The organism is Pseudomonas lutea, from assembly GCF_000759445.1.
Taxonomy (GTDB): Bacteria; Pseudomonadota; Gammaproteobacteria; order Pseudomonadales; family Pseudomonadaceae; genus Aquipseudomonas; species Aquipseudomonas lutea.
In genome coordinates this window covers 1,035,746-1,093,416 of the sequence record NZ_JRMB01000001.1, presented here as the reverse complement: position 1 = coordinate 1,093,416, position 57,671 = coordinate 1,035,746, and the positions used below count along the sequence as shown (strand labels likewise).

Below are 57,671 nucleotides of genomic sequence, written 5' to 3'. Positions count from 1 at the left end.
ACTGGGCTCCAGGCTGACGCGCACTCTGCGCCGCCTGCAAGCGGCCAAGTCGCTGGATGAGCTGTACGCCATCAGCGTCACTGAAATCCGCGAGTTGACCGGCTACGATCGCGTGATGATCTACCGCTTCGAGGAGGAGGGCCACGGCCAAGTCATTGCCGAGTCCGCCGCGCCGGAAATGGACGCTTACAAGGGCCTGTTTTTCCCCGCCACCGACATACCCCAGCAGGCCCGCGAGCTGTACCGTCTGAACTGGCTGCGCATTATTCCCGATGCCGCCTATGTGCCGTCGCCGCTGCTGCCGGCACTGCGCCCGGACACCGGTGAGCCGCTGGACATGGGCCATGCCGTGTTGCGCAGCGTGTCGCCGATTCACTGCCAGTACATGCTCAACATGGGCGTGCGCTCCTCGATGAGTATTTCGCTGCTCAAGGACGACCGCTTGTGGGGCCTGATCAGCTGCGGCAACCGCGAGCCGCTGCAGGTATCGCATACCCTGCGCTCGGCCTGCCAGACCATCGGCCAGGTGCTGTCGCTGCAGATCAGCCTGCTTGAAGACCAGCACATTCAGCGCCAGCGACTGGCCAAGCACCACATGCTCGACCGACTGTCGCGGGCGATGAGCGAGGCGCCTGAGGACGTTTACAACGGCTTGCTGGAAAACGCCTCGGCCTTGCTGACACTGGTCGATGCCGGCGGCGTGGCAGTAATCGTCGACAGCCAAGTGCACCTGATAGGCCAATGCCCGACAGCCGATCAAGTGATGGCGTTGCAGGAATGGCTGCTGACCCGGCCGCAGCCGGTTTTCGAATCCAGCAGCCTGGGTGCAGTCTTCCCGGCGGCGCAGGCTTACCCGCACGTGGCAAGCGGCTTATTGGCGTTCAGTCTGCCCAAACCGGTGGTTAACGGGGTGCTGTGGTTCAGGGCCGAGGTCAAAGACAGCGTTCACTGGAGCGGCAACCCGGAAAAGTCCAAACGGGTCGTCAACGATCGGCTTCAGCCGCGCGAGTCCTTCGCCGCCTGGAAACAGCAAGTCAATGGCACCGCGCGGGCCTGGAATGCCGGGGAGGTGTACGCGGCGTCCGATCTGCGTCGCTCGGCGCTGGAGGCCGATTTGTCGCGCCAGGTGCTGCGTGAGCAGGACGCGGTGCGCGCACGCGACGAGCTGGTAGCCGTGGTGTCCCACGACCTGCGCAGCCCGCTGACGGTTATCGTCATGCAGTGCGGCATGATGCAGCGTGTGATCGCAGCCGATGCCAGTCCGGCTTCCAAGCGCCTGAATTCGGCCATCGATACGCTGCAACGGGCCTCCGGGCGCATGACGCGGCTGTTGGAGGACCTGCTCGACACCTCGAAGATCGAGGCCGGTCGCTACTCCATTGATGTTCAGCCGCTGGACGTCAGTCAGTTTTTTGAAGACACCTGGTCACTGCTCTCGCCACTGGCGCAGAACAAGTACATCGAACTGACGTTCACCACGGAGCCGGAGCTGAAGATGTTCGCCGATCCCGAGCGCATGTTTCAGGTGCTGTCCAACCTGGTCGGCAACGCGATCAAATTCACCCCCAAGGCCGGCACTGTCAGCGTCAATGCCAGGGCCGATGGCGACACCGTCGTGGTCACGGTCGTGGACTCCGGCAACGGGATCGCGCCCGATCAGTTACCCCACATATTTGAACGCTACTGGCGCATACGCGAGGGCAACCCGAGCGGTACGGGGTTGGGACTCTATATCTCGCGTGGCATCGTCAAGGCCCATGGTGGTGACTTGAGCGCGGCCAGTAAACCCGGCGTGGGCAGCGAGTTCCGCTTCACGGTGCCGCGCGCTCAATAACATTGCGCGTTGCACCCCCTCGCGGGTGCATGGGGCGCGAGGCCTGGCTTGGAGGGTAAAAGGTATTCCTGTCGGGAATCCGCGCTATAAAAAACATGAATTTTATTTATGGCTGTTTGGCTACTACCGTGTGCGCATTCCGTACATGTGGGAGCTGCCATGACCTGTCCAAGCCCGCCACCCCTCGCCGAGGCACACTGGAAGCGCAACCTTGTGGTCTGCGTATTCGGCGCTTTCACCACCATCGTTGCCATGACCTTGCTGCTGCCGTTCCTGCCGCTGTACGTCGAGCACCTGGGCGTCAGCGATCCGGCTGCCATTGTGCAGTGGTCAGGGGTTGCGTTCGGTGCGACCTTTTTGTCTGCCGCACTCACGGCGCCGTTGTGGGGCCGTCTGGGCGACCGTTATGGGCGCAAGCTGATGCTGATTCGCGCCAGTCTGGGCATGGCCATCGCCATGTCCCTGATCGGCCTGGCGGAAAACATTTACCAGTTGGTGGGGCTGCGACTGTTGGCGGGGCTGCTCGGCGGCTACGCCTCCGGCGCGACCATTCTGGTGGCGACCCAGACCCCGAAGGCGCGAACGGGCTGGGCGCTGGGGATGCTGTCGTCGGGGATCATGGCGGGCAACCTCGCCGGGCCGCTGATCGGAGGTCTGCTGCCGCCGCTGATTGGCATCCGCGCTACGTTTTTTCTGGCCGGGGGGGTGATTTTCCTGACCTTCCTCGCTACGTTGTTTTTGATGAAAGAGGCGCCGCGGCCCAGGCTTCACCCGGGGGCAGCGAAGGCGCCTGCGATCAGACTGTGGGACCTCGTCGCTGACAAAAAGCCGATGCTGACCATGCTGGTGGTGGCCTGTCTGGTGATGTTTTCGATCATGTCCATCGAGCCGATCATCACGGTGTACCTCACTGAACTGCACACCGAAAACGTCACCTTGATGGCGGGTCTGGTTATGTCGGCGACGGCACTGGCCAGCGTGTTGTCGGCGTCGCGCATCGGCAAGCTGGCAGACCGCGTCGGCCATTGGAAGGTGGTCATCGGTTGCCTGAGCGCGGCGGCCCTGCTGCTGATTCCCCAGGCATTCGTCAGCCACGCATGGCAACTGCTGCTGTTGCGGTTTCTCATGGGGATTGCACTCGGCGGCCTGCTGCCGTGCATCGCCGCAATCATTCGGCATTCGGTGCCCGACGCCGTGGCAGGGCGCATGCTTGGTTACTCGACGTCCTGCCAATACATCGGCCAGGTTCTGGGGCCGTTGACCGGTGGCTCTCTGGGCGGGCATTTCGGCATGCCGGTGGTGTTTGTCGTCACCTGCATGCTGATGGCGGGGTGCGCGCTGGGCATGCTGATGATGCGCCCCGGTATTGCGGCGAGCCATTAGCGGGCTGCACTGGCCGATGGCGAAGCGTGTGGCGTTTGACAAAACCATGACATGACGCATCGGATAATCGGCGCCGGCGGGGCCAGGCCCCGGATTCGAGTACCGCCATGCACGGACATTCATGGACATCAAACACAGCCTCAAACAACGGATCGTCATCGTCTTCGCGTTGATGAGCACACTGGTCGCCGGGGTGTTCGCCATCGGCATCATCGCGACGGTACACCTGGTCGAAAAACGTCTGACCACCATGAGCCTCGGCGGCAACCTCCATCGTTTGCTGGCCCTGGACAGCGTCGACGACTGGCGTCACCGACCCGATAAAGACGAGTTGTTCTACGCCGACGAGGGTGTCGGCGACCTGGCCATGAGCGATGACCTCAAAGGCCTGCGCCCGGGCTTTCAGGAGTTTTCACGTGGCAAGAAAGCCTATTACGCCATGGTCTCTGTGGTGAACGGTCGCCATTACGTGCTGTTGCGTGATCAACGCAAGTTTGAAAAGCGCGAGCGCATACTCTTCGGCGTCGTGTTGATCGGCTTTGTGCTCAGCGTGCTGCTCGCAGTGTTGCTCGGGCGGTTGCTGGCGTCGCGGGTGATCACGCCCGTGTCACGCCTGGCGGGTCAGGTGCGTCATCGCGACCAGTTGCTGGAGATGGCGCCGGTGCTTGCCAGCGACTACGCCAGCGACGAGGTCGGCGCACTGGCGCGTTCCTTCGACGAAACCCTGGGCCGGCTGCGCGCCGCACTGAGCCGCGAAAAGCTATTCACCAGCGACGTCAGTCACGAGCTGCGTACGCCGCTGATGGTGTTGGCCACATCGTGCGAGTTGCTGATGGAATATCCGGCGCTGGATGACCGGTCCCGCGCGCAGGTCAAGCGCATCAGCAATGCCACGGCGGGCATGAATCAGTTAGTCGAGACTTTCCTGCTGCTGGCCCGTACCGAGGGCAGAAACACCCCGCAGGGGCAGCGTTCGTCTATGGTCCTGATTGCCGATGAGCTCGCCGACATCTGGCGCCCGTCCATCGAAGCCAAGGGCCTGACGTTCGTTTATCAGCGTCACCAGGGCGACGGCGAAGCGTACAACGCACCGTTGTTGCGCTCGGTCATGGGCAATCTGTTGCGCAACGCCTGGCATTACACGGATCAGGGCTTCATTCAGCTGACCCTGCGTACCGACGGCTTCAGTGTCGAGGACAGCGGCATCGGCATTCCGCTGGAAAAACAACAAGCCATGTTCGAGCCCTTCGTGCGCGGCGATGAACAGCGCGGCGAGGGATTGGGTCTCGGGCTGTCGCTGGTGCAGAGGATCTGCGCCAACCAGCGCTGGACAGTGAGCCTGACCACCCGTGCGGACGGCGGATGCTGTTTCACCGTGCTGTTGAATCCTGACTCGCCTGCCGGCTAAGCCGATCTGAGCGGCACTGCGCTGCTGGTGGACAGAACCAAGCCGAGCTGACCGGCACAGTGCTTCGGTGGGACATGATCAAGCAGGCCTGACTGGCAAGGTGCTTCTGTGGGACATGATCAAGCAGGCCTGACTGGCAAGGTGCTTCTGTGGGACAGGCTCAAGCTGACCTGATTGGCACCATGCTTTTGTGGGACAGGCTCAAGCCAACCGGATTGGCACCATGCTTCTGTGGGACAGAACCAGGCCCACCTGACCGGCACCGTGCTTCTGTAGGACCGGCTTCAGCCGGGAAGGGCTAGGAGCAGCCTGCTCCGCTGGTCAGAATGACCGCACGAGTGGCGGACTGCCCGCTCCAAGGTATGTCTCCCTACATGGACTTGCGATCATGCGCTCCCCCCATCCATCACTCGTTTGCGGGCCTGCTGACGATGACGTTGCGAACGTCGACGACACCCCCGAGTACCCGCTGTCCGCGCCCCTCAAGCCCGAAGAACCAGAGCGTCGCAGCGATCAGTCCAAGGCCGAGACCGACGGCTGCGCCCCGGAGGAGGAGGCCGTTTGAACCGAGCCATCTCATCCGTTTGGATGATGTGCGGGCGAAGAGTCTCCAGCGGCGCCCGACTTTGGGGCCAAATCAAATGATGATTGCGCTTGGAAAGCGTTCTTAAAAACGGAAGAATGCGCGCTGTGTCGCGTGACGTCTGACGTCTTTGCGGCCCGCGCCGACCCGCTCCAAGCGCGGCGGGCCGCCCGCACAGCGGTATTTAACCTGTAACGTTCACGACGCCGTCCCTTAGGCGGAGGAAGCAAATTTGAATCAGCTAAAACGCCTTCAGAGCGGTATCGAAGGGCTTGATGAGCTGCTAATGGGCGGTTTCGTTTCCGGATCTTCCTACATCATCCAGGGCCGACCCGGCTCGGGCAAAACCATCCTGGCCAATCAGATTGGTTTTAATCACATCCGCAACGGCGGTCGCGTCCTTTTCGCGACCCTGCTTGCCGAACCCCACGAACGCCTGTTTCAGTTCCTGTCGACCATGAGTTTCTTCGAGAAAGACCGGGTCGGCGATCAGATTCAGTTCGTCAGCGCGTTCGACACCATGGAAAACGACGGGCTCGACGAAGTCGTGAAATTGCTGCGCCGCGAGATCGTTCGCCAGAAGTCCACGGTGATGATTCTGGACGGGCTGCTAAACGCTCGCTCCAAAGCCGAGTCCGCCATCAATACCAAACGCTTCATCTCCGAGCTGCAGGGCCACGCGGCGTTTGCCGGCTGCACGGTGTTTTTCCTGACCAGCTCCCAGCTCGACGACGGCAGCCCTGAGCACACCATGGTCGACGGCGTGCTGGAGATGGGCGAGGAGCTGGTCGGCAACAAATCCGTGCGCCGTATCAAGCTGCGCAAGACCCGAGGCAGCGGCGCCATTCCCGGCGCCCATGAGTGCGAAATCACCGAAAACGGGCTGGTCGTTTATCCCCGTCTGGAAAGCACCATTACCCACTCCGCCTTGCGCGACAGTGCTGAGTTGACCGTTGTGCCCAGCGGCGTCGACGCGCTGGACCCGCTGATTGGCGGCGGGCTCGTGGAGTCGTCGGTGACCCTGTTGCTCGGCCCGTCCGGGACCGGCAAGACCACGTTTGGCCTGAATTTCCTCGCGCGCGCGACGCCTGAGGCGCCGGGTCTGCTGTTCGGCTTCTACGAATCGCCGCAGCGCCTGCGCGCAAAGGCCTCAGCGCTTGGGCTGGATTTTGAAGCCCTGGAGCGCTCCGGTGCCTTGAGCATCATGTGGCAGTCGGTGACCACCGAGGTGATCGACAAGTTGGCCCTTGGCCTGTTGCGGGTGGTCAAAGAGAAAGGCATCAAACGCGTTTTCCTCGACAGCCTTGGCGGCATGGCCCGCGCGGCGGCCGATCAGTCACGCATTCTTGACCTGTTCAGCGCCCTGATGGGCGAGCTCCGGGCCCTTGACGTCACGGTGGTGGCCAGCTGGGAAGTCCACGGCCTGCTGGGCGGGAACGTCGATGCACCGGCGCCGGACCTGTCGGGGATTGTCGATAACTTGCTGCTGATCCGCTTTGGCCAGTCCTCGGCGGGGCTGGTTCGCCAGCTGTCGATCCTCAAAATTCGTGATAACCCCTACGACCCGGCCCTGTTGGACGTCTTGATTGGCGAACAGGGTCTGACTGTGAAAAAGGCTGCATTCCATGCCCTCGACGATTCAGGCAATGCCACGCCGCGGTGGGCGCCATCGAGCTGATGATTGCTCGCGCGCGCGGAGGGTTGCATGACCACCATTCTGATTGTCGATGATGAGTACCTCATCGCCGACATACTGAGCTTCGCCCTTGAGGATGAAGGCTATCTGACGGTCACCGCTGGCAGTGGACAGCGAGCGCTGGGTATTCTTGAACGCGAACGCCCGCAATTGATCATCACCGACTACATGATGCCGGGAATGAACGGCATCGAGTTGGCGGAAGCGGTACGCCAGAGCCCGACACTGGGACAAATCCCCATCATGCTGATGAGTGGTGCGCAATCCCATCTGGGCGTTGCACGGCCTGACCTGTTCAACAAAGTGTTCGACAAGCCGTTTGAGATCAACGCGATAGTAGACGCCGTACGGGTCCTGCTGGGCGCGGGTTAGCGGGCGGTCACGCCGCGTTGGCGAGATGGGCGCAGCCCGGTGTGATCAATGCTTTGCCTTCAGGGTTTCGTAGCTCAGACGCAGGTCCTTTGCCCAGCCGTCGAGCACCGGCTTAACGGAATCAAGGGTCAATTGGGTTTTGTCATTCTCCAGGGGTGTGCCGCTGCCTTTGCGCACCACCTGGGCAAGCACCTTATGGCTGTCGGCATCGAGAAACGCTGCTTCCGTGGCGATTTCCACCTTCTGATCCCGGCCCCCGGTGGCGGTGTTGACGGCAGCGGCTACCAGCGCGAGCGGGATGACCTCATAAGGTTTCAAGTCTTCGGTGCTGGTTGAAACAGCGGTAATCGCCGGACGCACGACCAGGGTGTCAGGCCCGGGCCCGCTGGCCAGTGGCAGGTTCTTGCCGAGCTCGCGGCGCAGCGCCGTATCAAAATAGCGGGTGATGGCCTGCAGCGTTTGCGCCGGGATCACCGCAGTGGGCTGTGGCGGGGGAAAGAACTGGCTGGGCTCGATGTACACCCGGGTGTATTTGCCCAGCTTCACGTCCGGGTCGATCCAGCGCATGACCGGGGCCCCGGTCGCACTCTCTGCGGGTTTGAGAAGGCTGTAGTCTTTCAGAAACCCTGAATACTGAGCCGGATCGACTCGTGAACTGGCGCAACCGCCGAACCCCAGCATGGCGCAACAAATAATTGCCCAGAGTATCGGCATGTTCATGGTGTGACTCCCTTCGCTGTGTGCACCGATTTGCCCGCAGCCACCGACGGTGACAGACCTTCAAGAAAGCGGGCAGCCCACGCGCGCGCAGAAGACAATTCGAGCGGCCCGGTTTCGGGCGCGCCGTGATGTGCGGTCCATGGTGCTCATGCAACGCTAGCAGCTAATGGCGCCGGCGCCAGTCGGTAGGGATTGAAAGCAGCACGGGGGAGTGGCAGGGCAGGGGGAGGAACAGGGCGGCACAGAGGCCGCCCGCGGGGTATCAGCGACCGTCGGCAACCTTGCGCTCGATTTCAGCCGACTTCTTGTTCAGCTCCTCAACATCCTGCTCCTTCTCGCGGGTGGACACCGGCGTGATGACTTCGTCCACGGCGCGGGTGTCGTCATCTCTGTCGGCGAGGTCTCGCTGGACCACGTTGACAGGTTTGCCGGCGCTGTCGAGGGTCGGCGCGTCAGGTTGCACGGCGTCGCGTGGATCGACGGGGGTCTGCTTGCTCATGGGTTCATCCTCGGAGTGGTAGGGCGTTGTAGGTTGGATGTGCCAGCGCTGGACGAGTTCGGGTTTTTTTCACGTCGCTGTGCTGCCAGCGCCGGTCCTGCGAGCTCAGCCAGCCCGGCCAGGGCCGCCAGTCGTGGGATCAACGTTGCTCCACAAGATTAAGAAAGCGTCGCGTGCGTTCGTTTTGGGGATCAATCAGGACCTCGTTCGGAGAGCCATCGGCGACGATGCGGCCGGCCTCCATGAACAGCACCCGATCCGCAATGTCCTGAGCAAACTTCATCTCATGGGTCACCAGCAGCATGGTCATCTGCTGCTCATGGGCAATGGCTCGGATCACCGCCAGTACCTCGCCCACCAGTTCCGGATCAAGTGCCGACGTCACCTCATCGAACAGCATCACTTGCGGGCGCATGGCCAGGGCGCGGGCAATCGCCACGCGTTGCTGCTGGCCGCCGGACAGTTGCGCAGGATAGGCGTCGGCCTTGTGGCTCAAACCGACCAGACCAAGGTACTGATGGGCGCGCTCCAGGGCTTCCTCGCGGCTCAGCTTGAGCACCTGCAGCGGCGCCTCGGTGACGTTCTGCTGCACGGTCAGGTGTGGAAACAGGTTGAACTGCTGGAAGACCATGCCGACACGATGCACCAGCGGTGGTTTGGTTTTGCCAGGCCAGCGCCAGCCGCCAGACGCTGCCGGCACCGGTGATCCAGCCACCTCGATGCTGCCCTGTTGATAGGCCTCCAGGCCTTTGATCAGGCGCAGCACCGTGGATTTGCCCGACCCGCTGGGGCCGATCAGCGCGACTTTTTGGCCGGCGGGAATGCTCAGGTCAAGGTGATCGATAACCCGCGTCGCACCGAAGCTTTTGACCACTTGCCTGAGAATGATCTGCGGCGAAGCGCCAGGCAAACCGTGTGCGAGATCAGACATGGCTGCGCCTCTCGAAGTACTTGAACAGAAGGGAAGTGGGCACGCTGATCGCCAGAAACATCAGCGCCATCACCGTGTAGGGCTCGTTATAGCGGTAAGTCATGCCGGCGATCTGTTTCGCCGCCTGAAACAGCTCCGGGATGGTGATCACCGCCAGCAATGGGGTCTCCTTGAACATCCCGATCAGGTAATTACCGAGCACCGGCAACATCGGTTTCAGTGCCTGGGGCAGCACGATTCGCCGCCATGTCGTGGCGTTGTCGAAATCCAGCGCCCGCGCGGCTTCCCATTGACCGGACGGAACTCCTTCAATGGCGCCGCGAAACGCTTCGGCGATGTATGCGGCGTAATACAACCCCAGGCCGATCACCCCGGTGGAAATCGCCGGCAGCGTCAGCCCGGCCAGGGGCAATGCGAAGAACAGCACGTACAGCTGAACCATCAGCGGTGTATGCCGGAAGAAGCTCAGGTACCCAGCCGTCAGTCGCTGCACCAGCGGATGCTTCGAGCGCTGGGCAATGGCCAGCAACAGCCCCAGCAGCACCGCCAGCAGGAAACCGAGGGTCACCACTTGCAGCGTCACCAGCAGACCCTGGAGCAGATCCGGAACGATGGACCAGGCGAAGGCGTAGTCGAAATTCACAGTGCCACCCCGCGCCGCCAGTGAGTGACGCGTCGTTCGTAGCGCCTCACCAGCCAGCTCAGGGGCCAGGCCATGAGGAAGTAACAGACCAGCACGATGCTCCAGATCAGCGTCTGCTGGCCCAGCGTGGTAATCAGCTGCCCGCCGGAAAACGTCAGGTCACTGAGGGTGATGAGTGACACCAGCGAGGTGGTCTTGAGCAATTCGACCAGCTGGTTGCCCATGGGCGGGAGCATGAACGGTAACGCCTGGGGCAGGATGATCCGGCGAAACGCGGTGACACGGCCGAAATCCAGCGCCTTGATGGCGTCCCGCTGCCCAAGAGCGACATTGCTCAACGCCGAGCGGACGATCTCTGAACCATACGCCGAGAAGGTCAACCCCAGGCCGAGAATGCCGGTGACCATGGGCGCCAGCGTGATGCCAAACAGCGGCAGGATGAAGAAGAGATAGAACAGCAGCACCAGCGCGGAGATTCCGCGCAGGATTTCAACGTACACCGTCGCAATCCAGCGCACGGCGCGCCAGGGTGACAGGCGCATCAGGGCGATGACGAACGACATCACCACCACGACCAGTTGCGCGAAGAAGGTGATTTCCAGGGTGACCAACGCACCGTTTGCCAACTGGCGGGCAACGAAGCGCGCCGTGTCCAGTGTGGCAGCATCAAAAAGCATGGGCCGTACTCCGTATGGGTTGGGGCCGTCATTTCGCGGTCTGTAGGAACGGCTTCAGGCTCTACTCGCATCAGTGGGACCGGCTTCAGCCGGGAAGAGGCCTGTGCTGACGCCCTCAATTTTCCGGCGTGCCTACCGACGCCTTCCCGGCTAAAGCCGGTCCCACAAGGGCATCGGCGTTAGCACTCGCATGAGCTCGCGGTTTGTGGGACCGGCTTCAGCCGGGAAGAGGCCTGTGCTGACGCCCTCAATTTTCCAGCGCGCGTGCCGACGTCTTCCCGGCTAAAGCCGGTCCCACAAGGGCATCGGCTAGCCTCGCAGGTGCTCGCGGTCCCACAATGGCATCGGCATCGGCATCAGCCTCAGCGGTTGCAGCGCTGCTCGGCGGTGACGTCTGCGGGTGGCAGTTCGTTTTCGGTGTAGCCGTACTTCTGCAAAATCCTGAGCAGCTCACCGGACGCGCGCAGCTTGGCCAGTTGCTCGTTGAAGGCCTGGGCGAAGGCCGGGTCATTTTTCGGCAAGCCGTAAGCGTGGTAATTCCAGCTGGGCTTGCCGTCGGCGTCAGGGATCTGCTCGAAAGGCAGCGCACGTTCAACCGGCGTGCCCTCGGCTTTTTTGAGCAGGCCGATGATCTCCGCGTCCGGGAAATACACCACATCGACACGATCGGCCTGCAGCGCAGCCAGTGCTTCGGTGTCCTTGTCGAAGAGCACGACGTTGCCGGCACTGATGCCGCTGTCCTTGGCTTCCTGCACCTGATTGCTGCCCGGCTGGGTTGCCAGTCGTGCCTTGCCGCTGGCCGCGACATCCTTGAGGCTGTGCAGCTTCAGAGGGTTGCCGGCCTTGACCAGAAATGCGCCGCCTGAACGGGTGACCGGGTTGGAATAGCCGATGACCTTGCAGCGCGCCGGGTTGATAAACAGCCCGGCACCGATCAGATCAAACCGCCCGGCAGCAAGCCCGGGCACCAGCGAACCGAACTCGGTGATCGGCAGTTCTACCTTGCTGATGCCCAGGGGTTCGAGGATGGCACGGAGAATTTCAACGTTGGCGCCGACGGTTTTCCCGTCGGTGCCGATGTAGGCATACGGTTGTTCGTTGGCAATGCCTGCGGTCAGGCCCTGAGTGCGACCTTTTTCCAGGAGGCCGGCGACGGCGGAGAACGAAAACACGGCATTCAGCAACAAGGCCGAGCCCAGTGCAGCAGACAACGACAGCGGTTTCAGGGCTTTCATCAAGTGCGCTCAAAAGTGGGAAAAAAGGGTGGGGTGCAGTAACAGGCAGCGCCGGGGGCTCCGTTCATGGCGTCCAGATGTCCACGTCCTTGGCATCCACAGGTGCGGGCAGTAATCCCGCCTTGAAAAAGGCATCGGCTATCTTTTGTTGTTCGCCCAACTGGTCGGCCTTGACCGGCTCGACCTGGTAGCTGCGGCGGGCATTGGCGGCTTCTACGGTGTCCGCATCCAGATTTCCCCACAGCGGCCCCAGCACCTGCGCGGCGTCTCGTGGATGGCTTCTGATCCATCCACCCGCCTGCTGCAGTTGCTGGTAGACGCGCTTTAGCACACCGGGGTGGGCTTGGGCGTAGCCGGTGCTGGTCAGGTAATAGCGCTTGTAACTGGCCAGGCCGACGCCGTCGGTGAGGGTGCGCGTCGGCAATTGACGCTGCACACGGGTGAGAAACGGCTCCCACGTCACCCATGCGTCGACCTTGTTATTTTCGAACGCCGCGCGGCCGTCTGCAGGAGACAGGTAAGCGGGCTGGATATCGCCGAATGACAGGCCGGCCTTGTTCAGCGCGGCGATGAGCAAATAATGGGTGCCGGCCGCCTTGGTCACCGCAACCTTTTTGCCTCTCAAGTCCGACACCTGACGGATCGCTGAATCGCTGCGCACCACAATGGCCTGGGCGGAGGGCGACGGCGACTCTTCGGCAAAATAGGTCAGCCTGGCTTTCGCCGCCTGGGCAAAAATCGGAACGGTGTCGGCGACGTCGGCACTGATGTCGACATTGCCCACGTTCAGCGCCTCAAGCAAAGGCAGACCGCTGGGGAATTCGTGCCAGGTAATGTCGACGTCGTCTTGGCCCAGGGCCTGTTCAAGGGCGCCCTGATGCTTGAGCAGGGTGATCAGGGTCGACGATTTCTGGTAGCCGATGCGCAAGGTCTCTCGCGCAGTGGCCGACAACGAATGCCCGCTCGCCATCGCAACAATCAGGCTGCAAAGAATTGCGCGTCGAAGGGGCTTGGCGGCGGTTTGGCGAGAGATGAGCATGCTGGACTCGTGGCGTGATCCAAGGCGCAAAAAGCGCAGGCCACAGAGCATAATGTTCTAAAAAGAATTCGCTAAATATCGTTTGGTTATTAGTTTATGCGCTTGGCGAAGTTCTTCCGCCTGGGCTAGGAGAAACAGGCCGCCGTGTGCGACGGCTCTGTCCCGGTGTCTGCAGTCAGGTTGCCGCCATCAGGCCGTCGTGGCGCCGGCTCGTTTTGGCAACTTCCAACCCGCGCGAATGAAATGGCAGGTGTAGCCGTTGGGGAGTCGCTCCAGGTAATCCTGATGCTCTGGTTCGGCTTCCCAGAAAGGCCCGGCCTGTACGATCTCAGTGACAACTTTGCCAGGCCACAGGCCCGAGGCATCGACGTCCGCCACCGTGTCCAGCGCTACGCTTTTTTGCTCTTCGTTGAGGTAGAAGATCGCCGAGCGATAGCTACGGCCCGTGTCGTTGCCCTGGCGATCCGGCGTGGAGGGGTCATGAATCTGGAAAAAGAATTCGAGGATCTGGCGGTAGCTGATGATCGCCGGATCGAAGATGATTTCGATGGCTTCGGCGTGGTCGCCATGATTGCGATACGTGGCATCGGGTGTGTTGCCGCCAGAGTAACCCACACGGGTCGACAGTACCCCGGGATAGCGGCGCAGCAAATCCTGCATGCCCCAGAAGCAACCTCCGGCCAGCAGCGCGGTTTCGGTATGAGCGGTCATGGATAAATCCTTCCAGCTGTTCAACGGTACGGTGCATGAATGAAAGCGATGCCCAGTGTGCTCGCCCTGCCGTGCGCGGTGCAAGGGGCGGTCGGCCGTGGCCTGATGACCGGGGAGTGCATCGGCTGCGCGCGCTCAGTCGCCGCCGAACTGCTCGCGGTACTGACTGGGGGTCATGCCGATCCGTTCGCTGAACGCCTTGCGCATGTGTCGCGCGCTGCCAAAACCACACCGACACGCCACGACTTTAAGCGGCAGGTCGCAGCCTTCCAGCAATTTACGGGAGTGATCGATGCGCGCATTGAGCAGGAACTGCATGGGCGTGAGGCTGACTTCGCGTTGAAAGGCCCGCGCGAAATTGCGCGGGCTCATGGCCGCCAGGTCGGCCATGCGCTGGACGGTGAACGCCTCGTTGATGTGGTCGACGATGTAGGCCTGCACCCGGGCAATCGCGCTGTCGTCGCGGGGCACTGCTGCCAGCAGCGGTCCGTACGGGGTTTGTCCGCCCTGACGCTTCATCACCACCAGCAGTACTTTGGCCACTTCAAGGGCGACCTCTTTGCCGTGGTCCTCGGCAACGATGGCCAGGGCCATGTCGATCCCTGCCGTGATCCCGCCCGAGGTGATGAGGTTGCGGTCGACGACATAGATCTGCTCGGTTTCGACGCGCGATGCAGGGTAGCGGCGGGCGAGGCGTTCGACGTAATTCCAGTGAGTGGTGCAGCGATAACCGTCCAGTAACCCGGCATCGCCGAGCAGAAACGCGCCGGTGCAGATCGCGCCGAAGCGTCGGGCACTGCGGGCTGCACCGGGTAGCCAGGCTGTCAGCTGAGCGTGGGTGACGCCGTATGCCCCCGGGCCACCCGGAACCAGCAGCAAATCCACATCGTTCGGCAGATCCTCCAGCGCCATGTCGGCCTGCACTTTGAGCCCACACGAGCTGCGAATCAGCAGCGGGGGCTCGGCGAGAGTGACGAGCCGATACTGTTTTTCCGGCGCGAGCAGCCGGTTGGAAATCGAAAAAACATCCATGGGGCCGGTGACGTCGAGCATCAGCACGTCGTTGAATAGCACCATGGCCACTGTCTTTTGGGTCGGGAAGTCGCGCATGCCTGAATCGCCTGTCTGTCGCCGCCATTGCCAATGCAGCGGCAACGAGCCTGAACAAAGCGGCATTCTAGGGGATTACGCGAATGAATGTGAACGCCTGGTGCTTTCCACGCGTTTGGCAATGTCGCGGGCGATGTTAGTGCGCAGGGGTATCTGTCGACGGTTTGGGGAAGCGCCGTGAAAGGGCGACGCCGCAGAAGGGTCTCAGTAGCAGCAGGTGGGCAATTTGAAGCGCATGCGCGCGCCGCCGCAGGCCGACGCCTGAGCCCAGATACGCCCGTGGTGCGCATCCACCACCGCGCGGCAGATCGCCAGACCGACACCCAGTCCGGTGCTTTTGGTGGTGTAGAACGCGCCGAAGATTTGCTCGCGGCGCTCGGCCGGAATGCCCGGGCCGTTGTCTTCGACGCAGACCTCGACGCCTTCCTTGAGGTTGAACGAGTTGATCCGCAGCACCGACTCTTCCTGCGCCGACCCGGCCATCGCTTCCAGCGCATTGGTGATGAGGTTGACCAGCAACTGCTGCAATTGCACGGCATCGGCCACAATGGATTGGTTGACGCTCAAGGCAGTTTCCAGCCGTACCCGCTGCGCAGTGAGGGCTGGCTGAGTGAGTTGAATGGCCTCGCGAATGACGTCGTCAATGTTGAGTATCTGCAGCTGCAGAGGCGCCTGACGGGCCAGTGCGCCCAGGGCCTTGACGATGTTGGCGGCGCGCTCGCAACCGGCGCGAATGTCTTTCAACCCCGCGATGGCCTCATCGACATCCGGTACGTCGCGCTGCAGCCAGCGCAGGCTGGCTGCAGCGTTGGCCGCGATGCCAAGCAGCGGCTGGCAGATTTCATGGGCGATTGAGGCGCTGAACTCGGCCATTTTTCGGGCATGCAGGACCGGCGTGTAATCGGTTGGTGCAAGAGTTTGCTCAGAGCACTGGCTGCTGCTGTCCGGAGACGGGCGCAACGAGGGGTATCGATGAACTTGTGGCCAGTGTGACTCCGGCGACCGAAGCCATTGGGCAGGGTGAAGTGATTGATGTTGATCGCGCATCGTAGCCCCCGGCGTGTCGAAGTCCTGTGCTTCGTCGCGCTTGAGTATACGCAGCGCTCCGGGCTTGAAACGGGGCCGATCACGCTTTGGCAGAAATCGGCACCCTGATGGCTGTCACAGGTCCTAAACAGGCTGAACGCCTTGCTGGCGGCGCGATCGGCAGGCTCAAGGCGGTCATTGCAGCGCAGCATCCGGCGCATTCCCGGCTAAAGCCGGTCCCACAAGTACGCGCGGTCTGTGGGACCGGCTTCAGCCGGGAAGGGGCCAGCAGCCACAACGCAAAATTGTGTGCATTGAAGTCAGCAGCCACAGGGTGAATGTTTAGTGAAACGTCTGACGCTTTCCCGGCTAAAGCCGGTCCCACAAGTACGCGCGATCCTAAGGGTGCGCGGTCTGTGGGACCGGCTTCAGCCGGGAAGGGGGCGCTACAGTGCTCGACGTGCCGCCTGGGCCGCCGGATCGTCGGCGGGCCCTACCACGGCGTAGTTGTAGCCGCTGCCTGACCAATAGTCCGCTTGCAGGTTGCCGTCCCGGCGGGTGCCGCGAGGCAGCAGGTTGTTGAGTTCGCCGGGCGGGCGGATGTAGAAACTCAGGGTGCGTCCCTGTCCGTCCTTGTACACCACCATCGCCGCGGGGCCTTGCTCGGTCGTGGTCAATCGTCCGCTCACTGGCTGAAAACCCGCCGACTCAAGGTCCGGCAGGCGATTGGCCCGGGCAAAGTGGGTGTCAAGCCAGCCCTGAACATCAGTGGTTTTCGTCGCGTTCCAGTCGCTCACCATCTCGGCGTTGCCTGCGAACAGCCGGTAGGCCTGGACGGCGTCGGCCATTGGCGGATTGGCCCTGCTCAGGGTCATGTTTCTGGCCTGCCAGCCGCTGACCCCGCCCAGACTCACGGCGACCAGCAACACCGCCGCCGTGGCGAAGTGTCGGGCCCGTTGCCGGGCAATCCCCCGGCGAAGGGCAGCCGGGTCCAGTTGCGGGTTCGGCGCTCGCTGCAAATCACCGCTCAAACCGGCTCGCAGCAGCTTGGCGTCCTGCTGCCATTGACGGACCTGGCGCATCAACGCCGGGTTCGTCGCCAGAAAGGTCTCCATCGTCGCCTGGTCGGCCTCATCAAGCTGGCCGTCGACATAGGCATGCAGGTCGTGTTCGCTGGGGGGCAGTGTGATCATTTGAGAATTCGCAGGGCAGGGGTGGTGATCTGGCCTTCGCTCAGCAGGCGCAATGCCTGGCGTGCACGAGACAGGCGGGACATGACAGTGCCGATGGGCACATTCAGTACTTGCGCCACTTCCTTGTAACTCAGGCCCTCGACCGAGACGGCCAGTAGCAGGGCGCGCTGTTCGGTGCTCAGGCTGTCAAAGGCCTGCAACGTGGTCTGCGCCACGATCGTGCGCTCCGCCGACGGTGCGTGATGGTCGTCCTGGGTGCCGGTAAAAAACTCCAGCATTCGGCTATATCGGCGCGAGCGCCGATGGGCGTCGAGAAATTGCCTATAAAGAATGGAGAACAGCCAGGCGCGCAGGTCGCCGTCCGGCCGTTTGCTGTCCCAGGCCGACAAGGCTTTTTCCAGACACGACTGCACCAGGTCATCCGCGCTGCTGTGATCGCGGGTCAGTGACGCCGCGAAGCGTCGCAGGCGCGGCAATAACTCGCGTAATTGATCGTCGACATCGTGCATGGGCGTCTTCCGTATGAGCGGCCGGCTAAGAAGAGAGACGCACAACGCTGCAAGTTATTCCGCTGTTCAAGAAATAAAGTTGCCGACGGGAATAAAGGCCTGTTGCCTGCGTCCCACACCACCCGCTGTCCAGAGGCTAAAAGCCCGGAGTGACTGATGATCGACCGTGAACCGCCGTATCCCCACAAACCCCCGTTGAGCACGCCCGCGAAGCTGGCACGCCTGGCCGGCATTGGCCTGATCGTGCTGGTCGCCGCCGGTGCATTCGCGTACGTCAACGGCAGCCTTGACCCGCAAAGGCTGACCCCTGCGCGCGTCGTCGACGTGTTCGAACACAATAACGGTGTCCACCCCGGTTACCGCCGTAACCATCCCAAAGGCATCTGCGTCGCCGGCGATTTCGAAAGCAATGGCGCCGCCGCCAGCCTGTCCAGAGCTGAAGTCTTCGCCAGCGGGCGCACGCCGGTCATCGGGCGCCTGGCACTGCCGACCGGTAACCCTTACTCCCCGGACAGCGCCGCGCCGCTGCGCAGTTTCGCCCTGCAGTTCACCCAGCCCAATGGCCAGCAATGGCGCACAGGCATGAACAGCATGCCGGTATTCCCGGTGGGCACCCCGCAAGCCTTTGTCGACCTGCAGATAGCCACCGCCCCGGACCCCAAGACCGGCAAGCCCGACCCCGCCAAGCCGCCAGCGTTTTTTGCCGCACACCCGGAAGCCCAGCCTTTTCTGGCCTGGGTCAAGACCGCCAAGCCATCCGCCAGTTTTGTGACCGAGACCTACAACAGCGTCAACGCGTTCATCCTGGTAGACAGCAGCGGCAAGCGTCAGCCGGTGCGCTGGAGCCTGGTGCCGCACGCCACCGGAGCATCGCCGGCGCCGGATGCCAAGGATTATCTGGACAAGGATCTGACCGAAAAGCTTGCTGCCGGCCCGCAGCGCTGGGACCTGATTCTGACGCTGGCCAATGCCGGGGATCCGATCAACGACGCTTCCAAGGCCTGGTCAGGGGAGCATAAGACAGTGAACGCCGGGACTCTTGTGATCAACGGCGACACCGCGCAACTGGACGGCGATTGCCGCGACATCAACTTTGACCCACTGATTCTGCCCAGCGGCATCGAGGGCTCGGACGACCCGTTGCTCGCCGCGCGTTCGGCGGCCTACGCGGCGTCTTACATGCGTCGCACCGCAGAAGTCGATCAGTTGAAATCCGAGCCCGCGCAGGAGAAACAACCATGAGTACGCCCGTCAAGCATTTCGCCCCACTGGCGCGCCTGTTGCACTGGCTGATGGCGTTGATGGTCATAGCCATGTTGTTCATCGGCGCGGGGATGGTGGCATCGGTGTCGCAGCGGCACGAGTGGCTGCTGAACCTGCACAAGCCTCTCGGCATTGCGATTCTGCTGCTGGTGATCGTCAGGATCATTGTCCGTTTGAACACGCGCACGCCGCCATTGCCCGTCGACTTGCCGGCCGTACAGGCGCTGGCGGCCAAGCTCTCTCACTACGTGCTGTACGGGTTGATGCTGGCCATGCCGCTGATTGGCTGGGCGATGATTTCAGCCGCCGGGGACCCGGTCATGCTCGGCAGTTCGGTGCGCCTGCCTTCGATCGTCGCCGCTGACGCGCAGACCTTTGCCGTGCTGCGCAGGGCCCATGAATATCTGGCGTATCTGTTCTTTCTGACGATCCTGACGCACCTCGCTGCTGCGCTGTTTCACGGCTGGGTACGGCGTGATGAAGTGCTGGACAGCATGCTGCGGGGCAAGTTGGGGGATTCAAAGCGCTAGTGGCCGTTTTGACCAGGGACGGTGCGCGCTGCTTCGTTGTCGGCATGGACTCGGGCCTGCAGTAGGACCGGCTTCAGCCGGGAAGCGGCCGGAGCGGGCGCGCTGATTCTAAGCCGATAAACCAATCTGAAACCCAGGACCGCCCGCGGAGTGAATCGCGCGCGCGGTCTTGCCCGAAAGCACGCAGGGTTTCAGATCAGCGCAGCACCGAGACCATCTGGCTCAGTGTGGTGAGCACGTCCCGGGCGAGCTTTTTGGAGCGCTGACCGGACCAGCCGGTGACCACATCCGGTGCGTCGTCGTTGTCTTTGAAAGGCATCTCCAAGGTCAGTGACAGGCACTTGTAGCGTTCGCCGACGCTGTTGCACGCCAGGTTCATGTTGGCCTGGCCAGGCGCTGATTTCGGGTAGCCGTAACGGCTCTGGAAGTCCCGGGTGATCGCGCCTAGCTTTGCGCGAAAATCGGCTTCGAGGGTTTTCTGTTGTGCGGTGTACCCCGGATTGCCTTCGCAGGCGGCGGTGAACACGTAGGGGATTTCTTCGTCGCCGTGCACGTCCAGAAACATGTCCACGCCGTACTTTTCCATCTGCTCCTTGACGAAAAACACCTCCGGGCTCAACTCGGGGGTCGCGTCCTGCCACGCACGGTTGAGGTCCTTGCCCTGGGCGTTGGTGCGCAGGTGCCCATGGTAGGAGCCGTCCGGGTTCATGTGCGGGACCAGATAAAGGTCCGCCGAGGCGAGCAGGGCTTGCAGTTCGGGATCGTTTTCCTGCAGACGTTCGATGATGCCCTCCATGAACCACTCGGCCATGTGCTCGCCTGGGTGCTGTTGCGCGATGATCCAGATGTTGCGCTTGCCGGCCGCGCCGTTACCCTTGCGCAGCAATGGAATGTCGCGGCCTTCAACGCTCTTGCCCGTCGCCAGCAGCTCGGTGCCCGCGCCGGTCAGGGCCTGCTCGACCAGCCATTCGTGGCGCTCGCGGCTGTAGGGTTCGAAATAGGCAAACCATGCCTGGGGTTCGGTCGGGGTGAGCTGGAAGTTCAGCGCCTTGCCGTCGAAGTGGCTCGGCACCCGGAACCAGGTTTTTTGATCGTACGAAGCGACGGCGTTATAGCCGGTCCAGGCACCGTTGTAGCTCGATTCGCTGGCGTTGGTCAGGCTGAAACCGTGGGGTTGGCCGACCTGCAGCCCGTCAGCCTTGAAATGGAACCACTGGAAATGCGCGCTCTTGGTGTCAGGCCGAATAGCCAGTTGCACCGCTTGAGGGTTGCTGGCGTCCAGCACAACAATATTGCCGCTGTCGAAATCGGCGGTGAGGGTAAGGGCGGTTTGAGTCACGGGGGAAGTCCTGAATGCGTGAATGCCAACGCTGCGCCATCGGGAGGCAATCGGCGCATGGCCCGACTGCCCCGCAGGGCTGTTGTGTCGGTTACTTTACACGCAACAGGTTGGGGGACGGCGACAGAATATTCTCTAAAAGGGGCATGACCTTGCTCGGCCCTGCACCTCAGCCCAGCACCTCGGCGAAACGCTTCAACTGTACAGCTCGGCTGTGACCAGCAGGCCACACAGCAGCGTGGTCGCCAGCAGCCAGCCGAACCACACGCGCGGCCTGCGTCGATGCCAGCCACTGGCGCCCAAGGTGACCGCAGGCGCATGCAGGGCCCGCCAAAAACGCTCGCTTTCTTCAAACGCCGCCAGGTGCCGGGGGTCGGCATCGAGCCAGTGGCGGAACTCGATGCGCTGGCTGGCCGTGGCCTGGGAGCTCTGCAGGTGGACATACCAGGCCAGGCCCTGAAGCAAAACGGGCCGGAAGGAATCGTCTTCGGCCGGGTCGCCAAGGCAATGCTCAAGCGCCGCCATCATGCAACGCTCGACCCCACTGGCGTCTACGCCGAGCAGTCGGGCGATATCGGAATAGGAAAGGTTATCGAGCCGGCTCAGCAGGAATACTTGCTGGACCTTGCGCGGCTGTCGCTGCAGGCGCCGGCGGTATGCGTCCGTCTGCGGGCTTGCCTGTTGGGCGGCGTGAACGGCAGAGGCGGTCATCAACGAGTCGAGCGGCTGAGTCATGGCGTCTTACTCACTGTGCATAGGCGCTGTGGCGAAAAAAAACGTGTCGTTGGTCGCAGCGGGAGAGTGCGGTGCAATAGGGCGGGCTGAGGGTGGCCACTGTGAAACAAATGCTTTGCCTGATGTTTCAGATTTTGCACCAGAGGAGCCGCTAAAACCTCTATCGATTTGCTATGATGCGCCCCATCGAAACGGCAGACCACTGTCGACCCTCTTCATTAGCCTGAAGACGCTGCACCCGACCGAACACAGACCTGCAAAGGGCATAAAAAAAGACCCGGCAAAAAGCCGGGTCAAAAACCGTGATTAGCCTGATGAGGAGATAATCTGGAAGCCGACCTAAGGCTTCCGGGTTACCAGCCAGTCTCGCGACCGGATGCGCTCAATAATAATCATTATCATTTGAGAGTCAATGCTTTTTTCGCGCCCTGGCGAAAAGAGTGGATGCCGGCTGCCGATTGATCCGCTGATCGTTTCGGACACAAACCTCATGGCGTCTGTCTGGCCCGCCGTCTAACCGGCCGCCGCATCGGAGCATGGACGCCAGGCGCGTTCTGCGGCGCGGGTGGTCGTCCGTAGGAGCCGGCTTGCTGGCGATTGCGGTGTGACAGTCGATATGTTCATTACTGATACGACGAGTTCGCCAGCAAGCCGGCTCCTACAGTATCGGGTAGTGCCTTTCATCCATGTGGCGACGCCGCGCTCGCTTCAGCAGCGCCAGATTTACTGTACGCCCGGAGGTCTGCGGCGCTGGTAGTGGTCCGTAAGAGCCGGCTTGCTGGCGAATGCGGTGTGACAGTCGATATGTTCATTATGATACGACGAGTTCGCCAGCAAGCCGGCTCCTACAGTATCGGGTAGTGCCTTTCATCCATGTGGCGACGCCGCGCTCGCTTCAGCAGCGCCAGATTTACTGTACGCCCGGAGGTCTGCGGCGCTGGTAGTGGTCCGTAAGAGCCGGCTTGCTGGCGAATGCGGTGTGACAGTCGATATGTTCATTATGATACGACGAGTTCGCCAGCAAGCCGGCTCCTACAGTATCGGGTAGTGCCTTTCATCCATGTGGCGACGCCGCGCTCGCTTCAGCAGCGCCAGATTTACTGTACGCCCGGAGGTCTGCGGCGCGGGTGGTCGTCCGTAGGAGCCGGCTTGCTGGCGAATGCGGTGTGACAGTCGATATGTTCATTACTGATACGACGAGTTCGCCAGCAAGCCGGCTCCTACAGTATCGAAGCTCGCCGTTCATGCACGTGGCGACCCAGCGCTCACTGCGGCAGCGCCAGGTTTACCGATTAGCCACCGTCAGCGTAACCATCAACCGCAACCGCTTCAGTCGATCGGCAATTCCGTGGTGCGCTTGACCACACTCATCGCGATGTTTGAATGCGCTTCCTGAACATGGGGGCTTTGCAGCAGATGATCGCGCAGGAAACGCTCGTAGCTGGCGATGTCCTGCACCACCACCTTGAGCAGAAAATCCATGTCGCCCGCCATGGTGTAGCACTCCAGCACTTCACGGAATCCGGTGATCGCCTCCTCGAACTCGGTCAGGTACTTGCGCCCGTGACCGGACAGTTTGACGTCCACAAACACCGTCATGGTCAGCCCCAGTTTGGCCGGGTTGAGGAGGGCGACCTTGCGCTCGATGATGCCTTCTTCTTCCAGGCGGTTGATGCGCCGCCAGCACGGCGATTGGGACAGCTCGACGCGCTCGGCGATCTCCGCGGCGGAGAGGTCTGCATCATGTTGCAACAGGCGGAGAATCTTGCGATCGATGGGGCTCAGCTTAACCTGCATGAATTGACCCTTTTTTATTATTGAACAGGAACAGGCATGCACGATATGAGCAGATTCGCGGCGATTTAGAAAGAAAAAGCCTGCGCCGGGCAGGCAGTATTTTGCTTGTGACCGTCGGGCTGAACCGTCCCGATGGCGAGGCGCAAGTGGAGCTCATAAAGACACTGCGCCGCATTCAAAACGCACTAATAACAATAAAGGAGTGCCTGAATGTCCCTGGCCGATATTCGTCTGGATGATAAATACCGACTCGCAACCGGCAATCTGTACCTGACCGGAACGCAAGCCCTGACCCGGCTGCCGATGCTGCAAAAGCAGCGCGACGAAGCCCGCGGCCTGAACACCGCCGGGTTTATCTCCGGCTACCGGGGCTCGCCGCTGGGCAATCTCGACAAGAGCCTGTGGGACGCCAAGGAGTATCTCCAGCAGAACGCCATTCATTTCCAGCCCGGCGTCAACGAAGAACTCGCGGCCACTGCGGTATGGGGCAGTCAGCAGGTCAACCTGTTCCCCCACGGCAAATATGACGGCGTGTTCGCCCTTTGGTACGGCAAGGGCCCGGGCGTCGACCGTTGCGGGGACGTCTTCAAACACGGCAACTCGGCCGGCGTAGCGGAAAACGGCGGGGTGTTGATCCTCGCGGGCGACGACCACGGCTGTAAATCTTCGACCATCGCGCACCAGAGCGAACACGCGTTCATCGCCTCGATGATCCCGGTGCTCAACCCGAGCAATGTCCAGGAAATTCTCGATTACGGGATCATCGGCTGGGAGCTCTCGCGCTACAGCGGTTGCTGGGTGGCGATGAAGACCATTGCGGAAAACGTCGATTCTTCCGCGGTGGTTGAAGTCGACCCGCTGCGCATCCAGACCCGCATCCCTGAAGACTTCCAGATTCCCGAGGGCGGCCTGCACATTCGCTGGCCTGATCCGCCCCTTGCCCAGGAGGCAAGGCTCAACACCTACAAAATCTATGCGGCGCGGGCGTTTGCGCGGGCCAACAACCTCAACAAAGTGGTGATCGATTCGCCACAACCGCGGCTGGGCATCATCACCACCGGCAAATCGTACCTGGACGTGCGCCAGGCGCTGGAAGAGCTCGGCATCGACGAAGAACTCTGCGCATCGGTGGGCATCCGCGTGCTCAAGGTCGGCATGAGCTGGCCTCTGGAACCAGTCTCGGTGCATGGCTTCGCCGAGGGTCTTGAAGAAATTCTCGTGGTCGAGGAAAAACGCAGCGTGATCGAGGATCAGCTGACCGGCCAGCTGTACAACTGGCCCGTTGATCAGCGTCCTCGTGTTGTCGGCGAGTTCGACGAAGAGGGCCGTTCGCTGCTGCCCAATCTGGCCGAACTGACGCCCGCGATGATCGCCCGGGTCATCGCCAAGCGACTTGCCCCGATCTACAGCAGCCCGAAAATCGAAGCCCGTCTGCAGTTCCTGCAGGACAAGGAAAAGGCCCTCGCCGCACCCTTGTTTAAGACTCAGCGCACGCCGCATTTCTGCTCGGGCTGCCCGCACAACACGTCGACACGGGTCCCGGAAGGGAGTCGCGCGCTGGCCGGCATCGGCTGCCATTACATGACCATCTGGATGGACCGGGAAACCGACACGTTTACCCAGATGGGCGGCGAGGGCGTGACCTGGATTGGTCAAGCGCCGTTCACCGAAACGCCCCACGTGTTCCAGAATCTCGGCGACGGCACCTACTTCCACTCCGGGCACCTGGCGCTGCGGGCTGCGGTCGCGTCCAAGGTCAACATCACGTACAAGATTCTCTACAACGACGCCGTGGCGATGACGGGCGGGCAACCGATCGATGGCGTGCTGCGCGTCGACCAGCTCAGCCGGCAGGTGTTCAATGAAGGCGTGCAGCGCATTGCGCTGGTTTCGGACGAGCCGGAAAAGTACCCGAGCCGCGAGCAGTTCGCACCGATCACCACGTTCCACCACCGCAGCGACCTCGACAGCGTGCAGCGCGAGCTGCGGGAATTCAAAGGCGTGTCGGTGATCATCTATGACCAGACCTGCGCCACCGAAAAACGCCGCCGCCGCAAACGCGGCACCCTGGTTGATCTGGACAAGCGCGCGATCATCAACCCGGCCGTGTGCGAAGGCTGCGGTGACTGTGGCGTTAAGTCGGGTTGCCTCTCGGTATTGCCGAAAGAAACGCCGGAAGGCCGTAAGCGCGAGATCGATCAAAGCGCGTGCAACAAGGACTTCAGCTGCGTCGAAGGCTTCTGTCCCAGCTTCGTGACGGTGCATGGCGGCAAGCTGCGCAAGCCTCAGTTGCCCAAGCAGGCGCAGGCGTTCGCCGAGCTGCCAGAGCCGACCCTGCCGAGCCTCGACCAGCCGTACAACATCCTGCTGCCGGGAGTCGGCGGCACCGGGGTCACCACCGTCGGCGCGATGCTGGGTTACGCTGCGAACCTGGAAGGTAAAGGCTGCAGCGTGCTCGATCAGGCGGGCCTTGCGCAGAAATTTGGTCCTGTGGTCAGCCATATCCGTATCGCTGCGCGGCAAGAGGATTTGTTCGCCGTGCGCATTGCGGCCGGTGAAGCACACTTGCTGCTGGGTTGCGACCTGCTGGTGGCATCCGGGCCGGACGCCATCGCCAAGCTCAATAGCGCGAAAACCCATGCCGTGGTTAATAGCCAGCAAACACCCACCGCCGAGTTCACCCGCAACCCTGACGCGGAGTTCCCGGCTGAGGCGATGATGCAAACACTGCGCGAAGCCGTGGGCGCGGAGAAAACGCATTTTGTGCAGGCCACTGATCTTGCGACCAAGCTGATGGGCGACAGCATCGCCAGCAACCTCTTCATGCTCGGTTATGCCTTCCAGCTGGGGCTGATTCCGTTGACCTCCGCAGCCATCGAAAAAGCCATCGAGCTCAATGGCGTTGCAGTCAATCTGAACCAGCAGGCGTTTCTGTGGGGTCGCCGTGCAGCATTTGACCTGCCCGCGGTGCAAGCGGCGGCCAATCCGCGCTCCAGCCCTGCGCCGGAGCCGGAACAACTGACCCTGGAAGAACGTGTCACGCGCAATGTCCACGCGCTGATCGCCTATCAAAACGGTGCGCTCAGTGAGCGTTATCTGACCTTGGTAAACCGTGTGCGTGACGCTGAGGCACGGCTGTTCCCGGGCAAGCGCCTGCGTTGACCGAGGCGGTGGCGTTCAACTACTTCAAGTTGCTGGCCTACAAGGACGAATACGAGGTGGCGAGGCTGTACAGCAACGGCGATTTCACTCGCCAGCTGGAAGCCCAGTTTGAAGGCGACTACCGGATCGAGTTTCACCTGGCGCCCTCGTGGCTGGCCAAGCGCGATGCGAAAACCGGAGCGCCGCGCAAGCGCAGCTTCGGGCCGTGGATGCTGAAAGCATTCGATGTTCTGGCACGGTTCAAATTCCTGCGCGGCACGGCGCTTGACCCGTTCGGCCGCAGTCTGGAGCGGCGTCAGGAGCGTGAATTGATCGAGGCCTACGTGGCGGATGTCGAGTTGATCCTTGGCCATCTGAGTGCCAATAACCGGCACACGGCATTGAGCCTGGCCCGCCTGCCGGAGAAGATTCGCGGCTACGGTCACGTCAAGGAAAGCGCCATGAAAGCGGCGGCTTTGCAGGCTGCGCGGATGCGTCAGGCGCTGGTCAGCGGTGAGGTAGAAGTGCTGAAGCTGTACGAAGTGGCTGCGTAAGAACGCTTCGCAAGAACAAGGAGGCCAGTAAGGCCTCCTTCACTCGTGATTGGGTAAGCGATGCTTTCGTGGGACCGGCTTTAGCCGGGAAGCGGCCGTATTCACTCGCTGCTTTTTGGTGTGACAACCGACGCTTTCCCGGCTAAAGCCGGTCCCACATTCGAGTTCACCCCGGTATATATGATCCTCCGTGATACCAAGCTGTAGGAGCCGGCTTGCTGGCGAATGCGGTGTGTCAGGTACGCAACTGGCAGCTGAAGAAACGCGTTCGCCAGCAAGCCGGCTCCTACAAATTTCTGCTGCCGCCGGCTCCAGCAGAATCCCTCAGTCCCACACCCGAATTCACCCCCGATATAAATGATTTCTCAAGATCCCAAACGGTAGGAGCCGGCTTGCTGGCGAATGCGGTGTGTCAGGTACGCAACCGGCAGCTGAAGAAACGCGTTCGCCAGCAAGCCGGTGCCTACATTTTCTCCTGCCGCCGGCTCCAGCAGCGTCCCTCAGTCCCACGTTCGAGTTCACCCCGGTGTAAATGATCCCCCGCGATCCTAAGCTGTAGGAGCCGGCTTGCTGGCGAATGCGGTGTGTCAGGTACGCAACTGGCAGCTGAAGAAACGCGTTCGCCAGCAAGCCGGCTCCTACAGATTCCGTTGGCCAGCTTGCGTTTTGAGTTCCTCAGTCAGTTTGCAGCTCGACCAGCACCGTCCCTTCCTTGACCATCTCGCCTTCTGCGCAGTAGAGCGCTGCCACGGTGCCCGCGGTGTTGGCGCGAATGCTGTGTTCCATTTTCATGGCTTCCAGCACCACCAGCGCTGTCCCAATCTCAACCTGCTCGCCGACGTCGACCAACACCCGAACGATACTGCCGTTCATGGGGGCACTGAGCCCGCCTTGATGCGCGTGGCTGGAATCCGCTTCGGCGACGGGATCGAAGTTGCGCACGGCGTGCATCTCACCCTGCCAGCGCAGGTAAAGCGTATCGGCCCTGCGAATGGCCAGCATTTGCCGGCGCACACCGTCCCGCTCGACCTCAAGGTGCTCGCCCGACAGCCGAACGCTGTGATGAGGGTCAACGCGTAGCGCCACGCTCCTGGTGTGCATCCCGCACACCAGGTTCAGCGTCGCCTCGCGGTGTCCCCCAAGGCGCAGCCCGTTCACCGACGACCAGGGAGAGTGCGCATCGTCCGCCCTGACCCGCGAGGGTGCGGTACTCAGGTAAGCCTGGGCTGCCAGCGGCCAGAACGCGTCAGCCAATTCAGCAGGCGGCGGGAGCAAATCCTGCTGATAACGGGGGATGAAGTCGGTGTCCAGCTCGGCGTCGGCGAACCCCGGGTGCGCAATGATGCGGCGCAGGAACGCGAGGTTGGTGCGCAGACCACCAATAGCGAACTCGTCGAGCATCGCCAGCAAACGCAGACGTGCTTCTTCGCGGGTCTCGCCCCAGGCAATCAGTTTGCCGAGCATGGGGTCGTAGAACGGCGACACCTCGTCACCTTCGGCCACGCCACTGTCGACGCGCCTTCCCGGGCCGGGCGCAGATTCGCGGTACAGCGCGAGCGTCCCGGTTGCCGGTAGAAAGTCATTGGCGGGGTCTTCCGCGTACAGTCGTACTTCGATGGCGTGACCCTTCAGCGGGACCTCGGCCTGGGTGATCGGCAACGGCTCGCCCTGCGCCACGCGGATCTGCCAGGCCACCAGGTCCAGGCCAGTGATCGCTTCGGTGACGGGGTGCTCGACCTGCAGGCGCGTGTTCATCTCCATAAAAAAGAACTCGCCACGCGCATCCAGCAAAAACTCCACCGTGCCGGCGCCTACGTAGCCGATTGCCTGAGCAGCCCGCACGGCCGCCTCACCCATTGCCTGGCGCATCTGCGCGGTCAGCCCGGGTGCCGGCGCTTCTTCGACGACCTTCTGGTGACGGCGCTGAATAGAGCAGTCGCGCTCGTTGAGGTACAGGCATTGGCCGTGCTGGTCGGCGAACACCTGGATCTCCACATGGCGCGGCTTGAGCACGTATTTTTCGACCAGCATGCGCGAATCGCCGAACGACGACAGCGCCTCACGCTGCGCCGAGGCCAGCGCATCAGCCAGATCCTCATCGCGGTCGACCACCTTCATGCCTTTGCCGCCGCCGCCCGCCGTGGCCTTTAGCAGCACCGGGTAACCGATTCGTGCAGCGGCTTCGCGAAAGGTCGCAGCGTCCTGGGCATCGCCGTGATAACCGGGTACCAGCGGGACGCCAGCAGCCTCCATCAAGGTTTTGGCAGCGGACTTGCTGCCCATGGCGTCGATCGCCGAGGCGGGCGGGCCGAGAAAAACGAGCCCCGCAGCCTCGACGGCGCGAGCAAAGCCGGCATTTTCGGAAAGAAAACCGTAGCCCGGATGAATCGCCTGAGCACCGCTGGCCCTGGCAGCCTCGATCAGTGCATCGACCTGCAGATAGCTCTCGCTGGCCTTGCTGCCGCCAAGGTTGACGGCGATGTCGGCCTCGCGCACGTGTCGTGCGTTGCAGTCCGTGGCGCTGTGCACGGCAACCGTGGTGAGGCCCATGGCCTTGGCGGTGCGCATGACCCGGCAGGCGATTTCACCGCGGTTGGCGATCAGCACCGAACTCAGCTGTTTAGTGTGCAGGACGCTCATCACTGCGGTTCTCCTAGGGGGCTGCGCGGGCCCTGCAGACTGTCCGCGCCTTTTGAAGTGGAGGGCTCGCCGCGCCACGCGGGTTCGCGTTTCTGCAAGAAGGCGCGCAGGCCTTCCTGGCCTTCGGCGCTGACCCGGATGCGCGCGATGGCGTTTTCGCAATAGCGGCGCAGGGCAGGGGTCAGCTCCCCGTCGGCCACCTCGCGCAGCAGATCTTTGCTGACGCGCATGGCTTGGGGGCTGTTGAGCAGCAGGTTGGCAATCCAGGCGTCCAGCTGCTGCTCAAGTTCGGCAGCAGGGAAGCAGTCCGCCAACAGGCCGATTTCCCGTGCTCGGGTGCCATCGAAGCGTTCAGCCGTCAGCGCGTAGCGACGTGCATGGCGTTCACCAATGGCTTGCACCACGAAGGGGCTGATCACCGCAGGCGCGAGGCCGATCTTCACTTCTGACAGGCAGAACTGCGCGTCCTCGGCGCCAATGGCCATGTCGCAGCAACTGATCAGGCCCAGCGCGCCGCCGTATGCCGCGCCTTGCACCACGGCCAGGGTCGGCGCCTTGAACTTGGCGAGGTTGTACATCAGCTCGCCGAGTTCACGGGCGTCGCCCAGGTTGGTGTTGTAGTCAAGATTGGCCGACTCCTGCATCCACGCCAGGTCGGCGCCGGCGCTGAAGTGCCGGCCACGGCCGCGCAGGACCAGGAAGCGCAGGCTGTCGTCCTTTTGCAAACGGTCCAGCGCGATGATCAGTTCGCGGATCATCTGCGCATTGAAAGCATTGTTCTTCTCCGGGCGGTTCAGCCAGAGCGTGGCGAACCCGCGCGGGTCGCGAACAATATCGAGTGTGGCGAAATCGTTCATGGGGCAATCCTTGGTCACATCCGGAACACGCCGAAGCGCGTCGGTTCGATGGGAGCGTTAAGCGACGCGCTGATGGCCAGGCCGAGAATCTCGCGCGTTTGCGCCGGGTCGATAACGCCGTCGTCCCACAGCCGTGCACTGGAATAAAAGGGGTGCCCCTGATGCTCGTACTGATCCAGGATCGGTTGGCGCAACGCGCTCTCTTCTTCAGCGCTGAACGCCTGGCCGTTGCGCTCGGCCTGCTCGCGCTTGACCTGCACCAGCACGCCCGCCGCCTGTTCGCCACCCATCACGCCGATCCGGGCGTTCGGCCACATCCACAGGAAGCGCGGGTCGTAGGCGCGACCGCACATGCCATAGTTACCGGCTCCAAAACTGCCGCCGATGATCACCGTGAACTTCGGCACCCTGGCGCAGGCCACTGCCGTGACCAGCTTGGCGCCATGTTTGGCAATGCCGCCGGCTTCGTATTTCTGGCCAACCATGAACCCGGTGATGTTCTGCAGGAACAGCAGCGGAATGCCCCGCTGGCAGGCCAGCTCGATGAAGTGCGCGCCTTTTTGCGCGGCCTCGGCGAAGAGGATGCCGTTGTTGGCAAGAATGGCGATGGGGTAGCCGTGCAGATGAGCGAAACCACACACCAGCGTGGTGCCGAACAGGGCCTTGAATTCATCGAAGCGCGACTCGTCGACCAGCCGCGCGATGACTTCGCGCACGTCAAACGGCTGCTTGGCATCGGCGGGGATGACGCCGTACAGCTCGTGGTCGGGGTACAGCGGCGGCATGGGCGGGCGGGTTTGCAGCTGACCGAGCTTGCGCCAGTTCAGGTTGGCCACGCAGCGCCTGGCCAGCGCCAGCGCGTGGGCATCGCTGTCGGCGTAGTGATCGGCCACACCCGAGACCTTGCAATGCACGTCAGCCCCGCCCAGGTCTTCAGCGCTGACCACCTCGCCCGTTGCCGCTTTCACCAGCGGGGGGCCGGCAAGGAAGATCGTCGCCTGCTCGCGCACCATGATGGTTTCGTCGGCCATTGCCGGTACATAGGCGCCACCCGCGGTGCACGAGCCCATCACGACGGCGATCTGCGCGATGCCGTCGGCGCTCATGTTCGCCTGGTTGAAGAAGATTCGGCCGAAGTGCTCACGGTCAGGGAAGACCTCGTCCTGGCGTGGCAGATTGGCGCCACCGGAATCCACCAGATAAACGCACGGCAGACGATTTTGCTGGGCAATCGCCTGGGCGCGCAGGTGCTTCTTCACCGTCAGCGGGTAGTAACTGCCGCCCTTAACCGTCGCGTCGTTGGCGATGATCATGCATTCCACGCCTTCGACCCTGCCAATGCCCGCGATAAGGCCTGCGGCGGGCACGTCTTCGCCGTATACGTCATGGGCGGCGAGCTGACTGAGCTCCAGAAATGGCGAGCCTGTGTCCAGCAGGTGATTGATGCGCTCGCGGGGCAGCAATTTACCGCGCGAGGTGTGGCGCTCCTGCGCTTTGGCGCCGCCACCGCGTTGAGCGTGTTCGAGTAGATTGCGCAGCGCGTCGAGCTGTTTGCGCATGGCCGCGTCGTTGCCGGCGAACTCCGGGGAGCGCGGGTTGAGCTGGGTGTGCAGAGTGGTCATAAGGCCTCCGGCGCTGTCAGCGGGTCTCGTTGAACAGTTCGCGGCCAATTAGCATGCGGCGGATCTCACTGGTGCCGGCGCCGATCTCGTAGAGCTTGGCGTCGCGCAACAGTCGGCCTGCTGGAAATTCGTTGATGTAGCCATTGCCACCAAGGATCTGGATGGTGTCCAGGGCCATTTGGGTTGCCCGCTCTGCGGCATACAAAATCACCCCGGCGGCGTCCTTGCGCGTGGTTTCTCCGCGCTCGCACGCCTGGGCCACGGCGTAGAGGTAGGCGCGGCTGGCGTTCAGCTGCGTGTACATGTCGGCTACCTTGCCCTGGATCAACTGGAACTCGCCGATGCTTTGACCGAATTGCTTGCGGTCATGAATGTACGGCAGCACCACGTCCATGCACGCCTGCATGATGCCGACCGGACCGCCCGAGAGCACAACTCGCTCGTAATCGAGGCCGCTCATCAGCACCTTGACGCCGCCATTCAGCGCGCCGAGCAGGTTTTCTTCCGGTACTTCCACGTCGTCGAAGAACAGCTCGCAGGTGTTGGAGCCGCGCATGCCCAGTTTGTCGAATTTGTTGCCGCGCGAAAAACCGTGCCAGTCGCGCTCAACGATGAACGCGCTGATGCCATGGGCGCCTTTTTCTGGCTCGGTCTTGGCGTAGATCACGTAGGTGTTGGCATCCGGCCCGTTGGTGATCCAGGTTTTGCTGCCGTTGAGTATGAAGCGGTCGCCACGCCGGTCAGCGCGCAGCTTCATCGAAACCACGTCGGAGCCGGCGTTGGGTTCACTCATGGCCAGCGCGCCAACGTGCTCGCCGCTGATCAACTGGGGCAGGTAGCGGGCTTTCTGTTCAGGGGTGCCGTTGCGGTTGATCTGATTGACGCAGAGATTGGAATGCGCGCCGTAGGAAAGCGCTGCGGAGGCAGACCCACGGCTGATTTCTTCCATGGCAATCACATGGGCCAGGTAGCCCAGGCCTGCGCCGCCGTATTCTTCGTCGGCAGTAATGCCCAGCAGGCCCATGTCGCCGAACTTGCGCCACATGTCGGCAGGGAAGAGGTTGTCTTTGTCGATCTGTGCAGCACGTGGAGCAAGCTCGGCGGCGACAAATGCGCGGACTTGGTCGCGCAGCATGTCGAGGGTTTCGCCGAGGCCGAAATTGAGCGTGGGGTAATTCATGGACGGCATTCCCGTTGTTATTTTTGTAGGCAGTCAAATCGAGCGTTGGGGTGTCACCTTTACGTTAACGTAAACCTGCGGACGCGCAGATGTCAACGTGTTGCTGTAGTGCAACCTTGAGGGTAAAGGGGAGGGCTGTTGGGAGAGGGTATTGGCGGAGGATGAACAGCACGAAGGGGAGCCTGGGCTCCCCTTCAAGTAGTCATTGCATGCTCTTTTTTATTTTCAGGTGGCCTGTTGTTATTTTTGGCAGCCAGCCTTTTTCCTTTTATGAGCGGCCCCCATCCGGGGCCAAGAGCAAACGTATTTTTTTGAGCGCTGATACACCTCGATCTTTCGATCCAATCCGCCTGGTCGCTGTCTTGGGACAGTTTTATTGTTCTCGGTCGGTTGTGAGGCTTGTGCCTCAGGTAAAGCGATCCACTCCAAAAAAATCTGTTAGCTGCGTCTCTGTCCGTGTTGTTCTTGTTATGTCAGAGCCGATACGTGTTGTTTTTATTGGGAGGTTGCTGCTGTTATTTTTATTGTACGTAAGAGATAGCAGAAGCCATGCCAACTTTTAAAGGGTCCCGGATTTACCGGCTTTGCGGGCTTCACCGGGCTGGATTCAAGGGTGAATCTGTCGCCAGGTGTTTCCGTGTTACCCGTTTCCCTGAACGCGATGGCGGGCAGGGTAACACTGTGTGACAACTTGTCGCACATCAAGCCGACAGACGTGCTTTCGCGACCCGGGAGCCGTTTGCCCGACCCAGGGTGTCGCTGATGCGTTGGCCGGCGGCAATGAGCTTGTCCAGATCAATGCCGGTTTCGATGCCCAGACCGTTGAGCAGGTAGACCACGTCCTCGCTCGCCACGTTGCCGGTCGCGCCTTTGGCGTAGGGGCAGCCGCCAAGCCCGGCAACAGAGCTGTCGAAGACCTGAATGCCTTCCAGCAGGCTGGCGTAAATGTTGGCAAGGGCCTGGCCGTACGTGTCGTGAAAATGGCCGGCCAGTTTGCCGCGCGGAATCTGCCCAGACACGACGTCAAACAGTGTTCGAGTGGCGCCCGGTGTACCGGTGCCAATGGTGTCGCCGAGGGACACTTCATAGCAGCCCATGGCGTAGAGCTCGTTGGCAACTGCGGCCACTTGCTTGGGTGCGACGTCACCTTCATATGGGCAGCCCAATACGCACGAGACATACCCGCGAACGGTAATGCCATGCAGTCGCGCGGCTTCCATGACCGGTAAAAAACGCTCCAGGCTTTCGCTGATCGAGCAATTGATATTGCGTTGGGAAAAAGCTTCCGACGCAGCGGCGAACACCGCCACCTCCTGGACCCCGGCAGCCAGCGCGTCCTCGAAACCGCGCAGATTGGGCGCCAGTGCCGCGTAGGTCACGCCCGGTTTGCGTAGTAGCCCGGCGAACAGTTCAGCGGAGCCGGCCATTTGCGGCACCCATTTTGGCGACACGAAACTGCCTGCCTCGATATAGCTCACGCCAGCCTCAGCCAGGTTGTGCACCAGCTGCAACTTGTCGCTGACGCTGACGGGTACAGCTTCGTTCTGCAGACCATCGCGGGGGCCGACTTCGACCAGGCGGACGCGCTGAGGGAGGGACATATCGACACCTTATGAAATAGTGGGCGTTAAGTTAGAGGGCTATCTCGCTGATTTATAAGGACTTCGATAGCTCTGCGTTGCAGCGCTCTTCGGCGGTATCCAGTTCAAGCTGCATTTGCTGGATGTCCAGCAGTTGTTGGTCAAGCTGGGCGCGTCGTTCGGCAATCTTTTCGAGCATGGTGCTGAGCTGCTTGTGGTTACCGCCTGCCGGGTCGTACAAACCGATCAGGTCGCGACACTCCGCGAGGGAGAAACCGATGCGCTTGCCGCGCAGAATAAGCTTGAGGGTGACTTTGTCGCGCGGCGAATAGACGCGCTCAAGCCCGCGTCGTTCCGGACTGAGCATGCCTTGTTCTTCATAGAAGCGGATGGTGCGGGTGGTGATGTCCAGCTCGCGAGCGAGGTCGGAGATGCTGTACGTGGTGGTCATGGCAGTGCTCGATACGGAAGGCATGCGCGTAACGTAAGTTGTGCTTTACGTTAACGTCAAGCAGCCCCTCAACGCTTGAATCTTCTTCCCGGCTAAAACCGGTCCCACTGGATGCCTGCATTTTCAATAGTGGGACAGCATGTATCCGTTGGTGCTGGCTGGAACGCCGGATTGTGGGACCGGCTTCAGCCGGGAAGGCGTCGGCAGTCACGCCGAGAAATTGAGGGTGTTCATACCGGCATCTTCCCGGCTAAATCCGGTCCCACTGGATGCCTGCATTTTCAATAGTGGGACAGCATATATCCGCTGGTGCTGGCCGGTCCCACTAACAGATTGCCCACTGGCTCTCCGCAAAAGCCTACTTACCCGCGGCCTCAAGGGTCTTGCCCAACTTGCGCTCCTGCGCAGTCACCAGTTGGCAAAGTTCGATGATCTGCTCGCGCATCCAGCGGTTGGCCGGGTCCTGGTCGGTGCTTTCGTGCCAGTAGAGGTGCGTTTCCACGGTCGGCACGTCGTTCACCGGCAAGTACACAAAATGCAGATCGTTGCGCCGGGCGAAGCGCTCGGGGACGGTCATGACCATGTCGGTCTGTTGCAGCACCTGGGAGGCCATCAAGTAGTGCTGCGAGCGCAGGGCCACTTTGCGCTGAATGCCCATCTTGCCAAGCGCGAGGTCGACATAGCCCAGCCCGCTGCGGCGGCTTGAAATGTGAATATGCGCGACGCCAAGGTAGTCATCCAGGCTGATCGCCTCTTTGCCTGCCAGCGGATGACCCCGGCGCATGGCGCACACGTATCGGTCTTCCATCAGCTTGACGTGACGCACCTGCGGGTCGGTGTTGAGCGGGGCATCCACGGCGAAATCCAGACGCCCTGCAGCAAGCTCCTTGGTGGTTTCGCGACGCTTGGACAGAAAGCTTTCGATGGTCACGGTGGGCGCGAGACGGCGCAGACGCTGGAACAGCGCGGGCAAGATCACCGCTTCGGTGAGGTCGGTCATGCTGATGCGGTAGTTCTTGCTCGCCTGCAGCGGATTGAAAATCCTGCTCTCTTGCACCGACACCCGCAGCAGCGACAGCGCATTGCGCACCGGTCCGATGATGTTCTGCGCCATCGGCGTCGGCACCATGCCCTGGGCGGTGCGCACGAACAGCGGGTCGTTGAAGGTTTCTCGCAGCCGCGCCAGTGCATTGGACACGGCGGGCTGGGTAATGCCGACGATCTGGCCGGCGCGGGTCAGGTTGGCCTCGGTATAGATGGCGTCAAACACAATGAAGAGGTTGAGATCGACCTTGCTCAGGTTCATGGCGGTGCGCCTCGGGCAGTTCTTGTTGTTAGGAATGCGCCGATCATATATCGGTTATGAATGTTTATACACGCCGAGAATAGGTTAGATAAATGGGGAAGGCTGCTCTAGCATCGGATCACGACCTGACAACACCTCACAGAAGGCAGCTGCCCAATGGATTTTGCTTACTCCCCCAAGGTTCAGGAACTGCGCGAGCGTGTGACGGCTTTCATGGACACGTACGTGTACGCGGCCGAGCCTGTCTTCGAGCGCCAAGTGGCTGAAGGCGATCGCTGGCAGCCGACGGCGATCATGGAGGAGCTCAAGGCGCAGGCAAAAGCGCAGGGCCTGTGGAACCTGTTCCTGCCCGAATCCGAACTCGGGGCCGGGCTGACCAACCTGGAATACGCCCCGCTGGCCGAAATCATGGGCCGTTCGCTGCTGGGGCCCGAGCCCTTCAACTGTTCGGCACCGGACACCGGCAACATGGAGGTGCTGGTGCGGTATGCCAGCGAAGCGCAGAAGCAGCAGTGGCTCGAGCCCTTGCTGCGCGGCGAGATTCGTTCTGCTTTCGCCATGACCGAGCCGGACGTCGCTTCATCAGACGCGACCAATATGGCAGCGACCGCTGTGCGCGAGGGCGATGAGTGGGTGATCAACGGACGCAAGTGGTGGACGTCCGGCGCCTGCGATCCTCGCTGCAAGATCATGATTTTCATGGGCCTGAGCAATCCGGATGGGCCTCGTCACCAGCAGCATTCGATGATCCTGGTACCCACGGACACGGCCGGGGTGAAAATCGTGCGGCCGCTGCCGGTGTTCGGCTACGACGATGCGCCCCACGGCCACGCCGAAGTGCTGTTTGAAAACGTGCGGGTGCCGTACGAAAACGTCCTGCTGGGTGAAGGCCGCGGCTTTGAAATCGCCCAGGGTCGTCTCGGTCCGGGTCGGATTCACCACTGCATGCGTTCGATCGGCATGGCGGAGCGTGCGCTGGAATTGATGTGCAAGCGCTCTGTGCAGCGCACCGCGTTCGGTCGGCCGTTGGCAAAGCTCGGTGGCAACATCGACAAAATTGCTGACTCACGCATGGAAATCGACATGGCTCGTCTGCTAACACTGAAGGCGGCGTACATGATGGACACTGTCGGCAACAAAGTGGCGAAAAGCGAGATCGCGCAGATCAAGGTGGTGGCGCCCAACGTGGCATTGAAGGTCATTGACCGGGCCATCCAGATGCACGGCGGCGCCGGGGTGTCCGGTGACTTTCCGTTGGCCTACATGTACGCCATGCAGCGCACCCTGCGCCTTGCCGACGGCCCGGATGAAGTCCATCGCGCGGCCATCGGCAAATTCGAGATTGGCAAATATGTGCCTGCGGACATGCTGCGCAGCAAACATTCCTGAGCGGCAAAAGGTTCAGCGGTCCCGGAGACTTTCCGGGTAGCCCGCTGAACGTCTGGGGTCATTCCAGCTCAAGCCAGATCGGCGCATGGTCCGAAGGCTTGTCCATCGAGCGCAGGTGGTAATCCACGCCAGCGGCTTTGATGCGCGGTTGCAGGCCGTGGGAGGCGAGGATCAGGTCGATGCGCAGGCCGCGCTTGGGTTCATCCTCGAACCCGCGACTGCGGTAATCGAACCAGCTGAACTGATCGACGACTTCCGGGTACAGATGGCGGAAGCTGTCCACCAACCCCCAGCTCTTGAGTTTGGCGAGCCATTCGCGCTCTTCCGGCAGAAAGCTGCACTTGCCGGTTTTCAGCCAGCGCTTGGCATTGTCGGCGCCAATGCCGATGTCGCTGTCTTCCGGAGAAATGTTGACGTCTCCCATCACCACCAGTGGCTGGTCGTTACTGAACCTGGTCTCCAGCAGCTGTTGCAAGTCGGCATAGAAGCGCAACTTCGCCGGGAACTTGGTGGGATGATCACGGCTTTCGCCCTGTGGGAAATAGCCGTTCATGACGGTGACAGGGTTGCCGTTGCGGTCAGCGAACGCCCCCCATATGAAGCGACGCTGGGCGTCTTCATCATCGTTGTCGAACCCTTTGTGAATCGACAACGGGGGCTGCCGCGAGAGCAGGGCGACGCCGTAGTGGCCTTTCTGCCCGTGAAAATGCACGTGGTAGCCCAGCGCTTCGATATCGGCCTGGGGAAACTGCTCGTCGGAGACCTTGGTTTCCTGCAGCCCGATGACGTCGGGCTGGTGTTTTTCGATCAACGCCGCCAGTTGATGTGGTCGGGCGCGAAGACCGTTGATATTAAAAGACACAATTTTCATGGGCGGCGGTCCTGGCAAAAACAAACGGCGATGCTAGCTGACCTGCCCGGCAACGGCCAGTGTCGGCTGTTTCCCGCGGCGTTTAAGGAGCCGGCAACGTGCATTCCTGAACCGAGGGCAAGTGACGGGAACTGCGCTCGCAAGCGGCGACTCGAAGCCTTGATGTCAACCACCCGGGCGGGCCGCATTTCGGCCCCGCCGGCGGCTTACCAAAAGGACGATTACCATGCCTGAAATGGCCAGCGAAACGGTGCAGATCCGTGAGCTCGACAGCGGCTACTCCCGCGAAACCCGCACGCTGCTGTACCAGGCTTATCTAAAGGAGCCGAGCTTCGCTTACCTGTTCGAATCCGGTCGGCCCGGCTATGAGCGCCGTGTGAAAGCGACCATCCGTGCTTTGGTCAAAGAGCACTATTTTCAGGACATGCCGGCGTTGGGCCTGTTCGTGGCGGACCGCCTGGTCGGCGTGACCCTGATCGCACCGCCGCAACGGCGCCTGGGCATCACCGAAAGCTGGGCCTGGCGCATTCGTATGCTCATGAGCACCGGGCTGCGCTGCACTCAGCGCTACCTGGAGTATTACCACGCCGTGCTGGCGTGCCTGCCGACCGAATCGGTCCATGTGCTGCCGCTGTTCGGCGTACATCCCGATCTGCAGGGGCGAAACTACGGGGAACAACTGCTGCAGGCATTGCACGACTGGTGCGCGCAGGACAAGAACTCCAAAGGCATCGTCCTCGACACCGGCAACGGCGATTATCTGGACTTCTATAATCGACACGGTTATCAGGAAATCGGTGAAGTAGAAGTAGGACCTGTCCGAGAACATATATTTTTCCACCCCAATCCCCAAGTTTCATTGGGTTCGGCGGCTTGAGCGTCACACGCTTGTCATTTTTCGCGGGTTTCAGCAGCCCGCTTCGCTCGTGTAGCATTCGCGCCTATGAAGTTTCCCCATCGCTACACCAGTGGTTTTGTCCTGATGTTGTCCAGCTGCGCGGCCTTCGCCGATGCGCAGCTGGAAGTTCGGATCAAGCCCTCCAACGCCGCACTCAAATCCAACATCGAAGGGTACGTGGGCAGCCTCGGCGAGCGCGACGAACCGGCGCTGGAGCGCTTCAGCGTCGGAGCGATCGAGCAGGCGCAAAAGGCCGCTCAGGCGCTTGGCTATTATCAGGCGCAGATAGACAGTGAAGTCCGCCACGTCGACAACAACCTGCAACTGCTGCTGAACGTGCAGGCCGGAGAGCCGGTTCACCTGCGCAATGTGTCCATACGCGTGACGGGGCAGGCCGCACAACTCAAAAGCTTTCGCGTGCCGAAAGGCGATGCGCTGAAATCCGGGGCCGTGCTCAATCACGGCGTCTATGAGGACGCCAAGCACCTGATCGAGACTCAGGCTGCGCGCTACGGCTTTTTCAGCGGCCGGTTTGTCACCCAGCGTCTGTCGGTAGACCCGCGCGCGGGCGTGGCCGACATCGAACTGGTCTACGACAGCGGCCCGCGTTTCTCGCTGGGCAAAGTGACATTCAGTGGCGACGCGCCGTTCGACGAGGAGCTGCTGCGGCGTATGGTGCCCTTCAAGCAAGACACACCCTATGACTCCGAGCTGATTGCCGAGCTCAATCAGGCCATGCAGGCGAGCGGCTATTTCGAAGGCGTGCGGGTCAATGCCTCGCCGACCGATGCACAGGCCCAGGTCATCCCGGTCGACGTGCAGTTGCAAACCCGCAAACCCCGAACCCTGGGGCTGGGGGTGGGCTACTCCACCGACGTTGGCCCGCGGGTCAAGGCCAACTGGACGCGCCACTGGGTCAATCCCCAGGGCCACAGCTATGGCGCGGAGGCCGAAATCTCGGCGCCACGGCAGAACGTCGGGCTGTTCTATGACATCCCGCTGGACCCGCCGCTGACCGACAAATTGCGTTTTGCCGGCGGTTATCAGTACGAAGAAATCGCCGACACCGACAGCCTCAGCAAACTCCTGACTGTCGGCCCCGAATGGCACAGCAAGCTACCCAGCGGCTGGGAACGGGTCATTTCCCTGAAATGGCAGCGCGAGGAATACCGCCTGGGGGACGATTCTGGGCTGAGCACCTTGCTCATGCCCGGCATCAGCTATTCCTACCTGCGCAGCGACAACCGGATCGACCCACACAACGGTTATCGCCTGCAGTTCGACACGCAAGTGGCCAAGGAAGGCCTCGGCTCGGACGCCAACCTGTTGCACGGCACCGTGCTGCTCAAAGGCCTGACCACGGTCGCGCAGAATCATCGTTTCCTCGGGCGCGTGCAGGTCGGCGGCAGTGCCACCAACGGCTACAAGTCCATCCCGCCGTCGTTGCGATTCTTTGCCGGTGGCGACCAGAGCGTGCGCGGTTATGACTACCAGTCGCTGTCGCCCGAAAACTCCGACGGCGACAGGATTGGCGGCCGCTACATGATCGCCGGCAGCGCCGAGTATCAGTATTCCATCGCCGAAAAATGGCGGGTGGCGGCGTTCGTCGATCAGGGCAACTCGTTCAACTCCCTTGATTTGCCAAGCCTCAAGACAGGGGTCGGCATCGGTGTGCGCTGGGTGTCCCCGGTCGGCCCGCTGCGCCTGGACCTCGCCCATGCACTGGACGAAGAGGGCGGCATTCGCCTGCACTTCTCGATGGGGCCTGAACTGTGACAAACGGAGCTCTGGTGAAACGCATCGCGGCAATAACGGCGATTACCCTGCTGTCAGTCCTGATCCTGGTGGTCCTGGCTCTGTCCTTGCTGCTGGGTACGCAAACCGGCAGCAGCTGGGCGCTTGGGCGGGTGCCGGGGCTGTCGGTCGAGGGGTTCGCCGGGCGCCTGGGTGGCGCCTGGCAGGCGGACCATCTGGTTTGGCAGCAAGGGCAAAGCACGGTCGAGATCGACGCACCGGTGTTCGACTGGTCGCCCTCATGCCTGATGCGCATGACCCTGTGCATCGACACCCTGCAGGCCGGCGACATCAGGCTGCAGTTCCCGCCGTCCAGTGGCGAAACCGCCAGTGGCCCCACCACCTTGCCCGACCTCAATCTGCCACTGGCCCTGCAACTAGGTCGCGTACAGATCGGCAGCCTGCACCTGGACGGCACCGAGCAGGTTCGAGACGTTCAACTGGCCGCACACTGGACCGCTGAGGGGCTGAAGATCGATGCACTGCACGCCAGCCGTGACGACATTACCCTCGACCTGTCCGGGTTGCTCAAACCCGCAGGCGACTGGCCGCTGACAGCGCAAGGGCACCTGAAACTGCCGGACGTCAGTGGCCAGCCGTTGTCACTTGCGCTGGATATTCAGGGTGACCTGCTCAAGACGTTGACGCTCAATGCGCAGAGCAAGGGCTACCTCGAAGCCAGCCTGGTCGGGCAGCTACAGCCGCTGGTCGAGAACCTGCCGGCTGATATCGCCATCACCAGCGAGGCGTTCAAGCCGGCGGCCGATCTGCCAGACACCCTGCAACTCAATCACCTTGTCCTGAATGCCAAAGGTGACCTGGCTAAGGGCTATGCGATAACCGGTAATGCCAGCCTTCCCGCCGAAAAGGGACCGGTAGCACTGACATTGCAAGGCCGTGTTGACGCCAAGGGCGCAGACATTACAACCCTGGACCTGACGGCCAGTGAAAATCAGCGCCTTCAGGCCAGCGGCAAACTGGACTGGCAGCAGGGCCTGCGCGCCGACGCGAAGATCAACTGGCTGGATTTCCCATGGCATCGCTTGTACCCGGTTATCGATGAACCGCAGATCAGCGTTCACACCTTCACCGGAGAAGTGTCCTACACCGACGGCAACTACCTTGGCCATTTCGCTGGGGATTTCAAAGGCCCGGCGGGCCCGTTCAGCCTGCAAAGCCCTTTCAGCGGCGATTTGCAGCAGATTTTTCTGCCCCAGCTTGAACTGGCGGCGGGACAGGGCAAGGCCAGCGGTCATTTGAACCTGCAATTTGCCGATGGCATTGCCTGGGACACCGCGCTGGATCTGAGCGCGATCGATCCAGCCTACTGGGTGGCTGAACTGCCGGGATCACTGGCCGGGCCGTTGCGCAGCAAAGGCGCCTTGCGCAACCAGCAACTGAGCCTCAATGCGGATCTCGACTTGAAGGGGCGCCTTCGTGGCCAGCCTGCGGTCATCCAGGCCAAGGCCGACGGTGCTGATGACAAGTGGAACCTCACCGCTCTCCAGGTTCGGCTGGGGGACAACCGCATTCAGGGTGCCGGCAGCCTGCAGCAAAAAGTCTCCGGCCAACTGGACATCAGTCTGCTGCGGCTGGGCCAATTGTGGCCGGGTCTGCAAGGGCAGATGAAAGGACGGCTCGATGTCGCGGGCACGCTTCAAGCGCCCCAGGGCCAGTTGGCGTTACAGGGCTCCCAACTTGCGTATCAGACGAACAAGCTGCAAACCCTCGCGCTGTCCGCCCGACTGGATAACGCGCAACGCGCCACGGTTGACCTGAAAACCAGCGGAATTCAGGCGGGCGACACTGCACTCGGCGCCCTGATCGTCAACGGTCAGGGTGATATCAAGCGCCAGCAACTAAAGCTTGATCTGCAAGGGCCGTTGCTCAAGCTGGCTCTGGCGCTTGACGGCACACTGGACAAAGGCAACTGGCGCGGCCGACTGGCCAGCGGCGATGTGCAAAGTGGAGGCCAGGACTGGAAGCTCCAGCAGCCGGCGAAACTGGAGCGCCTGGCTGACGGCAAAGTGAACTTTGGCGCGCACTGCTGGGTGTCTGGCCCTGCGAGTCTGTGTGGCGAGGACCAGCGGCTGATGCCCGAGCCACGTTTGCGCTATCACCTCAAGCGCTTCCCGCTGGAAAGCCTCGCGCAATGGTTGCCCAAGGACTTTGCCTGGAGAGGTGCTCTGAATGCCGATATTCAACTGGATGTCCCGGCGGCCGGTCCCAATGGGCAGGTGGTCATCGACGCCAGCGGCGGGACGTTGCGCGTCAAGGACAAGAACCAGTGGCTGGACTTCCCTTACGACACCCTGAAGCTGACCAGTGTCCTCACTCCCAGGAAGGTGGACACGAGCCTGATTTTCCGCGGCGGAAAACTCGGTGAGCTGCTGGCCAGCGTGAGCATCGACCCGATTGGCAAAAACAAGCCCGTCACCGGCGATTTCACCCTGAGCGGGCTGGACATCTCGCTGGCACGGCCGTTCGCACCGACGGTGGAGAAACTCAACGGCAAGCTCAACGGCCGCGGTCGGATCTCCGGCAGCCTGCTGGCGCCGCTGATCAATGGCAACGTTGCGCTCAATGACGGCGAGGTGTCAGGTCCCGAGTTGCCCGTCAGTCTGGAAAAACTCAACGTGCAAGCGGTGATTGCCGGCGAGCGCGTCGACCTCACTGGCGCCTGGGTCAGCGGGGCGGCCGGACGGGGGAGCATTGGCGGGCATGTCGCCTGGGCCGATGCGCTGGACGTCGACGTTGCCCTTAAAGGCTCGCGATTGCCGATCACGGTGGAGCCTTACGCCAAGCTCGAGGCCGCACCTGATTTGAAAATCACCCTGGCGGGTGACCGGCTTGCGGTCTCCGGCAAGGTGTTGATCCCCAAAGGCGAGATCACCGTGCGCCAGTTGCCTCCGTCCACGGTCAAGGTGTCGGATGACACCGTGATCGTTGGTCAGCAGACCAAACAGGGCAAAGCGCCACTGGCCATCGCAATGGACGTGAACGTCGAAGTCGGGCAAGAAACCCTCGCGTTCAGCGGGTTCGGACTGACGGCCAATCTGGCCGGGCACGTGCACATTGGCGACAACATGGACACCCGTGGCGAATTGAACCTCAACGACGGCCGTTACCGTGCCTATGGCCAGCGTCTGACGATCCGTAAAGCCCGCCTCCTGTTTGCCGGGCCGGTGGATCAGCCGTATCTGGACATCGAAGCCATTCGCCAGACCGACGATGTGATCGCCGGCATCCGCTTGAGTGGCAGCGCGGAGCAGCCGACCACCACGGTGTTCTCGGAGCCCGCGATGAGCCAGGAGCAGGCACTGTCTTACCTGGTGCTCGGCCGACCGTTGAGCACCAATGGCGAGGACAGCAACATGGTCGCCCAGGCGGCCCTGGCTCTGGGGCTGGCAGGGGGCTCCTCCACTGCGGGCAAACTGGCGTCCGGGCTTGGCATTCAGGATTTCGATCTGGACACCTCAGGCAGCGGCGACAAGACGGCCGTGGTCGCCAGCGGCAAGATCACCGACAAGCTCAGCTTGCGTTATGGCGTAGGGGTGTTTGAGCCCGCCAACACCATTGCATTGCGCTATCTGCTGTCGAAAAAGGTCTATGTGGAAGCCGCCAGCGGTGTGGCGAGTTCCCTGGACATCTTTTACAAGCGCGATTTCTGATGGTGGTGACCTGTCGTACAAATTCATGGATGGCGATAGGTCACCACACGCTTTCGTGGTTAACTTCCGCTTTTGCACCCCACCTCACATAAGGACTCAGCTCATGGCACAAGTGACTCGTAGAGGCTCCCCGGTACAAATCAGTGGCGAACTGCCAAAAGTCGGCAGCAAGGCACCGGCTTTCACGCTGGTGGCGGGCGACCTGTCCGACGCTACCCTTGAAACGTTTGTCGGCAAGCGCAAGGTGCTGAATATTTTCCCAAGCGTCGATACGCCGACCTGCGCCACCTCGGTGCGCAAATTCAATGCCCAGGCCAACGACCTGACCAATGCTGTCGTACTGTGCATCTCTGCAGACTTGCCGTTCGCCCAGGCTCGCTTCTGCGGTGCGGAAGGCCTTGAAAACGTGAAAAACCTGTCGACCATGCGCGGCGCGCAGTTCATGCAGGATTACGGCGTGGCGATTGCCGATGGCCCGATGGTCGGCCTGACCACCCGCGCAGTGATTGTGCTGGATGAAAACGACACTGTGCTGCACAGCGAGTTGGTCGCGGAGATTGGCCAGGAGCCGGACTACGACGCAGCGCTGGCGGTATTGAAGTAACTTCGCCGTCCGCGCTGTGCCATCAACCAATGGCACAGCGCGGCGACGCACAGGCGGCCTGACTTCCTCAGGCCGTTTTTTATTTGTATGTCAGCACTTTATCCAAAGTAAGCACTAGGTAAATTGCCGGTAAAGGCCCTTTGCTTGGCCTCTATCTATGCTTATTGTTCAGCCTCCCGAAGACGCTCGCGCGCACACTGGTTGATTTATTCATGCAATTGTCTGGCCCCCGTAATTCCCGTCGCTGGCTGCTAAGCCTGCTGGTTCTGTTGATCGTCGCTGGTCTTTGCTGGCGCTTCTGGCCGGGTTCTTCGTCGCAATCGGACGCGAACGGGCAGAAAACCGAGCAGGCGCAGAAAGGCGCCAGCCGCAGCGGCGGTGCGGGGAAGCCGGCCGGACCGCGTCCGGGCTTCGGCGGCGCCACCGCTCCGGTGCCTGTGCGGGTTGCAGCCGCAACCACGGGCGACTTCCCGATTTACTACAAGGCCCTGGGCACGGTCACCGCGCTGAATACCATCAATGTGCGCAGCCGGGTGGGCGGCGAACTGATGAAGATCAACTTCCAGGAAGGCCAGCAGGTCAAGGCCGGCGATCTGCTGGCAGTGATCGATCCGCGTGCCTACCAGATCGCCCTGCAGCAGGCCGAAGGCACGCTGATGCAGAACCAGGCGTTGCTCAAAAATGCTCAGCTTGATGTACAGCGTTATCGGGGCCTGTACAAAGAAGACAGCATCGCCAAGCAAACCCTGGACACGGCCGAGTCGTTGGTTGGCCAGTACCAGGGCACCATCAAGACCAATCAGGCGGCAGTGGGCGATGCGAAACTCAATCTGGAGTTCTCGCAAATCCGCGCGCCCATCTCTGGGCGCATCGGTTTGCGCCAGCTCGACGTGGGTAATCTGGTCGCCGCCAATGACACCACCGCACTGGCGGTGATCACCCAGACCAAGCCCATCACCGTCAATTTCACCCTGCCGGAAAAAGACCTTGCTGAAGTGCTGACCCGCTACCGCAGCGGCGACAAACTGCCGGTGGAGGCGTGGGACCGTGGCGACCTGAAGCTGCAGGCCAGCGGCGTTCTGGCCAGCATCGACAACCAGATCGACATCACCACCGGAACGCTGAAATTCAAGGCGCGTTTCGATAACCAGAATGAAGCGCTGTTCCCCAATCAGTTCGTCAATGCGCGCCTGCTCGCCAACACCCTGAAAAGCGTTGTGCTGGTACCCACTGCCTCGGTGCAGTTCGGGGTCAACGGCACCTTTGTGTATGTGATGGATGGCGACAAGACCGTGCGCATCCGCCAGCTGAAAACCGGGCCGAGCGACGAAAACTCGACGGTGATTACCGACGGTCTGGTCGCCGGTGACCGCGTTGTGCTCGAAGGCACCGACCGTCTCAAAGACGGCAGCGCAGTGGAGGTCGTCAACGACAGCAAGGACGTGCCGGCAACGCCTGGGCAACAGTTGCAAGGCAAGCCATCGAAGGAGTCCGGTGAGTCTGCGGACAGCGGAACAGCGAAGAAAGGCAACGTATGAACCTGTCACGGCTGTTCATCCTCAGGCCGGTCGCCACCACGCTGAGCATGCTCGCCATCGTGCTTGCCGGCCTGATCGCCTACAAGCTGCTGCCCGTGTCGGCACTGCCGCAGGTCGATTACCCGACCATCCGGGTGATGACGCTGTACCCCGGCGCCAGCCCGCAGGTGATGACCAGTGCCGTGACGGCGCCGCTTGAGCGCCAGTTCGGGCAGATGCCCGGCTTGACCCAGATGGCCTCGACCAGCTCCGGCGGCGCGTCGGTCATTACCTTGCGCTTCAGCCTGGACATCAATATGGACGTCGCCGAGCAGGAAGTGCAGGCGGCGATCAACGGCGCAACCAACCTGTTGCCCAGTGACTTGCCGGCGCCGCCGACCTACAACAAGGTCAACCCCGCTGACACCCCCGTGCTGACGCTGGCCATTACCTCGAAAACCATGTTGCTGCCCAAACTCAACGATCTGGTCGACACGCGCATGGCGCAGAAGATCGCGCAGATCAGCGGAGTCGGCATGGTCACCATCGCCGGCGGGCAGCGTCAGGCGGTGCGTATCAAGGTCAACGCCGACGCGCTGGCCGCCAATGGCCTGAATCTGGCCGACGTGCGCACGCTGGTCAGCGCCTCCAACGTCAACACACCCAAGGGTAATTTCGACGGCCCGACGCGCGTTTCCATGCTCGACGCCAACGACCAGCTCAAGTCACCGGAGGAATACGCCAACCTGATCCTGGCGTACAACAACGGCGGGCCGCTGCGGCTCAAGGACGTTGCCGAGATCGTCGATGGCGCGGAGAACGAACGTCTCGCTGCGTGGGCCAATGAAAACCAGGCCGTGCTGCTCAACATTCAGCGCCAGCCGGGCGCCAACGTCATTGAAGTGGTTGACCGCATCAAGGCGCTGCTGCCAAGTATCACCGACAACCTGCCGGCCGGCCTGGACGTCAAGGTGCTCACCGATCGCACGCAAACCATCCGCGCTTCGGTCAGCGACGTGCAGCACGAGCTGTTGATTTCCATCGTGCTGGTGGTGCTCGTCACCTTTCTGTTCCTGCGCCGCCTCAGCGCAACGATCATTCCTTCAGTGGCCGTGCCGCTGTCGCTGATCGGCACCTTCGGGGTGATGTACCTCGCCGGCTTTTCGGTGAACAACCTGACATTGATGGCGATGACCATTGCCACCGGCTTCGTGGTGGACGACGCCATCGTCATGCTGGAAAACATTTCCCGGCACCTGGAGGAGGGTGAGACGCCGCTGCAGGCCGCGCTGAAGGGCGCGCGGCAGATCGGCTTCACGCTGATTTCGCTGACCATCTCGCTGATCGCCGTGCTCATCCCCCTGCTATTCATGGCAGACGTGGTGGGGCGGCTGTTCCGGGAGTTCGCGATCACCCTGGCCGTGGCCATTCTGATTTCACTGGTGGTGTCGCTCACACTTACTCCGATGATGTGCGCGCGCTTGCTCAAGCGCGAGCCGAAGGAAGACGAACAAGGCCGCTTCTACAGGACCAGCGGCGCCTGGATCGACTGGCTGGTGGCCGCCTACGGGCGCAAGTTGCAGTGGGTGCTCAAACACCAGCCGCTGACCCTGCTGGTGGCCATCGCGACCCTCGGGATCACCGTTCTGCTGTACCTTGCCGTGCCCAAGGGGTTCTTTCCGGTGCAGGACACCGGCGTCATTCAGGGCATTTCCGAGGCGCCGCAGTCGGTGTCGTTTGCCTCCATGAGTCAGCGCCAGCAGGCCTTGGCCAAAATCATCCTTCAGGATCCCGCAGTCGCCAGTCTGTCGTCCTACATCGGTGTCGATGGCGACAACGCGACCCTCAACAGCGGCCGCATGCTGATCAACCTCAAGCCCCACAGCGAGCGCGACGTGACCGCGTCCGAAGTGATCCAGCGCCTGCAGCCGGAAGTCGATCAGCTCTCGGACATCCGCCTGTTCATGCAACCGGTGCAGGACCTGACCATCGAAGACCGCGTCAGCCGCACGCAATACCAGTTCAGCATGTCTTCACCGGATGCCGAGTTGCTTAACCTGTGGAGCGGCAAGCTGGTTGAAGCATTGGTTCAGCGTCCCGAGTTGACCGACGTCGCCAGCGACTTGCAGGACAAGGGGCTGCAGGTGTTCCTCAATATTGATCGTGACGCGGCCAGCCGGCTGGGCGTGACGGTGGCCAATATCACCGATGCGCTGTACGACGCGTTCGGCCAGCGGCAGATCTCCACCATTTACACCCAGGCCAGCCAGTACCGCGTGGTGTTGCAGGCCGATTCAGGCAGTGAACTCGGTCCCCAGGCGCTTGAGCAGATCCACGTCAAGACCACTGACGGCGGTCAGGTCAAGCTGTCGAGTCTGGCCCGAGTCGAACAGCGCCAGGCGCAGTTGGCCATTGCCCATATCGGGCAGTTCCCTGCGGTGATGATGTCGTTCAACCTGGCACCGGGCGTTGCGCTGGGCAAGGCGGTGGACGTCATCGAGCAGGTGCAAAAAGACATCGGCATGCCGATCGGTGTGCAGACGGAGTTTCAGGGCGCGGCCGAAGCGTTCCAGGCGTCGCTCTCCAGCACGCTGTTGCTGGTGCTCGCGGCTGTGATCACGATGTACATCGTGCTGGGCGTGCTGTACGAGAGCTACATCCATCCCATCACCATCCTCTCGACCCTGCCGTCGGCGGCGATCGGGGCCTTGCTGGCGTTGATCCTCAGCGGTAACGACCTGGGCATGATCGCCATCATCGGCATCATTCTGCTGATCGGCATCGTCAAAAAGAACGCGATCATGATGATCGACTTCGCCCTCGATGCTGAGCGCAATCGCGGGATCGACCCGCAGACCGCCATCTATGAAGCGGCGCTGCTGCGCTTCCGGCCGATTCTCATGACCACCCTGGCCGCGTTGTTCGGCGCGATACCCCTGATGTTCGCATCCGGCTCCGGGGCCGAGCTGCGCCAGCCACTGGGCCTGGTCATGGTCGGCGGCCTGTTGGTCAGCCAGGTGTTGACGCTGTTCACCACCCCGGTCATCTATCTGTACTTTGATCGGCTGGGGCGCCGGTTTGCGCGGCAGCCCAAGACCGAGGCGGCGCTATGACCGGCCAGCTGCAAGCCTCCAGCTTCAAGCTTCAAGCTAGAAGCAGCCATGCGCAGGCCGGGGCTTTTGCTTTCCCTTGCAGCTTGAAGCTCGCCGCCTGGAGCTCACCCCCATGAACCTCTCCGGCCCCTTCATCAAGCGCCCCGTGGCAACCATGCTGTTGAGCCTGGCGATCATGCTGCTGGGCGGCATGAGCTTTGGCTTGCTGCCGGTGTCGCCGCTGCCGAACATGGATTTCCCCGTCATTGTGGTCAGCGCCTCGCTGCCGGGCGCAAGCCCGGAGATCATGGCGTCCAGCGTAGCGACGCCTCTGGAGCGTTCCCTGGGCGTAATCGCCGGGGTCAACACCATGAGCAGCCGTTCGAGCCAGGGCTCGACGCGGATCATTCTGCAGTTCGACATGGACCGCGACATCAATGGCGCCGCCCGGGAAGTACAGGCAGCAATCAATGCCTCGCGCAGCCTGTTGCCCAGCGGGATGCGCAGCATGCCGACCTACAAAAAGGTCAATCCGTCCCAGGCGCCAATCATGGTGCTGTCGCTGACCTCCGACGTGCTGGAAAAAGGCGAGCTGTACGACATGGCGTCGACGATCCTGTCCCAGAGCCTGTCCCAGGTGAATGGTGTAGGCGAGGTGCAGATCGGCGGCAGCTCGCTGCCCGCCGTTCGCGTGGAGCTGGAGCCGAAGCTGTTGTCTCAGTACGGCGTGTCGCTCGACGAGGTGCGCACGACCATCTCCAACTCCAACGTGCGGCGTCCCAAGGGCTCGGTGGAAAACAGCGAGCACAACTGGCAGGTGCAGGCCAACGATCAGCTGGAAAAGGCCAAGGACTACGAGTCGCTGATCATCCACTACGCCAACGGCGCGGCGTTGCGACTCAAGGACGTGGCCAAGGTCAAAGACTCGGTGGAAGACCGCTACAACAGCGGGTTCTTCAACGACAAGGCCGCGGTGTTGCTGGTGGTCAACCGCCAGGCCGGCGCCAACATTATCGAGACCGTCGCGGCGATCAAGGCGCAATTGCCTGCCTTGCAAGCGGTGCTGCCGGCCAGCGTCACCCTGGACCTGGCCATGGATCGCTCGGGGGTGATCAAGGCCACGCTCCATGAAGCCGAGATGACCCTGCTGATCGCCGTGGTCCTGGTGATTCTGGTGGTGTTCCTGTTTCTCGGGAATTTCCGTGCCTCGCTGATCCCGACCCTGGCGGTGCCGGTGTCGCTGGTCGGCACGTTCGCCATCATGTACCTGTACGGCTTTTCCCTGAACAACCTGTCGCTGATGGCGTTGATTCTCGCCACCGGGCTGGTGGTCGACGACGCCATCGTGGTGCTGGAAAACATCTCCCGGCACATCGACGACGGCGTGCCGCCCATGGAGGCAGCCTATCTCGGGGCCAAGGAAGTCGGCTTCACGCTGCTGTCGATGAACGTGTCGCTGGTGGCCGTGTTCATCTCCATCCTGTTCATGGGCGGGCTGGTCGAGAGCCTGTTCCGCGAGTTCTCCATCACGTTGTCGGTGTCGATCATCGTCTCGCTGATCGTGTCACTGAGCCTGACCCCGATGCTCTGCGCGCGCTGGCTCAAGCCCCACGTGCCCGGCAGCGAGAACCGGTTGCAGCGCTGGAGCCAGCGGGTCAACGACCGTATGGTCGCAGGCTACGATCGCAGTCTGCGCTGGGTGCTGCGTCACCGTCGCCTGACCCTGTTGACGCTGTTGTTGACCATCGGTGGCAACATCGCCCTGTACATCGTGGTGCCCAAGACTTTCCTGCCGCAGCAGGACACCGGCCAACTCATGGGGTTTGTCCGCGGCGACGACGGCCTGTCGTTCTCGGTGATGCAGCCGAAGATGGACGTGTTCCGCTCGGCCATTCTCAAGGACCCGGCGGTGGAGAGCGTCGCGGGCTTCATCGGCGGCAACGGCGGCACCGGCAACGCGTTCATCATCGTGCGCCTCAAACCCATTCAGGAACGCAAGATCGGCGCTGCTCAGGTGGTCGAGCGGCTGCGCAAGGAGATGCCGCTGGTGCCGGGCGGCCGACTGTTCCTGCAACCGGACCAGGACCTGCAACTGGGCGGCGGTCGTGAGCAGACCACCTCGCAATACCAGTACATCCTGCAAAGCGGCGATCTGGACACCCTGCGCCTGTGGTACCCGAAGATTGTCGCCGCGCTCAAGTCGCTCAAGGAACTGACCGCCATCGATGCCAACGACGGCGGCGGCACCCAGCAGGTGACTCTGATCGTCGACCGCGATGCGGCCAAGCGCCTGGGCATCGACATGAACACCGTCACCACGGTGCTGAACAACGCGTACAGCCAGCGGCAGGTCTCGACCATCTATGACCCGTTGAACCAGTATCAGGTGGTCATGGAGGTCAACCCGAAATACGCCCTCGACCCGACCACCCTGGAGCAGGTGCAGGTGATCACGGCAGACGGCGCGCGGGTGCCGCTGTCCACCATCGCCCACTACGAACGCAGCCTGGAAGACGACCGCGTCACCCACGACGGTCAGTTTGCCTCGGACACCATTTCGTTCGATCTGGCAGACGGGGTGAACCTGGATCAAGCCACGGCGGCCATCGAGCGCGCCGTAGCGGCCATCGGGCTGCCGGAAGACGTGATCGCCAAGATGGCCGGCACCGCCGACGCTTTTGCTGCCACCCAGAAAAGCCAGCCGTGGATGATCCTTGGCGCGCTGGTGGCGGTGTACCTGGTACTGGGCATCCTGTATGAAAGCTACATTCATCCGCTGACCATCCTGTCCACGCTGCCCTCGGCGGGCGTGGGCGCGCTGCTGAGCATCTACCTCACCGGCGGTCAATTCAGTCTTATTTCCCTGCTGGGGCTGTTTTTGCTCATCGGTGTGGTGAAGAAAAACGCCATTCTGATGATCGATCTTGCATTGCAGCTTGAGCGCCAGGGCGGCATGACGCCGGTGGAATCCATTCGTAACGCATGCCTGCAGCGCTTGCGGCCTATTCTGATGACCACCCTGGCGGCGATTCTCGGTGCCGTGCCGTTGCTGCTCAGCAGCGCCGAAGGCGCCGAAATGCGCCGGCCGCTGGGCCTGACCATTATCGGCGGGCTGATCCTCAGCCAGATCCTGACGCTGTACACCACGCCGGTGGTTTACCTTTATCTTGACCGTCTGCGCCATCGCTTCAACGCATGGCGAGGTGTGCAGACGGATGCCGCTCTGGAAACTCCGCTATGAATAACCCGATGATTGCGCCCGTGCCCGCGTCCAGACGCACACAGCCGTTTGCCCGAACGTTCAGCGTCGCGCTGTGCGCGCTGCTGCTCGGCGCCTGTGCGGTGGGGCCCGATTACAAGACCCCGGACATGCCCACCCCCGCGCACTTCAAGCAGGCCGAGGGCTGGACCCAGGCCAACCCGAGTGATGCGATCGAGCGCGGCGCGTGGTGGGAGGTCTATGGCGATGCGCAGCTCAATGGTCTGGTGGAGAAACTCAACACCTCCAACCAGACGGTGGCGCAGTACGAAGCCCAGTACCGTCAGGCCGCTGCGTTGGTGCGCAGCGCGCGCGGGGCGTTTTTCCCGACCCTGGACCTGACCACCAGCAAGAACCGTTCAAGCCAGGGCACCGGCAGCAGCAGTTCGAGCCTGAGCAGTTCCAGCAGCGGCATTCGCGACACTTACAACGCGCAGTTGGGCGTGAGCTGGGAAGCCGACATATGGGGCAAGTTGCGCCGAGGGCTCGAAGCCGACAAAGCCAGCGCCCAGGCCAGCCTCGCCGATCTGGCGTCGATGCGCCTGAGCCTGCAGTCCCAGCTGGTGCAGAACTACCTGCAGCTGCGCGTGATCGACGAGCAAAAACGCCTGCTCGAAGCGACGGTCGATGCTTACCAGCGATCGCTGACCATGACCCAGAATCAATACCGAGCCGGTATCTCGGGGCGCGACGCCATCGCCCAGGCGCAGACCCAACTCAAAAGCACCCAGGCCGACCTCATCGACCTGCAGTGGCAACGCGCGCAGTTCGAGAGTGCAATCGCCGTGCTGATGGGCCAGGCACCCGCTGATTTCAGCCTGGCAGCCACGACGTCGGTGCCGGCACTGCCGCAGATTCCGGCGCAGTTGCCCTCGCAATTGCTGGAGCGTCGTCCGGACATCGCTGCCGCCGAGCGCTCGGTCATGACAGCCAACGCCAACATCGGCGTAGCAAAGGCCGCGTATTACCCGGACCTGACCCTGAGCATGAGCGGCGGCTACAGCAGCAGCACGGTCAGCAACTGGATTTCCTTGCCCAACCGCTTCTGGTCGGTCGGCCCGCAGCTGGCGATGACCCTGTTCGATGGCGGCCAGCGTGCCGCCGAAGTTGACCGCACCGAGGCGGTTTACGATCAGACCGTCGCCCAGTATCGCCAGACGGTGCTCGACGGCTTCAAGGAAGTCGAAGACTACATGGCGCAACTGCGCGTTTATGAGCAGGAAGCCGGCGTGCGCGAAGAAGCGCTGCAGTCCGCGCGGGACTCACTGCGTCTGACCAGCAACCAGTACAAGGCCGGTCTGATCGGCTATCTGGACGTGGTCAACGTGCAGGCCACCGCCTTGAGCAACGAACGCAGCGTGCTCAATGTGCTGGAAAGTCGACTGGTGGCCAGTGCCCAATTGATCGCCGCGCTGGGTGGCGGCTGGAACGCAGCGACCGGGCTGACGCCAGCGCCGGAGGTCACGGGGCGCTAGATGGCGACAAATAGCGAAGTGCCATCTTTGCGACGGAGTGACGGGACATTTGCGCCCAGTCCGGTACAATCCCCGGCACTTTGATAAGGGCTGAAAGGCCACACTCCGTCGAGCCAAGAGCCAGCCCATGTTGATTGGTCATTACACAGTGTCGCTGGTGCTGATATCAGTTCTGGTGGCGATCCTTGCGTCGTACACGACGCTCGACCTTGCCGGGCGCATCGCCTCGGCGAGCGGTCGGACGCGGGTGATGTGGGTGTGTGGTGGCGGCGTTTCGATGGGCGTGGGCATCTGGTCGATGCACTTTATCGGCATGCTCGCGTTCAGCCTGCCGATCCCGCTGGCCTATGACGTCGCGCTGACGTCGCTGACGCTGGTCATGGGCATCTTTTCCTCGGGCATCGCGCTGTGGCTGGTCAGTCACGACCGTGTGCCGATCCTGAATCTTCTCTTCGGCGCGCTGATCATGGGCCTTGGCACCTGCGCCATGCATTACACCGGCATGGCGGCGATGCGCATGCAGCCGGGGATCGACTACGATTCGACGCGGGTCGGCGTCTCGCTGGTGATTGCCGTCGCCGCCTCTGCTGTGGCGCTGATCATCGCGGTGCGTCTGCGCAAGCAGTCCCCTTATGTGCGCCTGGCCCGTGGCGGGGCGGCGGTCGTCATGGGTTTCGCTATCCTCGGCATGCATTACACCGCCATGAGCGCCGCCAATTTTCCGGACGGCAGCTTCTGCGGGGCGCTGGGCACCGGCTTGCAGCCCAACGGCCTGGACAAACTGGTGTTGGTCACCAGCCTCTGTGTGCTGGGCATCACGTTGCTGACATCGGTGCTCGATGCACGCATGGCCGCGCGTACCGCTCAGCTGTCACAGTCGCTCAAGCAGGCCAACCGCGAACTGACGCAACTGGCGCTGCATGACAACCTGACCGGGTTGCCCAACCGGAACCTGCTGGCCGAGCGGATCGACGAAGCAATGCGCAAGGTCGATGCCCGTGGCGGCATGTTTGCGCTGATGTTTCTCGACCTCGACGGCTTCAAACCGGTGAATGATGCTTTCGGCCACCATGTCGGCGATCAACTGCTGCGCGCGGTTGCGCTGCGCATGCGCGAGAACTTCCATCGTCATGACACCCTGGCGCGCATTGGTGGCGACGAGTTCGTGCTGCTGGTCGAACTCGACAGCGCCGAAGAAGCCGTGGGCGTCGCCAACCGTCAGGTGACGTTGGTAAGCCAGCCCTTCAACGTCCAGGAGCATGAGCTGCAAGTGACGGTCAGCGTCGGGATCAGTCTGTATCCGGGCAACGGCGTGACCCAGCAGGAACTGCTGATGAACGCCGACGCGGCGATGTACCACGCCAAGAACGCCGGCAAGAATGGCTACAGCTTTTTCGATGCGTCCATGAACACCAACGCGCGTAACCAGCTCCAGTTGCAACAGGACTTGCGCGTCGCGTTGAGGGAAAAGCAGTTTTCCCTGCATTACCAACCTACGTACTCAGCGGGCACCCGGCGAGCCATCGGCGCCGAAGCGCTTCTGCGCTGGGATCATCCGGTGCAGGGCCTGTTGATGCCGGAGACCTTCATTGGCCTGGCCGAGCAGAGCGGGTTGATCATCGCCATTGGCGACTGGGCACTGAATGAAGCGTGCCGGCAGATGAAAGTGTGGTACGAAAACGGCTACACCGACTGGCGCGTCGCGGTGAATCTTTCGGCGCTGCAGTTTGGTCATGCCGGGCTTGCCGACACTGTGGCCGCCGCGCTCGCGACCCATCAGCTGCCAGCCAACTGCCTGACCCTGGAGATCACCGAGACCACCGCCATGAGCGACGCCGACGCCAGCATGACCGTGCTTCAGCGCCTGGCGGACATGGGCGTTGATCTGTCCATCGATGATTTCGGCACGGGCTACTCCAGCCTCATGTACCTCAAGCGGCTGCCCGCCAACGAGCTCAAGATCGACCGCGGTTTTGTGCGCGACCTTGAGCACGATATCGACGACGCGGCGATCGTCTCGGCCATCGTCGCGCTCGGACAGGCGCTCAACATGCGCATTGTCGCCGAGGGCGTAGAGACGACGAGCCAGCAGAACTTCCTCACGCGGCTGGGCTGTGATTCCCTGCAAGGCCACTTGTTGGGCCACCCGCTGCCTGCCGACCGCTTCATGGCGGACATCGAAGCGGTGCGCGACCGACACAGCGAACGGACGGACTGACCTTCGGTACACACCTGTGCCGGCACCGTTGCCGCTGTGAACAAAGCCCCTGACTAAGACCGTCGGCCCGCATCGGCTCCCATCATCGAACGGATGATTTTCCCCAGCATCTCCATGGCCCGCTCGCAGGTGTCGTTCCATGGCGTGCCATAGTTCAGGCGGATAAACGGCTTGAAGCGGCGGGTGGGGGAAAACATCGGGCCCGGTGCAATACTGATGCCCTGGGCGAGGGCGGCTTGGAAGACTTTCAGCGAGTCGACCGTCTCCGGCAGTTCGACCCACAGGAAATACCCACCCGAGGGCTGGCTGACGCGCGTCT

General features: G+C 62.0%; 42 protein-coding genes and 1 pseudogene (2 of these 43 running past the window's edge). 19 read left to right on the top strand and 24 right to left on the bottom strand.

The genetic code is table 11. The features are described from left to right. The 6 genes from LT42_RS04505 to LT42_RS04485 all read left to right on the top strand — a co-directional run. Positions 1–1,834 carry the 3' portion of an ATP-binding protein gene (locus tag LT42_RS04505; protein WP_037010291.1) on the top strand. It extends 383 nt beyond the left edge of the window, so 1,834 of the gene's 2,217 nt are visible here — the last part of the coding sequence; its start codon lies off the left edge, out of view; its stop codon occupies positions 1,832–1,834. A 159-nt stretch (positions 1,835–1,993) separates the two neighbouring features. After that, complete coding sequence (locus LT42_RS04500; RefSeq protein WP_037010289.1) at positions 1,994–3,217, top strand: MFS transporter; 1,224 nt, start codon at positions 1,994–1,996, stop codon at positions 3,215–3,217. Positions 3,218–3,338: 121 nt separating this feature from the next. Beyond that, complete coding sequence (locus LT42_RS04495) at positions 3,339–4,625, top strand: sensor histidine kinase (RefSeq protein WP_037010288.1); 1,287 nt, start codon at positions 3,339–3,341, stop codon at positions 4,623–4,625. A gap of 388 nt (positions 4,626–5,013) precedes the next feature. Next, positions 5,014–5,190, top strand: coding sequence for a hypothetical protein (locus tag LT42_RS25910; RefSeq protein ID WP_160176712.1), 177 nt, complete (start codon positions 5,014–5,016; stop codon positions 5,188–5,190). A 250-nt stretch (positions 5,191–5,440) separates the two neighbouring features. Then, a complete protein-coding gene (locus LT42_RS04490; protein WP_037010286.1) occupies positions 5,441–6,886 on the top strand; it encodes an ATPase domain-containing protein in 1,446 nt (481 codons plus the stop codon). Between the two features lie 27 nt (positions 6,887–6,913). Next, the gene (locus tag LT42_RS04485; protein WP_037010284.1) at positions 6,914–7,276 is read left to right on the top strand and encodes a response regulator; all 363 of its coding nucleotides are present in this window, start codon (positions 6,914–6,916) and stop codon (positions 7,274–7,276) included. 45 nt (positions 7,277–7,321) lie between these two features. Here LT42_RS04485 and LT42_RS04480 read toward each other — a convergent pair whose 3' ends face one another. The 12 genes from LT42_RS04480 to LT42_RS04425 form a co-directional block, all read right to left on the bottom strand. Continuing rightward, a complete protein-coding gene (locus LT42_RS04480) occupies positions 7,322–7,996 on the bottom strand; it encodes a DUF3313 domain-containing protein (RefSeq protein ID WP_037010282.1) in 675 nt (224 codons plus the stop codon). 262 nt (positions 7,997–8,258) lie between these two features. After that, on the bottom strand, positions 8,259–8,495 hold the full coding sequence (locus LT42_RS04475; RefSeq protein WP_052075066.1) for a hypothetical protein: 237 nt from the start codon (positions 8,493–8,495) through the stop codon (positions 8,259–8,261). 139 nt (positions 8,496–8,634) lie between these two features. Further along, positions 8,635–9,426: an amino acid ABC transporter ATP-binding protein gene (locus tag LT42_RS04470; protein WP_037010280.1), complete on the bottom strand. Its 792-nt coding sequence runs from the start codon at positions 9,424–9,426 to the stop codon at positions 8,635–8,637. Next, the gene (gene ehuD, locus LT42_RS04465) at positions 9,419–10,069 is read right to left on the bottom strand and encodes an ectoine/hydroxyectoine ABC transporter permease subunit EhuD (RefSeq protein WP_037010277.1); all 651 of its coding nucleotides are present in this window, start codon (positions 10,067–10,069) and stop codon (positions 9,419–9,421) included. The genes LT42_RS04470 and ehuD overlap by 8 nt, the downstream gene beginning before the upstream one ends. Continuing rightward, positions 10,066–10,746: an ectoine/hydroxyectoine ABC transporter permease subunit EhuC gene (ehuC, locus tag LT42_RS04460; protein ID WP_037010276.1), complete on the bottom strand. Its 681-nt coding sequence runs from the start codon at positions 10,744–10,746 to the stop codon at positions 10,066–10,068. The genes ehuD and ehuC overlap by 4 nt, the downstream gene beginning before the upstream one ends. A 362-nt stretch (positions 10,747–11,108) precedes the next feature. After that, a complete protein-coding gene (gene ehuB, locus LT42_RS04455; RefSeq protein WP_037010274.1) occupies positions 11,109–11,981 on the bottom strand; it encodes an ectoine/hydroxyectoine ABC transporter substrate-binding protein EhuB in 873 nt (290 codons plus the stop codon). A gap of 64 nt (positions 11,982–12,045) precedes the next feature. Continuing rightward, complete coding sequence (locus tag LT42_RS04450; RefSeq protein ID WP_276209524.1) at positions 12,046–12,951, bottom strand: aliphatic sulfonate ABC transporter substrate-binding protein; 906 nt, start codon at positions 12,949–12,951, stop codon at positions 12,046–12,048. A 258-nt stretch (positions 12,952–13,209) separates the two neighbouring features. Further along, the gene (msrA, locus tag LT42_RS04445; RefSeq protein ID WP_037010271.1) at positions 13,210–13,731 is read right to left on the bottom strand and encodes a peptide-methionine (S)-S-oxide reductase MsrA; all 522 of its coding nucleotides are present in this window, start codon (positions 13,729–13,731) and stop codon (positions 13,210–13,212) included. Positions 13,732–13,866: 135 nt separating this feature from the next. Then, positions 13,867–14,841 carry a GlxA family transcriptional regulator gene (locus LT42_RS04440; RefSeq protein WP_037010270.1) on the bottom strand — a complete coding sequence of 325 codons (975 nt, stop codon included), beginning with the start codon at positions 14,839–14,841 and terminating at the stop codon, positions 13,867–13,869. Positions 14,842–15,045: 204 nt separating this feature from the next. Beyond that, a complete protein-coding gene (locus LT42_RS04435) occupies positions 15,046–15,714 on the bottom strand; it encodes a sensor histidine kinase (protein WP_037010269.1) in 669 nt (222 codons plus the stop codon). 599 nt (positions 15,715–16,313) lie between these two features. Further along, entirely contained in the window at positions 16,314–17,060 is a 747-nt protein-coding gene (locus tag LT42_RS04430) for an anti-sigma factor family protein (RefSeq protein WP_037010267.1), read from the bottom strand. Beyond that, positions 17,057–17,569: an RNA polymerase sigma factor gene (locus tag LT42_RS04425; protein ID WP_037010265.1), complete on the bottom strand. Its 513-nt coding sequence runs from the start codon at positions 17,567–17,569 to the stop codon at positions 17,057–17,059. Before LT42_RS04425 ends, LT42_RS04430 begins: the two co-directional genes overlap by 4 nt. A gap of 156 nt (positions 17,570–17,725) precedes the next feature. Between LT42_RS04425 and LT42_RS04420 the strand changes: the two genes are divergently transcribed. Further along, positions 17,726–18,811, top strand: coding sequence for a catalase family peroxidase (locus LT42_RS04420; RefSeq protein WP_037010263.1), 1,086 nt, complete (start codon positions 17,726–17,728; stop codon positions 18,809–18,811). After that, positions 18,808–19,362 (top strand): cytochrome b, encoded by a 555-nt coding sequence (locus LT42_RS04415; RefSeq protein ID WP_037010261.1) that lies wholly within the window; start codon positions 18,808–18,810, stop codon positions 19,360–19,362. The genes LT42_RS04420 and LT42_RS04415 overlap by 4 nt, the downstream gene beginning before the upstream one ends. A gap of 196 nt (positions 19,363–19,558) precedes the next feature. Here LT42_RS04415 and LT42_RS04410 read toward each other — a convergent pair whose 3' ends face one another. The 3 genes from LT42_RS04410 to LT42_RS04400 all read right to left on the bottom strand — a co-directional run bounded on the left by LT42_RS04410 (position 19,559) and on the right by LT42_RS04400 (position 23,233). Beyond that, on the bottom strand, positions 19,559–20,701 hold the full coding sequence (locus LT42_RS04410) for a M14 family metallopeptidase (RefSeq protein WP_037010259.1): 1,143 nt from the start codon (positions 20,699–20,701) through the stop codon (positions 19,559–19,561). A gap of 195 nt (positions 20,702–20,896) precedes the next feature. Then, on the bottom strand, positions 20,897–21,436 hold the full coding sequence (locus LT42_RS04405) for a DUF4880 domain-containing protein (RefSeq protein ID WP_037010258.1): 540 nt from the start codon (positions 21,434–21,436) through the stop codon (positions 20,897–20,899). 1,329 nt (positions 21,437–22,765) lie between these two features. After that, the gene (locus LT42_RS04400; RefSeq protein ID WP_037010256.1) at positions 22,766–23,233 is read right to left on the bottom strand and encodes an Lrp/AsnC family transcriptional regulator; all 468 of its coding nucleotides are present in this window, start codon (positions 23,231–23,233) and stop codon (positions 22,766–22,768) included. Positions 23,234–23,443: 210 nt separating this feature from the next. Here LT42_RS04400 and LT42_RS04395 point away from each other — a divergent pair. After that, a pseudogene (locus tag LT42_RS04395) lies at positions 23,444–26,928 on the top strand (indolepyruvate ferredoxin oxidoreductase family protein). 675 nt (positions 26,929–27,603) lie between these two features. Here the strand turns inward: LT42_RS04395 and LT42_RS04390 are convergent. From LT42_RS04390 to LT42_RS04360, 7 genes are all read right to left on the bottom strand, one after another. Then, positions 27,604–29,568, bottom strand: a complete 1,965-nt coding sequence (locus tag LT42_RS04390) for an acetyl/propionyl/methylcrotonyl-CoA carboxylase subunit alpha (protein WP_037010254.1) — start codon at positions 29,566–29,568, stop codon at positions 27,604–27,606. Next, positions 29,568–30,425 carry a gamma-carboxygeranoyl-CoA hydratase gene (locus tag LT42_RS04385; protein WP_037010252.1) on the bottom strand — a complete coding sequence of 286 codons (858 nt, stop codon included), beginning with the start codon at positions 30,423–30,425 and terminating at the stop codon, positions 29,568–29,570. Before LT42_RS04385 ends, LT42_RS04390 begins: the two co-directional genes overlap by 1 nt. 14 nt (positions 30,426–30,439) lie before the next feature. Next, positions 30,440–32,047 (bottom strand): carboxyl transferase domain-containing protein, encoded by a 1,608-nt coding sequence (locus LT42_RS04380; protein WP_037010250.1) that lies wholly within the window; start codon positions 32,045–32,047, stop codon positions 30,440–30,442. Between the two features lie 16 nt (positions 32,048–32,063). Beyond that, the gene (locus LT42_RS04375) at positions 32,064–33,227 is read right to left on the bottom strand and encodes an isovaleryl-CoA dehydrogenase (RefSeq protein ID WP_037010247.1); all 1,164 of its coding nucleotides are present in this window, start codon (positions 33,225–33,227) and stop codon (positions 32,064–32,066) included. Positions 33,228–33,928: 701 nt separating this feature from the next. Beyond that, positions 33,929–34,828 (bottom strand): hydroxymethylglutaryl-CoA lyase, encoded by a 900-nt coding sequence (locus LT42_RS04370; protein WP_037010246.1) that lies wholly within the window; start codon positions 34,826–34,828, stop codon positions 33,929–33,931. A 52-nt stretch (positions 34,829–34,880) separates the two neighbouring features. Further along, the gene (locus tag LT42_RS04365) at positions 34,881–35,258 is read right to left on the bottom strand and encodes a MerR family transcriptional regulator (protein ID WP_037010245.1); all 378 of its coding nucleotides are present in this window, start codon (positions 35,256–35,258) and stop codon (positions 34,881–34,883) included. Positions 35,259–35,616: 358 nt separating this feature from the next. After that, positions 35,617–36,564: a LysR family transcriptional regulator gene (locus tag LT42_RS04360; protein WP_037010244.1), complete on the bottom strand. Its 948-nt coding sequence runs from the start codon at positions 36,562–36,564 to the stop codon at positions 35,617–35,619. Between the two features lie 156 nt (positions 36,565–36,720). On the opposite strand from LT42_RS04360, the gene LT42_RS04355 reads away from it, so the two are divergent. Beyond that, the gene (locus tag LT42_RS04355) at positions 36,721–37,953 is read left to right on the top strand and encodes an acyl-CoA dehydrogenase (RefSeq protein ID WP_037010243.1); all 1,233 of its coding nucleotides are present in this window, start codon (positions 36,721–36,723) and stop codon (positions 37,951–37,953) included. A 58-nt stretch (positions 37,954–38,011) separates the two neighbouring features. On the opposite strand, the gene xthA is transcribed toward LT42_RS04355, so the two are convergent. After that, positions 38,012–38,824 (bottom strand): exodeoxyribonuclease III, encoded by an 813-nt coding sequence (gene xthA, locus LT42_RS04350; RefSeq protein WP_037010241.1) that lies wholly within the window; start codon positions 38,822–38,824, stop codon positions 38,012–38,014. Positions 38,825–39,050: 226 nt separating this feature from the next. Here xthA and LT42_RS04345 point away from each other — a divergent pair, with 226 nt between their 5' ends. The 9 genes from LT42_RS04345 to LT42_RS04305 all read left to right on the top strand — a co-directional run bounded on the left by LT42_RS04345 (position 39,051) and on the right by LT42_RS04305 (position 57,352). Further along, positions 39,051–39,701 (top strand): GNAT family N-acetyltransferase, encoded by a 651-nt coding sequence (locus LT42_RS04345; protein WP_037010239.1) that lies wholly within the window; start codon positions 39,051–39,053, stop codon positions 39,699–39,701. A gap of 66 nt (positions 39,702–39,767) precedes the next feature. Next, on the top strand, positions 39,768–41,498 hold the full coding sequence (locus tag LT42_RS04340) for an autotransporter assembly complex protein TamA (protein WP_037010237.1): 1,731 nt from the start codon (positions 39,768–39,770) through the stop codon (positions 41,496–41,498). Between the two features lie 32 nt (positions 41,499–41,530). Continuing rightward, positions 41,531–45,187 carry a translocation/assembly module TamB domain-containing protein gene (locus LT42_RS04335; RefSeq protein WP_420806893.1) on the top strand — a complete coding sequence of 1,219 codons (3,657 nt, stop codon included), beginning with the start codon at positions 41,531–41,533 and terminating at the stop codon, positions 45,185–45,187. Positions 45,188–45,290: 103 nt separating this feature from the next. Continuing rightward, positions 45,291–45,791, top strand: coding sequence for a thiol peroxidase (gene tpx, locus LT42_RS04330; protein WP_037010233.1), 501 nt, complete (start codon positions 45,291–45,293; stop codon positions 45,789–45,791). Positions 45,792–46,003: 212 nt separating this feature from the next. Next, entirely contained in the window at positions 46,004–47,329 is a 1,326-nt protein-coding gene (locus tag LT42_RS04325) for an MdtA/MuxA family multidrug efflux RND transporter periplasmic adaptor subunit (protein ID WP_037010231.1), read from the top strand. Further along, entirely contained in the window at positions 47,326–50,421 is a 3,096-nt protein-coding gene (locus LT42_RS04320) for an MdtB/MuxB family multidrug efflux RND transporter permease subunit (RefSeq protein WP_037010229.1), read from the top strand. Before LT42_RS04325 ends, LT42_RS04320 begins: the two co-directional genes overlap by 4 nt. A 112-nt stretch (positions 50,422–50,533) precedes the next feature. Beyond that, positions 50,534–53,641, top strand: a complete 3,108-nt coding sequence (locus LT42_RS04315) for an efflux RND transporter permease subunit (RefSeq protein ID WP_037010227.1) — start codon at positions 50,534–50,536, stop codon at positions 53,639–53,641. Further along, positions 53,638–55,134 carry an efflux transporter outer membrane subunit gene (locus tag LT42_RS04310; RefSeq protein WP_420806877.1) on the top strand — a complete coding sequence of 499 codons (1,497 nt, stop codon included), beginning with the start codon at positions 53,638–53,640 and terminating at the stop codon, positions 55,132–55,134. The genes LT42_RS04315 and LT42_RS04310 overlap by 4 nt, the downstream gene beginning before the upstream one ends. Positions 55,135–55,261: 127 nt before the next feature. Further along, the gene (locus LT42_RS04305) at positions 55,262–57,352 is read left to right on the top strand and encodes a putative bifunctional diguanylate cyclase/phosphodiesterase (protein WP_037010225.1); all 2,091 of its coding nucleotides are present in this window, start codon (positions 55,262–55,264) and stop codon (positions 57,350–57,352) included. A gap of 53 nt (positions 57,353–57,405) precedes the next feature. On the opposite strand, the gene mapR is transcribed toward LT42_RS04305, so the two are convergent. Beyond that, positions 57,406–57,671, bottom strand: the final stretch of a protein-coding gene (gene mapR / locus LT42_RS04300) for a GntR family transcriptional regulator MpaR (protein ID WP_037010223.1). It continues 1,198 nt past the right edge of the window; the window shows 266 of its 1,464 coding nt (coding positions 1,199–1,464); its start codon lies beyond the right edge, outside the window — the gene reads right to left on this strand; its stop codon occupies positions 57,406–57,408.

What these genes read in the sequence shown, in the direction of transcription:
- LT42_RS04365 (WP_037010245.1), bottom strand. Translation starts at nt 35,258, where the DNA reads ATGACCACCACGTACAGCATCTCCGACCTCGCTCGCGAGCTGGACATC.
- LT42_RS04340 (WP_037010237.1), top strand. Translation starts at nt 39,768, where the DNA reads ATGAAGTTTCCCCATCGCTACACCAGTGGTTTTGTCCTGATGTTGTCC.
- LT42_RS04385 (WP_037010252.1), bottom strand. Translation starts at nt 30,425, where the DNA reads ATGAACGATTTCGCCACACTCGATATTGTTCGCGACCCGCGCGGGTTC.
- LT42_RS04485 (WP_037010284.1), top strand. Translation starts at nt 6,914, where the DNA reads ATGACCACCATTCTGATTGTCGATGATGAGTACCTCATCGCCGACATA.
- LT42_RS04415 (WP_037010261.1), top strand. Translation starts at nt 18,808, where the DNA reads ATGAGTACGCCCGTCAAGCATTTCGCCCCACTGGCGCGCCTGTTGCAC.
- LT42_RS04480 (WP_037010282.1), bottom strand. Translation starts at nt 7,996, where the DNA reads ATGAACATGCCGATACTCTGGGCAATTATTTGTTGCGCCATGCTGGGG.
- LT42_RS04495 (WP_037010288.1), top strand. Translation starts at nt 3,339, where the DNA reads ATGGACATCAAACACAGCCTCAAACAACGGATCGTCATCGTCTTCGCG.
- tpx (WP_037010233.1), top strand. Translation starts at nt 45,291, where the DNA reads ATGGCACAAGTGACTCGTAGAGGCTCCCCGGTACAAATCAGTGGCGAA.
- xthA (WP_037010241.1), bottom strand. Translation starts at nt 38,824, where the DNA reads ATGAAAATTGTGTCTTTTAATATCAACGGTCTTCGCGCCCGACCACAT.
- LT42_RS25910 (WP_160176712.1), top strand. Translation starts at nt 5,014, where the DNA reads ATGCGCTCCCCCCATCCATCACTCGTTTGCGGGCCTGCTGACGATGAC.
- LT42_RS04440 (WP_037010270.1), bottom strand. Translation starts at nt 14,841, where the DNA reads ATGCGCGACTTCCCGACCCAAAAGACAGTGGCCATGGTGCTATTCAAC.
- LT42_RS04390 (WP_037010254.1), bottom strand. Translation starts at nt 29,568, where the DNA reads ATGAGCGTCCTGCACACTAAACAGCTGAGTTCGGTGCTGATCGCCAAC.
- LT42_RS04320 (WP_037010229.1), top strand. Translation starts at nt 47,326, where the DNA reads ATGAACCTGTCACGGCTGTTCATCCTCAGGCCGGTCGCCACCACGCTG.
- msrA (WP_037010271.1), bottom strand. Translation starts at nt 13,731, where the DNA reads ATGACCGCTCATACCGAAACCGCGCTGCTGGCCGGAGGTTGCTTCTGG.
- LT42_RS04420 (WP_037010263.1), top strand. Translation starts at nt 17,726, where the DNA reads ATGATCGACCGTGAACCGCCGTATCCCCACAAACCCCCGTTGAGCACG.
- LT42_RS04430 (WP_037010267.1), bottom strand. Translation starts at nt 17,060, where the DNA reads ATGATCACACTGCCCCCCAGCGAACACGACCTGCATGCCTATGTCGAC.
- LT42_RS04380 (WP_037010250.1), bottom strand. Translation starts at nt 32,047, where the DNA reads ATGACCACTCTGCACACCCAGCTCAACCCGCGCTCCCCGGAGTTCGCC.
- LT42_RS04470 (WP_037010280.1), bottom strand. Translation starts at nt 9,426, where the DNA reads ATGTCTGATCTCGCACACGGTTTGCCTGGCGCTTCGCCGCAGATCATT.
- LT42_RS04405 (WP_037010258.1), bottom strand. Translation starts at nt 21,436, where the DNA reads ATGACTCAGCCGCTCGACTCGTTGATGACCGCCTCTGCCGTTCACGCC.
- LT42_RS04305 (WP_037010225.1), top strand. Translation starts at nt 55,262, where the DNA reads ATGTTGATTGGTCATTACACAGTGTCGCTGGTGCTGATATCAGTTCTG.
- LT42_RS04355 (WP_037010243.1), top strand. Translation starts at nt 36,721, where the DNA reads ATGGATTTTGCTTACTCCCCCAAGGTTCAGGAACTGCGCGAGCGTGTG.
- LT42_RS04435 (WP_037010269.1), bottom strand. Translation starts at nt 15,714, where the DNA reads ATGGCCGAGTTCAGCGCCTCAATCGCCCATGAAATCTGCCAGCCGCTG.
- ehuC (WP_037010276.1), bottom strand. Translation starts at nt 10,746, where the DNA reads ATGCTTTTTGATGCTGCCACACTGGACACGGCGCGCTTCGTTGCCCGC.
- LT42_RS04370 (WP_037010246.1), bottom strand. Translation starts at nt 34,828, where the DNA reads ATGTCCCTCCCTCAGCGCGTCCGCCTGGTCGAAGTCGGCCCCCGCGAT.
- ehuB (WP_037010274.1), bottom strand. Translation starts at nt 11,981, where the DNA reads ATGAAAGCCCTGAAACCGCTGTCGTTGTCTGCTGCACTGGGCTCGGCC.
- LT42_RS04325 (WP_037010231.1), top strand. Translation starts at nt 46,004, where the DNA reads ATGCAATTGTCTGGCCCCCGTAATTCCCGTCGCTGGCTGCTAAGCCTG.
- LT42_RS04500 (WP_037010289.1), top strand. Translation starts at nt 1,994, where the DNA reads ATGACCTGTCCAAGCCCGCCACCCCTCGCCGAGGCACACTGGAAGCGC.
- LT42_RS04345 (WP_037010239.1), top strand. Translation starts at nt 39,051, where the DNA reads ATGCCTGAAATGGCCAGCGAAACGGTGCAGATCCGTGAGCTCGACAGC.
- LT42_RS04310 (WP_420806877.1), top strand. Translation starts at nt 53,638, where the DNA reads ATGAATAACCCGATGATTGCGCCCGTGCCCGCGTCCAGACGCACACAG.
- LT42_RS04360 (WP_037010244.1), bottom strand. Translation starts at nt 36,564, where the DNA reads ATGAACCTGAGCAAGGTCGATCTCAACCTCTTCATTGTGTTTGACGCC.
- LT42_RS04475 (WP_052075066.1), bottom strand. Translation starts at nt 8,495, where the DNA reads ATGAGCAAGCAGACCCCCGTCGATCCACGCGACGCCGTGCAACCTGAC.
- LT42_RS04315 (WP_037010227.1), top strand. Translation starts at nt 50,534, where the DNA reads ATGAACCTCTCCGGCCCCTTCATCAAGCGCCCCGTGGCAACCATGCTG.
- LT42_RS04400 (WP_037010256.1), bottom strand. Translation starts at nt 23,233, where the DNA reads ATGCAGGTTAAGCTGAGCCCCATCGATCGCAAGATTCTCCGCCTGTTG.
- LT42_RS04375 (WP_037010247.1), bottom strand. Translation starts at nt 33,227, where the DNA reads ATGAATTACCCCACGCTCAATTTCGGCCTCGGCGAAACCCTCGACATG.
- LT42_RS04450 (WP_276209524.1), bottom strand. Translation starts at nt 12,951, where the DNA reads ATGGCGAGCGGGCATTCGTTGTCGGCCACTGCGCGAGAGACCTTGCGC.
- LT42_RS04425 (WP_037010265.1), bottom strand. Translation starts at nt 17,569, where the DNA reads ATGCACGATGTCGACGATCAATTACGCGAGTTATTGCCGCGCCTGCGA.